52 protein-coding genes (2 of these 52 cut by a window edge) are annotated in these 57,671 nt (G+C 42.8%); 37 read left to right on the top strand and 15 right to left on the bottom strand.

The window, feature by feature from the left end; translation table 11 throughout:
• Nucleotides 1–193, bottom strand: partial view of a multifunctional transcriptional regulator/nicotinamide-nucleotide adenylyltransferase/ribosylnicotinamide kinase NadR gene (gene nadR, locus ACP69U_RS10120; protein ID WP_426138470.1) — the 5' portion only. Its footprint begins 848 nt before the window's first position; only the first 193 of its 1,041 coding nucleotides appear in the window; its start codon is at nucleotides 191–193; its stop codon lies off the left edge, out of view.
• A gap of 560 nt (nucleotides 194–753) precedes the next feature.
• On the opposite strand from nadR, the gene ACP69U_RS10115 reads away from it, so the two are divergent.
• From ACP69U_RS10115 to ACP69U_RS10100, 4 genes are all read left to right on the top strand, one after another.
• Entirely contained in the window at nucleotides 754–966 is a 213-nt protein-coding gene (locus ACP69U_RS10115; RefSeq protein ID WP_045454060.1) for a PspC domain-containing protein, read from the top strand.
• Nucleotides 967–1,482: 516 nt separating this feature from the next.
• Nucleotides 1,483–2,472: a glycine--tRNA ligase subunit alpha gene (gene glyQ / locus ACP69U_RS10110; protein WP_426138478.1), complete on the top strand. Its 990-nt coding sequence runs from the start codon at nucleotides 1,483–1,485 to the stop codon at nucleotides 2,470–2,472.
• 9 nt (nucleotides 2,473–2,481) lie between these two features.
• Nucleotides 2,482–4,575 carry a glycine--tRNA ligase subunit beta gene (glyS, locus tag ACP69U_RS10105; protein WP_426138469.1) on the top strand — a complete coding sequence of 698 codons (2,094 nt, stop codon included), beginning with the start codon at nucleotides 2,482–2,484 and terminating at the stop codon, nucleotides 4,573–4,575.
• Nucleotides 4,576–4,826: 251 nt separating this feature from the next.
• Nucleotides 4,827–5,123 (top strand): hypothetical protein, encoded by a 297-nt coding sequence (locus ACP69U_RS10100; protein WP_228139026.1) that lies wholly within the window; start codon nucleotides 4,827–4,829, stop codon nucleotides 5,121–5,123.
• 82 nt (nucleotides 5,124–5,205) lie between these two features.
• Here the strand turns inward: ACP69U_RS10100 and ACP69U_RS10095 are convergent, their stop codons facing one another.
• Together ACP69U_RS10095 and ACP69U_RS10090 are read right to left on the bottom strand one after the other, a co-directional pair.
• Nucleotides 5,206–5,637, bottom strand: coding sequence for a cell division protein ZapA (locus tag ACP69U_RS10095; RefSeq protein ID WP_426138468.1), 432 nt, complete (start codon nucleotides 5,635–5,637; stop codon nucleotides 5,206–5,208).
• Nucleotides 5,638–5,738: 101 nt separating this feature from the next.
• On the bottom strand, nucleotides 5,739–6,179 hold the full coding sequence (locus tag ACP69U_RS10090) for a hypothetical protein (RefSeq protein ID WP_426138467.1): 441 nt from the start codon (nucleotides 6,177–6,179) through the stop codon (nucleotides 5,739–5,741).
• A gap of 232 nt (nucleotides 6,180–6,411) precedes the next feature.
• On the opposite strand from ACP69U_RS10090, the gene ACP69U_RS10085 reads away from it, so the two are divergent.
• The 7 genes from ACP69U_RS10085 to ACP69U_RS10055 all read left to right on the top strand — a co-directional run bounded on the left by ACP69U_RS10085 (nucleotide 6,412) and on the right by ACP69U_RS10055 (nucleotide 13,157).
• On the top strand, nucleotides 6,412–7,065 hold the full coding sequence (locus ACP69U_RS10085; protein ID WP_193012483.1) for a UPF0149 family protein: 654 nt from the start codon (nucleotides 6,412–6,414) through the stop codon (nucleotides 7,063–7,065).
• Nucleotides 7,066–7,143: 78 nt separating this feature from the next.
• Nucleotides 7,144–7,626: a nucleoside deaminase gene (locus ACP69U_RS10080; RefSeq protein WP_426138466.1), complete on the top strand. Its 483-nt coding sequence runs from the start codon at nucleotides 7,144–7,146 to the stop codon at nucleotides 7,624–7,626.
• A 34-nt stretch (nucleotides 7,627–7,660) separates the two neighbouring features.
• Nucleotides 7,661–8,914 carry an acetylornithine deacetylase gene (argE, locus tag ACP69U_RS10075; RefSeq protein WP_426138465.1) on the top strand — a complete coding sequence of 418 codons (1,254 nt, stop codon included), beginning with the start codon at nucleotides 7,661–7,663 and terminating at the stop codon, nucleotides 8,912–8,914.
• 136 nt (nucleotides 8,915–9,050) lie between these two features.
• The gene (locus ACP69U_RS10070) at nucleotides 9,051–9,779 is read left to right on the top strand and encodes a LysE family translocator (protein WP_426138464.1); all 729 of its coding nucleotides are present in this window, start codon (nucleotides 9,051–9,053) and stop codon (nucleotides 9,777–9,779) included.
• A 773-nt stretch (nucleotides 9,780–10,552) separates the two neighbouring features.
• Nucleotides 10,553–11,767: an RtcB family protein gene (locus ACP69U_RS10065; protein ID WP_426138463.1), complete on the top strand. Its 1,215-nt coding sequence runs from the start codon at nucleotides 10,553–10,555 to the stop codon at nucleotides 11,765–11,767.
• Nucleotides 11,768–11,917: 150 nt separating this feature from the next.
• Nucleotides 11,918–12,163 (top strand): hypothetical protein, encoded by a 246-nt coding sequence (locus ACP69U_RS10060; protein WP_426138462.1) that lies wholly within the window; start codon nucleotides 11,918–11,920, stop codon nucleotides 12,161–12,163.
• Nucleotides 12,164–12,317: 154 nt separating this feature from the next.
• Nucleotides 12,318–13,157 (top strand): SDR family oxidoreductase, encoded by an 840-nt coding sequence (locus tag ACP69U_RS10055; protein WP_426138461.1) that lies wholly within the window; start codon nucleotides 12,318–12,320, stop codon nucleotides 13,155–13,157.
• Between the two features lie 184 nt (nucleotides 13,158–13,341).
• Here ACP69U_RS10055 and miaB read toward each other — a convergent pair whose 3' ends face one another.
• Entirely contained in the window at nucleotides 13,342–14,832 is a 1,491-nt protein-coding gene (gene miaB, locus ACP69U_RS10050; RefSeq protein WP_426138460.1) for a tRNA (N6-isopentenyl adenosine(37)-C2)-methylthiotransferase MiaB, read from the bottom strand.
• A gap of 387 nt (nucleotides 14,833–15,219) precedes the next feature.
• Here miaB and ACP69U_RS10045 point away from each other — a divergent pair, with 387 nt between their 5' ends.
• The 4 genes from ACP69U_RS10045 (at nucleotide 15,220) to ACP69U_RS10030 (ending at nucleotide 20,343) form a co-directional block, all read left to right on the top strand.
• Nucleotides 15,220–17,358 (top strand): transglycosylase SLT domain-containing protein, encoded by a 2,139-nt coding sequence (locus tag ACP69U_RS10045; RefSeq protein WP_426138459.1) that lies wholly within the window; start codon nucleotides 15,220–15,222, stop codon nucleotides 17,356–17,358.
• 523 nt (nucleotides 17,359–17,881) lie between these two features.
• A complete protein-coding gene (locus tag ACP69U_RS10040; protein ID WP_055124727.1) occupies nucleotides 17,882–18,523 on the top strand; it encodes a hypothetical protein in 642 nt (213 codons plus the stop codon).
• Nucleotides 18,524–18,894: 371 nt separating this feature from the next.
• Entirely contained in the window at nucleotides 18,895–19,884 is a 990-nt protein-coding gene (locus tag ACP69U_RS10035; protein WP_176393009.1) for a malate dehydrogenase, read from the top strand.
• Nucleotides 19,885–20,103: 219 nt separating this feature from the next.
• Entirely contained in the window at nucleotides 20,104–20,343 is a 240-nt protein-coding gene (locus tag ACP69U_RS10030) for a DUF2789 domain-containing protein (protein ID WP_045444148.1), read from the top strand.
• A gap of 97 nt (nucleotides 20,344–20,440) precedes the next feature.
• On the opposite strand, the gene ribF is transcribed toward ACP69U_RS10030, so the two are convergent.
• On the bottom strand, nucleotides 20,441–21,481 hold the full coding sequence (gene ribF, locus ACP69U_RS10025) for a riboflavin biosynthesis protein RibF (protein WP_426138458.1): 1,041 nt from the start codon (nucleotides 21,479–21,481) through the stop codon (nucleotides 20,441–20,443).
• A gap of 263 nt (nucleotides 21,482–21,744) precedes the next feature.
• On the opposite strand from ribF, the gene ACP69U_RS10020 reads away from it, so the two are divergent.
• Nucleotides 21,745–22,344 carry a GNAT family N-acetyltransferase gene (locus tag ACP69U_RS10020; protein WP_426138457.1) on the top strand — a complete coding sequence of 200 codons (600 nt, stop codon included), beginning with the start codon at nucleotides 21,745–21,747 and terminating at the stop codon, nucleotides 22,342–22,344.
• A gap of 117 nt (nucleotides 22,345–22,461) precedes the next feature.
• On the opposite strand, the gene ACP69U_RS10015 is transcribed toward ACP69U_RS10020, so the two are convergent.
• From ACP69U_RS10015 to ampD, 4 genes are all read right to left on the bottom strand, one after another.
• Complete coding sequence (locus tag ACP69U_RS10015; RefSeq protein WP_426138456.1) at nucleotides 22,462–23,091, bottom strand: hypothetical protein; 630 nt, start codon at nucleotides 23,089–23,091, stop codon at nucleotides 22,462–22,464.
• A 111-nt stretch (nucleotides 23,092–23,202) separates the two neighbouring features.
• Nucleotides 23,203–24,753, bottom strand: coding sequence for a murein biosynthesis integral membrane protein MurJ (gene murJ, locus ACP69U_RS10010; RefSeq protein ID WP_426138455.1), 1,551 nt, complete (start codon nucleotides 24,751–24,753; stop codon nucleotides 23,203–23,205).
• Between the two features lie 193 nt (nucleotides 24,754–24,946).
• On the bottom strand, nucleotides 24,947–25,465 hold the full coding sequence (locus ACP69U_RS10005) for a hypothetical protein (RefSeq protein ID WP_198329480.1): 519 nt from the start codon (nucleotides 25,463–25,465) through the stop codon (nucleotides 24,947–24,949).
• A 48-nt stretch (nucleotides 25,466–25,513) separates the two neighbouring features.
• Nucleotides 25,514–26,098 carry a 1,6-anhydro-N-acetylmuramyl-L-alanine amidase AmpD gene (gene ampD / locus ACP69U_RS10000; protein ID WP_426138454.1) on the bottom strand — a complete coding sequence of 195 codons (585 nt, stop codon included), beginning with the start codon at nucleotides 26,096–26,098 and terminating at the stop codon, nucleotides 25,514–25,516.
• 273 nt (nucleotides 26,099–26,371) lie between these two features.
• On the opposite strand from ampD, the gene ACP69U_RS09995 reads away from it, so the two are divergent.
• From ACP69U_RS09995 to lpxC, 12 genes are all read left to right on the top strand, one after another.
• On the top strand, nucleotides 26,372–28,474 hold the full coding sequence (locus ACP69U_RS09995) for a DUF4105 domain-containing protein (protein ID WP_426138453.1): 2,103 nt from the start codon (nucleotides 26,372–26,374) through the stop codon (nucleotides 28,472–28,474).
• Nucleotides 28,475–28,557: 83 nt separating this feature from the next.
• On the top strand, nucleotides 28,558–29,409 hold the full coding sequence (locus ACP69U_RS09990) for an SDR family oxidoreductase (protein WP_426138452.1): 852 nt from the start codon (nucleotides 28,558–28,560) through the stop codon (nucleotides 29,407–29,409).
• Between the two features lie 57 nt (nucleotides 29,410–29,466).
• Nucleotides 29,467–30,465 carry a hypothetical protein gene (locus ACP69U_RS09985; protein WP_426138451.1) on the top strand — a complete coding sequence of 333 codons (999 nt, stop codon included), beginning with the start codon at nucleotides 29,467–29,469 and terminating at the stop codon, nucleotides 30,463–30,465.
• 61 nt (nucleotides 30,466–30,526) lie between these two features.
• Nucleotides 30,527–31,249: an orotate phosphoribosyltransferase gene (gene pyrE, locus ACP69U_RS09980; protein WP_426138450.1), complete on the top strand. Its 723-nt coding sequence runs from the start codon at nucleotides 30,527–30,529 to the stop codon at nucleotides 31,247–31,249.
• 58 nt (nucleotides 31,250–31,307) lie between these two features.
• Nucleotides 31,308–32,291 (top strand): glutathione synthase, encoded by a 984-nt coding sequence (gene gshB / locus ACP69U_RS09975; protein WP_426138449.1) that lies wholly within the window; start codon nucleotides 31,308–31,310, stop codon nucleotides 32,289–32,291.
• Between the two features lie 337 nt (nucleotides 32,292–32,628).
• Nucleotides 32,629–33,714, top strand: a complete 1,086-nt coding sequence (murG, locus tag ACP69U_RS09970; RefSeq protein ID WP_426138448.1) for an undecaprenyldiphospho-muramoylpentapeptide beta-N-acetylglucosaminyltransferase — start codon at nucleotides 32,629–32,631, stop codon at nucleotides 33,712–33,714.
• Between the two features lie 83 nt (nucleotides 33,715–33,797).
• Entirely contained in the window at nucleotides 33,798–35,237 is a 1,440-nt protein-coding gene (gene murC, locus ACP69U_RS09965) for a UDP-N-acetylmuramate--L-alanine ligase (RefSeq protein WP_201540480.1), read from the top strand.
• Nucleotides 35,238–35,263: 26 nt separating this feature from the next.
• Nucleotides 35,264–36,271, top strand: coding sequence for a D-alanine--D-alanine ligase (locus ACP69U_RS09960; protein ID WP_426138447.1), 1,008 nt, complete (start codon nucleotides 35,264–35,266; stop codon nucleotides 36,269–36,271).
• A 561-nt stretch (nucleotides 36,272–36,832) separates the two neighbouring features.
• Entirely contained in the window at nucleotides 36,833–37,627 is a 795-nt protein-coding gene (locus tag ACP69U_RS09955; protein WP_426138446.1) for a cell division protein FtsQ/DivIB, read from the top strand.
• A gap of 163 nt (nucleotides 37,628–37,790) precedes the next feature.
• Complete coding sequence (ftsA, locus tag ACP69U_RS09950) at nucleotides 37,791–39,083, top strand: cell division protein FtsA (protein WP_198329470.1); 1,293 nt, start codon at nucleotides 37,791–37,793, stop codon at nucleotides 39,081–39,083.
• Between the two features lie 235 nt (nucleotides 39,084–39,318).
• Nucleotides 39,319–40,524, top strand: coding sequence for a cell division protein FtsZ (ftsZ, locus tag ACP69U_RS09945; protein ID WP_045454113.1), 1,206 nt, complete (start codon nucleotides 39,319–39,321; stop codon nucleotides 40,522–40,524).
• 373 nt (nucleotides 40,525–40,897) lie between these two features.
• Nucleotides 40,898–41,815, top strand: a complete 918-nt coding sequence (gene lpxC / locus ACP69U_RS09940) for a UDP-3-O-acyl-N-acetylglucosamine deacetylase (RefSeq protein ID WP_055124715.1) — start codon at nucleotides 40,898–40,900, stop codon at nucleotides 41,813–41,815.
• A gap of 298 nt (nucleotides 41,816–42,113) precedes the next feature.
• Here lpxC and ACP69U_RS09935 read toward each other — a convergent pair whose 3' ends face one another.
• Nucleotides 42,114–42,629 (bottom strand): hypothetical protein, encoded by a 516-nt coding sequence (locus ACP69U_RS09935; protein ID WP_055124714.1) that lies wholly within the window; start codon nucleotides 42,627–42,629, stop codon nucleotides 42,114–42,116.
• Nucleotides 42,630–42,891: 262 nt separating this feature from the next.
• Here ACP69U_RS09935 and ACP69U_RS09930 point away from each other — a divergent pair, with 262 nt between their 5' ends.
• Nucleotides 42,892–43,620 (top strand): CHAP domain-containing protein, encoded by a 729-nt coding sequence (locus ACP69U_RS09930; RefSeq protein ID WP_045444182.1) that lies wholly within the window; start codon nucleotides 42,892–42,894, stop codon nucleotides 43,618–43,620.
• A 114-nt stretch (nucleotides 43,621–43,734) separates the two neighbouring features.
• Here the strand turns inward: ACP69U_RS09930 and ACP69U_RS09925 are convergent, their stop codons facing one another.
• Together ACP69U_RS09925 and ACP69U_RS09920 are read right to left on the bottom strand one after the other, a co-directional pair.
• The gene (locus ACP69U_RS09925; protein ID WP_426138445.1) at nucleotides 43,735–44,463 is read right to left on the bottom strand and encodes a hypothetical protein; all 729 of its coding nucleotides are present in this window, start codon (nucleotides 44,461–44,463) and stop codon (nucleotides 43,735–43,737) included.
• 217 nt (nucleotides 44,464–44,680) lie between these two features.
• Nucleotides 44,681–44,989, bottom strand: a complete 309-nt coding sequence (locus ACP69U_RS09920; protein WP_045444184.1) for a YhbY family RNA-binding protein — start codon at nucleotides 44,987–44,989, stop codon at nucleotides 44,681–44,683.
• Between the two features lie 343 nt (nucleotides 44,990–45,332).
• Here ACP69U_RS09920 and ACP69U_RS09915 point away from each other — a divergent pair, with 343 nt between their 5' ends.
• From ACP69U_RS09915 to ACP69U_RS09885, 7 genes are all read left to right on the top strand, one after another.
• The gene (locus ACP69U_RS09915; protein ID WP_045444188.1) at nucleotides 45,333–45,965 is read left to right on the top strand and encodes an RlmE family RNA methyltransferase; all 633 of its coding nucleotides are present in this window, start codon (nucleotides 45,333–45,335) and stop codon (nucleotides 45,963–45,965) included.
• Between the two features lie 401 nt (nucleotides 45,966–46,366).
• Nucleotides 46,367–48,262 (top strand): ATP-dependent zinc metalloprotease FtsH, encoded by a 1,896-nt coding sequence (gene ftsH, locus ACP69U_RS09910; protein ID WP_055124711.1) that lies wholly within the window; start codon nucleotides 46,367–46,369, stop codon nucleotides 48,260–48,262.
• Between the two features lie 188 nt (nucleotides 48,263–48,450).
• Nucleotides 48,451–49,347 carry a dihydropteroate synthase gene (gene folP, locus ACP69U_RS09905; protein ID WP_426138444.1) on the top strand — a complete coding sequence of 299 codons (897 nt, stop codon included), beginning with the start codon at nucleotides 48,451–48,453 and terminating at the stop codon, nucleotides 49,345–49,347.
• A gap of 29 nt (nucleotides 49,348–49,376) precedes the next feature.
• Nucleotides 49,377–49,658: a succinate dehydrogenase assembly factor 2 gene (locus ACP69U_RS09900; RefSeq protein ID WP_045444191.1), complete on the top strand. Its 282-nt coding sequence runs from the start codon at nucleotides 49,377–49,379 to the stop codon at nucleotides 49,656–49,658.
• Nucleotides 49,659–49,750: 92 nt separating this feature from the next.
• Nucleotides 49,751–50,194 (top strand): protein YgfX, encoded by a 444-nt coding sequence (locus ACP69U_RS09895; RefSeq protein ID WP_426138443.1) that lies wholly within the window; start codon nucleotides 49,751–49,753, stop codon nucleotides 50,192–50,194.
• Between the two features lie 302 nt (nucleotides 50,195–50,496).
• Nucleotides 50,497–51,225 (top strand): YidB family protein, encoded by a 729-nt coding sequence (locus ACP69U_RS09890; RefSeq protein ID WP_426138442.1) that lies wholly within the window; start codon nucleotides 50,497–50,499, stop codon nucleotides 51,223–51,225.
• Nucleotides 51,226–51,532: 307 nt separating this feature from the next.
• Nucleotides 51,533–52,990 (top strand): anion permease, encoded by a 1,458-nt coding sequence (locus ACP69U_RS09885; RefSeq protein WP_426138441.1) that lies wholly within the window; start codon nucleotides 51,533–51,535, stop codon nucleotides 52,988–52,990.
• A 64-nt stretch (nucleotides 52,991–53,054) separates the two neighbouring features.
• Here the strand turns inward: ACP69U_RS09885 and ACP69U_RS09880 are convergent, their stop codons facing one another.
• The 3 genes from ACP69U_RS09880 to trmB form a co-directional block, all read right to left on the bottom strand.
• Nucleotides 53,055–54,173 (bottom strand): regulatory protein RecX, encoded by a 1,119-nt coding sequence (locus tag ACP69U_RS09880; protein ID WP_426138440.1) that lies wholly within the window; start codon nucleotides 54,171–54,173, stop codon nucleotides 53,055–53,057.
• A gap of 57 nt (nucleotides 54,174–54,230) precedes the next feature.
• A complete protein-coding gene (gene recA / locus ACP69U_RS09875) occupies nucleotides 54,231–55,283 on the bottom strand; it encodes a recombinase RecA (protein WP_055124705.1) in 1,053 nt (350 codons plus the stop codon).
• 1,028 nt (nucleotides 55,284–56,311) lie between these two features.
• On the bottom strand, nucleotides 56,312–57,163 hold the full coding sequence (trmB, locus tag ACP69U_RS09870) for a tRNA (guanosine(46)-N7)-methyltransferase TrmB (protein ID WP_426138439.1): 852 nt from the start codon (nucleotides 57,161–57,163) through the stop codon (nucleotides 56,312–56,314).
• Between the two features lie 298 nt (nucleotides 57,164–57,461).
• Here trmB and ACP69U_RS09865 point away from each other — a divergent pair, with 298 nt between their 5' ends.
• On the top strand, nucleotides 57,462–57,671 hold the start of the coding sequence (locus ACP69U_RS09865) for a pilin (protein WP_193008573.1). It continues 720 nt past the right edge of the window; 210 of the gene's 930 nt are visible here — the first part of the coding sequence; its start codon is at nucleotides 57,462–57,464; the stop codon falls past the right edge of the window.

The following is a 57,671-nucleotide window of genomic DNA, read 5'->3' as shown; positions in this document are numbered from 1 at the left end:
GCAAATCAGCACACGCCATCTGTAGCCAACGTGCTTTGTCTTGCAAAGTAATGTCAAAGTCTGGATGCGGTGCTGGATGCGCCATAATGATAATATGCAAGGTTTTCACTTGTCCTGCCGCAGCCAATATACTGCGCATTTGACCTAAATGTAGTGGCTCAAAATGTCCAATCATCAATCCTGACTCGTACATAGCTTTCCTTAATTTTTAGTCATGCTTCATCGCACTAATTTTATCGATAGACTGCTGGAATATCTGTTATTTACCAGCATGTTATAAAGGTTTAAGGCGATTTACAGGTAGGTTATTGTAAAGGGGTGTTTTTTTATACGACTTTTTTCTGATAAAAGCATTACCAAGTTATTAATTTAACTGTGATTGTTTAAATGTCTCTCTATTTCTGAAGTTCCATCTACACAATATCTATGTGCTGAAAATGGCTAAATATTGGATTTGTAACAACATGTGTAATATGACAGCAATAAAGCTAATCGTGAAACATTTTGAAATAACTATTTAAAATCAGCAGTTTATGAGGTTTTATGACAGATTAGGGCAAGCTTGGTTAGCATAAACTCACAAAGTACGTCTATACGTTCAACAGATAAATATTAAATAGTTGCTATACTTATTCATAAGTTAAGAAGGCTAAGCAGCTTCCTGACTAGAATCGGAAAAAAGCATAAAAATAGAAGAAAAAAAGCGGAATTTTAAATAACAATAACAATAGAAATGATAGAGAGGTATTTGATTTGGCTAAATTAGCAAAACTACATCGCTCACAGAACAATCGCATGATAGCAGGTGTGATGGGCGGCATTGCCGAATACGTTGGCTGGTCACCGACTTGGGTGAGAGTGTTATTCGTGATTATCTCATCTTTGAGTGCAGCAGTACCTGGCATCTTAATTTATATAATTTTATGGATAATCATGCCAAAAGCGACTAGTGCGTCTTACCAATAAAGTTATTTTATATTTGCTCGTATCTTTTTAATAGCTTAATAGTAGTACCATTTTAATAGTATCGTTTTGATAGCATTACTATCGAGATTAGTTCAGATAGATTTCTACCAAAAAAAAGAATAGCAGTTCGACTAAAAAACAAAAAGCCTGACTCATCAGGATACCAAAGACATACCTTTCCTCCTGCCCAGATGCTCGCGCATTTGGGTATTTTTTTATCTGCTACTTTTGAGCCTTCTATATTGCAGCAGTTTAATTATAAATGAGCCTTATAACGACTGGTTTAGGTCTGCAGCATAAATTTAATTGCAGTAAATATAGATAAAATAGTCAATTTTTAGTAAGGTGAGCAAGCAAATAGAGTCGTTGCCGAATAGGCTGTACGAGCGCTATCAATATTTTATTTCATAATACTCATTCCACAGTGGCTTTACGATGATGCCCCAAACTATGACAACTCAAACTATGACATCACAAGTGACAAACCCGATGATAGAAGACAAAGACCCTCAACCGATGACGTTTCAAGATTTAATTCTAACCCTACAGAATTATTGGGCAGATAAGGGCTGTGTTATCTTGCAGCCTTATGATATGGAAGTCGGCGCGGGTACTTTTCACACCGCGACATTTTTACGCTCGTTAGGTCCTGAGCGTTGGAATGCTGCCTATGTGCAGCCATCACGTCGTCCAACTGATGGTCGCTACGGTGACAACCCCAACCGCTTGCAGCATTACTATCAGTTTCAAGTGGTGCTAAAGCCAAATCCACCCAATATCCAAGAGCTATATTTGGACTCGCTAAGAGCCATTGGTATTGATCCATTGGTGCACGATGTGCGTTTTGTTGAAGATAACTGGGAGTCGCCAACGCTGGGTGCGTGGGGACTAGGCTGGGAGATTTGGCTTAATGGTATGGAAGTCACTCAGTTTACGTACTTCCAGCAAGTAGGCGGGCTCGAGTGTTTCCCCGTGACCGGTGAGATTACGTACGGTCTTGAGCGCTTGGCAATGTACGTGCAGGGTGTTGACAGCGTTTACGATTTGGTCTGGGCAGATGGTGAGTTTGGTCGCGTCACTTATGGCGATGTCTTTCATCAAAATGAAGTGGAGCAGTCTACCTATAACTTTGAGCACGCTGATGTGCCAATGATGGGCGAGATGTTTGACTTTTATGAGCAGCAAGCAGATAAGTTGGTTGCCGAAGGTTTGCCACTACCAGCCTACGAGATGGTACTAAAAGCCTCACATGCTTTTAATTTACTCGATGCTCGTGGTGCGATTTCAGTGACTGAACGTCAGCGTTTTATCCTACGTGTGCGTACGCTTGCCCGTAAGGTTGCCATTGGTTACGTTGAAGCACGCGCAAAATTGGGTTTTCCATTGGCAGATGAGGCGCATCGTAAAGCGGCGCTCGATAAGTATTTGCCAAAAGAAGAAGCCACTGAGAATACAGAAAGCAATCAAGCTACTGACAATAACCAATCTACTGATAACAATAAATAGGAGCATCCCATGAGTACTATTATATTTGAACTGGGGTGTGAAGAGCTACCTCCAAAAAGCCTAAAACCTCTACGTGATGCGCTACAAGCGAGTGTCACCGAACAATTAAATGAAGCTGAAATTGGCTTCGATAGTATCAAAGCCTTTGCTGCCCCACGCCGTTTGGCGCTTCAAATTCAGGGCATTAGCGATAAGCAGCCGGATCGTAGCGAGCAAAAGCGCGGTCCTGCGATTAAAGCTGCCTTTGATGCGGAAGGTAATCCAACACGCGCGGCAATGGGTTTTGCGAAAGGCTTGGGCATTGACGCCAGCGAGTTGATAACGATTCACACCGATAAAGGTGATTATGTCGGTTATGAGCAAGTCATTCATGGTCAAGCAACGACTGAACTGTTAGCTGCCATTTTCCAGACAGCACTAGACAATTTACCGATTGCTAAGCGTATGCGCTCAGGTGCCAGCCGCAATGAATTTGTGCGTCCGGTACAGTGGGTGGTATTGATGCAAGATAGTACTGTCATTGACGCTACTATCCAAGGTCATCAAACAGGCACGCAAACACGTGGCCATCGCTTCCATAGTCCTAATTATCATGATATCGCGCATGCCAATGACTACGAAGAATTACTAGGCGGTCTAAAAGTCGTGGCTGATTTTGATAAGCGTCAAATGCTGATCAAAAACCAAGTCAAAGCATTGGCTGATGAAGTTAATTCAGATGCTATCGTGCCACAAGATTTGTTGGATGAAGTCACCGCATTGGTTGATTTTCCCATTGCGCTACGAGCAAGCTTTGAGCCGCGTTTTTTACAGGTGCCGCAAGAAGCGCTTATCTCGACCATGCAAGCGGATCAGAAGTATTTTTGCTTAACTGATAAAGCAGGCAAGTTGCAGCCTTACTTTATTTTTATTACCAATATTGAGTCAAAAGATCCCAATCAAATTATCGAAGGTAATGAGAAAGTCGTGCGTCCGCGTTTGGCCGATGCCGAGTTTTTCTTCTTACAAGACCAGAAGCAGCCATTATTTGCGTTGACAGAAAGCCTCAAAACTCGTGTCTTCCAAGACAAGCTGGGTACGATTTGGGAAAAATCTGAGCGTATTGCCAAGCTTGCCGCCTTTATTGCCGCCTTGATGCAACAGCAGGGTCAGCAGATTGATATCGATGAAACGGTGCGTGCGGGTATTTTGTCAAAAGCAGATTTGGCAAGCTCATTGGTCGGTGAATATCCTGAATTACAAGGTATTGCAGGCACTTATTATGCGCGTTTGAATAATGAGCCTGAAGCAGTGGCTGCCAGTTTAGAAGAGCAGTATTTGCCAAAGTTCAGCGGTGACGTATTACCACAAACACCAATTGGCATTTGCTTAGCATTAGCCGACCGTTTAGATACGCTTGTTGGTATTTTTGCCATTGACCAAGCACCGACGGGTTCAAAAGATCCGTTCAGTCTACGTCGTTCAGCCATCGGTATCTTGCGTATTTTGATCGAAAAGCAATTGCCAATTAATTTGGTAGCGCTCGTTGAGCAAGCGATTAAAGGCTATAGTGACGCTGAAGGCAGCAAGATTGAAAAAATGGGTGATACGTTTACTCAGGTCATGGCATTCTTAAACTCGCGCTATCGTGCGATGTATACCGAACAGGGCGTGAGCGTCGATACCATTCAGGCAGTGCAAGCGATTAACCCGCATATGCCGCTTGATTTTGATCAGCGTATTCGCGCGGTACAAGCCTTTAGCGAATTGTCACAAGCTTCAATGCTTGCTGATTCAAACAAGCGTGTTGCCAATATATTGGCCAAGTCAGAAGTGAGTGTCGCTGATACTGTCGATGAAGCGCTATTGTCTGAATCTGCCGAGCAAAGTTTATATGCAAGTGTGCTGCAAGCGCAGACGGCGGTTAAACCGCTGCTAGAACAAGCTGATTACACACAAGTGTTGCAAACGCTTGCCAGCTTAGATAAGCCGCTGACGCAATTCTTTGATAATGTGATGGTCAACAGTGAAGACGCCGCCCTTAAAAACAACCGCTTAGCGCTGCTTAAGCAAGTACGCGCATTGTTTTTAACCGTCGCTGATATCAGTGAGTTGCAGCTATAGTTTCACTAATATAGATCGCTCACTTTATTTTCTGTTTAATACAAAAACTGGCCCGCTATGGCCAGTTTTTTACACAGTATCATGGCATTTATTGATAAATTATCATGATAAATGGATGGACAATTAACTCGCTAAAGCATAGCACTATCGTCAGTATTGCTGGTTAAGTTATACTGTTCAGACGTATTGAATAATCCGCCAAGCGGCTTTTATCATTCATAGCGCTTACTCATATTCAAAGGAGCACTGCCGTGTTTGCTGTTATCATTATCATCATTGTTATTTGGATAGTAATGTGGGGGTTTTATAAATTTATGTACCCGCGTGCGCCCAAAAGCATGATGCCAAAAAAAGGCGATGTGATCACACCGCGTCAGTGCAATTTTTGTGGCAACAGCTTGGCTGAATACCGCGGCGTCCTTGAAACCAAGCCCAACTTGGCTGCAAATAGTGAGAGTGCTATTGGCGAAAACCAAGCATTGTTTTTTTGTAATTATGAGCATCAAGCAGACTTTCATGCAGGTAAGGTTTATAACCCTGAGGTATAAATAATTGGGTTATGACTTAAGCATAAAAAAGCGCTTGGCTCATCAGAGCGAAGCGCTTATTGTTTCGTCGCTTAATACAGGCTTATAAAACAGACTGTGCGTCTTTCATAATTTTATTTAATAGCGCTTCAGATTGTTTGTCTTGCTGTAGTCGATCTTCATCGCTTCTTTGATTGGTGTGTATTTTTTCATACAAATTCAAGCAGCACAGTACTAAGATACTTTCTTGACTGAGGCTTGGCGCATCTCGTTTGAGATCTAGTGCATGGTTATTGATATACGAGACAGCTGAGAGCAGCTCTTCTTGTTCGTGTACTGGGCAATAAATAGGATAGGTGACACCAGCAATTGCGATATCTACTTTTTTGATTTGTGGTTCAGGGATAGTGGTTTTCACAGTAGTACTCGGTGTGTTTGGGCCAGTTGCAGCGACTGGTTGTGGTTTAGAAGAAATATTCTGCTGTTGGCTATTTTGTGGCTGTTTTTCTATAGAGTTTTTGTGGTCATCGGTCATGATAAATCCTACAATGTCTGGTCAGTGAAATGAGTGATATCAGATTTTACGAGTAGTGTTGGGCAGTTAAATAAGTAATATGTCCTTATTGCCATCACTGATCAGCCTTCTACTTGATCGATGTGGGTTAAGCGTTTTAATACGACTTGTGTACGCTCTGCTGCCAATTGATTCTTTTTCTGCAGCTCACTGTTTTGCTGTTTAATATCGCTATATTGCTGCTTCAATTCATTATTTTGTTGCTCTAACTGGCTGTTTTGTTGTTGTAATTGGCTGACCTGTTTTTGCAGTTTGTCTTGCTCTTCACCGATCATATGATGCGCTTCTGCGAGACTTTGATAGCGCTTGTCAAGATCGTTCAATTGTTTTTTGGCACCATCGCGTTCGCTATGGCTAGTGTTGAGCTTGGCTCTTATTGCCGCAAGCTCCTGAGGGTCGCTAACAGGGTGTTGTTTGAGGCTGCTAAGTTCAGCACTGACAAGCTGATACTGTTTTTTTATGTCGAGTATCATTTTTTCTAATATTCTAAGTTGATCATACATAGTCAGTTTTTATCCTTAACAAGTAAGCGTGAATGAATTTTGTTCTCTGCGTTTAATAATGCCATAGGTGACCGCATAATATCTATATCAACAAAGTAATTACCTATATTAGGGGTTGTTTGTTTATTTTTATGAGCCATGGTTTGATTGATAATATCAAGCGGTGTCTCACACCTATTTTATCCGTCTATTTTTATTTTTTAAGCAATAATCAATTACTAGGACATCTATTATGAATGACAATATTTCTGGCTGGAATACATGGCTGACTGCTTTTGATGATTGGACTGACGTGTCTATCAGTGAAGTGCATGGCCTGATGACAGGGCTGATGACAGCCTGTAACGCGCCTGATGAAGCAACATGGGCGAAGGTGTTTGAAGAGCTCAGTTTTGCGCCTTTACCCGATGAGGCATTGACTCTGTTAACAGAAGAAGCGGAAGACACCGTTTTTCAGCTTAAAGACAAAGACGATGCTTATTCTTACACGCCATTAGTGCCAGATGATGAACATGATTTGTACGAGCGCGTGATGGCATTGAAACAGTGGGCAAATGGTTTTATGACGGGTTTTGGTATTACCGACTGTGGTCTGAGTGGCGATGAAAATGAGATGCTGTCTGATTTGGCTAAAATCGGTGGTATTCGATTAGAAGATGACGAAAACTTTGAAGGTGGCGAAGAGTCTTATCTGCATATTTATGAGTTTGCGCGCATGGTGCCAGTGAGCTTTGCTACCCGCAAGCGTAAACCTGTTAAAGATATTGCCCTGATTGCTGGACTGGCTATCGATGCCAAAACCAGCAAAGAGCTACAGGCAGAAGGTAAGTTACCAAAGCCAATGCCGCCAGTCGTCGATGCGATGAATCAAAACCGTCCTTCATAATAAAGACGCCATCGTAAATGCTTTGATATGGGTTAATATTCAACACGTCCTAGAATGAATTGATAAAAGGAGATGGGGATGATCACTGACAATGATATGATATATTTGCGCCGCTGCGTAGAGCTTGCTACTGAAGCGCTAGCGGCGGGCGATGAGCCATTTGGTAGTGTATTGGTTGATGGCGATGGTCAGGTGCTACATGAAGATCGTAATCGTGCCAATACTGTCGATGCAACTTACCATCCTGAAATTGCTGTTGCAAAGTGGGCCGCAGAGAATATGACTACAGACGCGCGTACAAAAGCGGTGGTTTATACCTCAGGTGAGCACTGTGCTATGTGCTCAGCTGCGCATGCGTGGGCAGGTCTGGGTCGTATCATCTACGTTAGCTCATCAAAACAGCTTGGCGAGTGGATGGAGGAGATGGGCGTGACGTCAACATCGCCAATCAACTCATTAAGTATTCAAGAAGTAGCGCCAAACATACCAATACAAGGTCCGATTACAGGATTGGATGAAGAGATCAAGGCATTGCAGCGGCGCTCATTTAAAAAACAGTAACCTTTTTTATCATATATCGTGATAAGGATATTTTATGATCCAAGATACTAATGATACAACTAGCAGTGATAACGTTAGCAATGACAAGCAGTTCAACAATACTGAGCATCCCAAACACAGCCTCGATTGGCTAACGCGCCTTATTGCCTTTGATACGGTCAGTCGACACTCCAATCTAGTTTTGATTAACGATGTAAAATCGTACTGTGAGCAATTGGGTTTAACGGTAGATCTGACCTTTAACGAGGCTAAAACCAAGGCCAACTTGTTTGTGACGGTACCAGCTGGCGAAAATGCCGATATCGTAAATAACGGTCTGGTTTTATCTGGCCATACTGACGTCGTGCCAGTCGATGGGCAAGCATGGACATCAGAGCCGTTTGCAGCAACGATTCGTGGTGACAAGCTATATGGACGCGGTGCTTGTGATATGAAAGGTTTTATCGCTTGTGTGCTGACGATGTTGCCGCAAGCGGTGCAGTTGTCGAACAGCGGTCAGCTGCGTCGCCCATTGCACTTGGCTTTGTCGTTCGATGAAGAGGTGGGCTGTTTGGGTGCGCCATTGATTTTAGCAGACCTAAAAGCGCGCGGTATCAACCCTGATTACTGTATCGTCGGTGAGCCGACCAATATGGCGATGGTGGTCGCACACAAAGGCATCGCGGTGTATCGTTGCCGTGTCCATGGCAAATCAGCGCATTCTTCATTGATTGCTCAAGGGGTCAATGCGATCAGTTACGCAAGCAAATTGGTTGGCTATGTCGATGCGCTTGCCGAAGAGCTCAGTGCGAGAAACGATAACGATGCATTGTTTACGGTACCTTATTCTACCTTATCAGTAGGTACTATACATGGCGGCACAGCCACCAATATCGTGCCCAACTTGTGTGAGTTTACTTTTGACTACCGCAACCTGCCGCACATGACGCAAGACGATATACTAGCGCCCATTCAAGCGAAAGTCGCTGAGCTAAATGCACAAATGCAAGCACGCGCTCCCGAGACTGGCATTGAGCTGATGCAAGAAGAAATCGTGCCTGCAATGACCGACGATGATAGCGCCGAGTTGCAATCATTGATAGCTGCATTGACAGGCGATGACGAGCGTCATAAAGTCGCTTACGCAACGGAAGGTGGCCAGTTTACCAATGCAGGTATCCCAACCATCATTTGTGGCCCTGGTAGTATTGAACAGGCACACAAAGCGGATGAATATGTTGAGTTAATCGAAATCGAACGTTGTGACGGCTTTTTGCAAAAACTATTAGACAGTTGTACCGTCAAGTAGTCTATAAAACTGCCAAACATATGTATATAATATAAGTAAGTATAAAAAATACCGTCTTCATGGCGGTATTTCTTTTTTTGGTGATATGGCTGTTCGTATAAGAACCATTTATATATAACAAAGTAGGGGTTAGCTGATGTCTTGGCATCTGTTTGCAGTATTTTTCGCAAGTACGTTTTTGATTTCCGCGACCCCAGGTCCCAATATGCTACTGGCATTTCAGTACGGCATGAACTATGGCGTGAAGCGGACATTATGGACGCTGGCAGGTTTGAGTCTTGGTCTATTTGTATTACTGCTATCGACATTGCTGGGGCTGGATGTGATCAGCCGTCAATCGCCTTGGCTACTCACAATTATCAAAGCGGTGGGTGCGACATACTTGATTTATTTGGGTATCAGCTCATGGCGCGATGCGGGCGATGGTAGCTTGATGAGCGATGCTAAAGAGTTAAGTGCCGAGGTTGAAGCCGACTACGATGCTTTCGAGAATAAAGCCGATACACTACAGCCACGCTCGCTCTCGAGTGCAGCGGTCAAGGCAAGTCCCAGTAATCTTATTCTATTTCGTACAGGTGTTTGGGTGTCCTTATCCAATCCAAAAGCCATTTTGTTCTTTGCGGCCTTTTTTCCTAAGTTTATTAATTTTAGTGCGCCACTATGGCCGCAATATATCTTATTGACCATTGGGCTATTCATGAGTGAAACCATTTGGCAGATCATATATACCTTAGGTGGTAAAAAGTTGGCAAGCTGGCTTGATGTCGGTAATCGCTTAGCGTGGCTCAATCGTGGTTGCGGTATTATCTTCATCATAATTGCAGCGGCTTTGTTTGCTGAAGTAATTAATAGTTTTATGGCATAAAAAGCTATTAGTTATTATCTAAAATAATTACTCTATTAAATGAATGGCCTATAGTATTGCGTTTTTTTGTTATTTAAAAATTAATAGTTGACAATATTTTTTAAATCGTTATCATTATCTCACTGATTTATAGTCTTGCTATAAATTTCTAATAAATCTGCTACTGTTGCCCTGACATTAGCCACAACCTATGGAGGAATCATCGTGTCCTATATAACTGCTAAGACGTTTTTAAAGACTGAATATATGAAAATTATGACAGCAATGACGACTTCGAAAAGGTTTGGCTAAATTTATATATAGCTATTGAGTGATGTTCTATCTATTAATATCAATAAATAGCCTCCTATATGTACTCGCTCCATCCTTCTTCTAAATCTTCTATGTCAAAATAGCGATGCGATAGTGCTAATTGGTTTCGCGCTTGCTGCTGTCTGTTTATCTAACATTCTGCTTTACCTTTATTACCAAAAAATGAGTCACGCTATTAACTTAGCAACTATATATCTGTGCGTATAATATTTACGCTCTCATTTTTGGTACGGTAAAACCTTTTTTAAAACGTCCATAATAAATTAGCCATAACTTTTTATTGATTTTTAATTAATAAAGAGACGGTATTTTATTGCCTATTATTTTTTAATTGATAATTTTATTTCTTATTAAACTTTGCGTTTAATTGGGATAGATGAGTAATGTCTAAAAAACTTAATAGGTAAATATAAAAATTATTTACATGGCTTTAAAAATAAAAAAAATGGAAAAAATAAATAATGAGCATTCAATTAGTATTAAATAAAAATAGTAAACATGGCGTGCCTGTCAAAATCTACACCACTGATATTGAGCAAGGCGCGATTCAGCAATTACGCAACTTGGCGCAGCTAGAGTTTATACACTCGCATATTGCGGTTATGCCTGACGTGCATGTGGGTAAAGGCGCAACCGTTGGCAGCGTGATTCCGACCAAGTCTGCCATCATTCCTGCGGCGGTCGGTGTGGATATCGGCTGCGGTATGAACGCCGTGCGCTTATCCCTAACCGCAAGTGATTTACCTGATAGCTTGAGGTCATTACGTTCAGTAGTAGAGCAACAAGTGCCTGTGGGTTTCAACATGCACAAGCAAATCCAAGCCAAGAACTCAACGCTTGACCCGTTAGGAAAACGATTGAAACCGATTACTGATAAGCATCCTGGTTTACTTAAAATGCTTAAAGGTTTTGAGCGTACGTGGGCGAAGCAGTTGGGAACGCTGGGCGGTGGCAATCATTTCATTGAGCTGTGCTTGGATGAAAACAAAGATGTCTGGGTCATGCTGCATTCTGGCAGTCGTGGTATAGGTAATTGTATCGGCCAGTATTTCATTACTCTGGCCAAAAAAGAGCGTCAATCGCGCTTTGGTCATGTGCCAGATCGTGATTTGTCTTACTTTGCCGAAGGGTCCGACAGCTTTGCTGATTATGTCGAGGCGGTAGGCTGGGCACAGGATTACGCGCTAGAGAATCGCCGCGAGATGATGCGCTTAGTCATTAAGTCTTTGCAGTCGCCACAAGCAGGATTGCCACGATTTCAGTTAACCAAAGAAGCCATCAATTGCCATCACAATTACGTCAATGAAGAAGTGCATTTTGGCGAGCAAGTTTACGTGACGCGTAAAGGCGCAATCAGTGCCTATGCCGGTGAACTCGGTATTATCCCAGGCTCTATGGGCGCAAAGTCTTTTATTGTTCGTGGTCTGGGTGCAGCGGAATCGTTTTGTTCTTGCTCACACGGCGCAGGGCGTCAAATGAGCCGCGGCAAAGCGGTGCGTGCTTTCACCATTGATGAGCTAAAAGCGCAAACGGACGGTGTCGAATGTCGTAAAGACAAAGGCGTTATCGATGAGATACCCGGTGCTTATAAAGACATTGATGAAGTCATGGCCAATCAAACGGATTTGGTTGAAGTGGTGCATACACTGAAGCAGGTCATGTGTATTAAAGGCTAACGAGTTAAGCCATAGCGATGCACGACGGTGTTAATCAAGCTAAATGTACGAAGTGTACTATTTGCGCTCGATTTCCTAATCTTGGCATCACTATGCTGTCACTCGAACATACAAAATAGATTTAAAGACATTAAAAATATAGGTAATAATATGAGCTTAAAACAAACCTTAAAAAAGGCCAAGAAAATTGAAAAAGCATTAGAGCGCCAAAATAATTCTGACAATAGTTCGAGTCAACAAACATTAGGCGCAGTGAAGCCGCGTAATTACTTGGCGCTTGATCCTCTATTAAGAAAAGGCGGTCTTCACGAAAAAGAAGATATCGATATCGTCCGAAAAAAGCGCCGTCGCGAAACTAAGCAGCAGTTACGGCAGACGGACTGGTTGTCAGAGTAGCGATCATGCATTCTTAATTTAAATGGTTTGGGTGGCAAAGGCCATTCAAACCACGACACTAAATAAGAAAACTGAGAGCGCGAGTTTCTATGATTGGGTATCCAAGTAAAGTAGTACCCAAGATCAAGATTTAACAGACAAAAAGGAGGGTTTTATGAGATTACTTAATAAAGTTGCATTAGTCACGGGTTCAGCACAAGGTATTGGTAAAGCTATTGCTGAGCTTTTTGTAAAAGAAGGGGCAACGGTCATATTCAGTGATATCCATGATGATAAAGGGAGGCAAGCTTGCGATGATATTAATATCAAGCGTCAACAATGGCGCGAGTCAAAACCAGCAGAATATATGCATCTGGATGTCTCAAACGAGAGCGATTGGCAAAAAGCCGAGCAGTATATTCAACAAAGCTATCACGGGTTAGATATTGTCGTAAACAATGCTGGTATTACTGGATTTTTAGAGACCACAGGTGCTCATGATCCTGAACACTTAGATATGGCAAGTTGGCACAAGGTACATCAAGTGAACCTAGATGGCGTGGCTTTAGGGTGTAAGGCGGCGATCGCTTTGATGAAAAACCGTCCAACAGATAAAAACAGCAAATCAAGTATCATTAATATCTCCTCTCGCTCAGGTATGGTCGGTATTCCTTTAGCAGCAGCTTACGCCTCAAGCAAGGCTGGAGTCAGAAACCATAGCAAATCTGTGGCCTTATATTGTGCGCAAAATGGCTATAATATTCGCTGCAACTCCATTCATCCTGCCGCTATCTATACGCCTATGTGGGATGCGATGTTGGGAGAAGGCGATGCGCGTGAGGACGCTATTAAAGCCATTAGCAAGGACATTCCGCTCGGTTATATGGGTGATGTCATGGATGTGGCTTATGCGGCACTCTATTTGGCCAGTGATGAGTCAAAATACGTGACTGGCACTGAGCTGACGATTGATGGTGGCATTCTGGCAGGGAGCACGGCTGCCCCTAATGGCTAAAATTAATGAAACGCTAAAAATGATTCTGTACTACTGGAAGATTATGATAGAGACTACCTCAGAAGTAACCAGCAAATAATGAGCAGTCTTCTCAGACCGATCATTATTAGACGCTCACAAAAAAGCCGTTCGCTATTATAGTGAACGGCTATTTTTATTCTTACTCAAATCTAAAACTTAACGGTTACGCCAATACTTCGATTAGCTCACCTTTTACCATATGCGGGCTGACAAAATCAGTAATACGTACGCTTACAAGTTTACCTAACATCTCATCCATCTTATCTTCGTCATAAGGGAACATGACCGTACGGGTATTATCCGCTGTACCGATTAGGCAATCAGGGTGACGATTGGCAATTTGTTCAACCAAGACGCGAGTCGTGGTGCCAACCATCTCATGCGTTTTGGCAAGCGTTGAGTCGATAATAACTTTTTGGAACTCAGCCAAACGCGCTTTTTTGGTCGTAAAACTCACATCATCCGGCAGCTCTGCCGCTGGCGTGCCCGGACGCTTAGAGTAGATAAAGCTATACGAGTGATCGAAGTTCAATTCTTTTGCTAAGTTCAGTGTGTCTTGGAAATCCTCGTCCGTCTCACCAGGGAAACCAATGATAAAGTCGCTCGACAAGTGAATGTCTGGACGAATGGCTTTCAGCTTATTGATCTGATCAATATAAACATCGATGGTGTGATTGCGTTTCATCGCTGCCAAGATAGCATTTGAGCCGCTCTGAACAGGTAGATGTAAATGCGATACCAGTTCTGGCAATTGTGCATAAGCATCAATGATGTCATCTGTGAACTCAAGTGGATGACTGGTCGTATAACGAATACGCTCGACACCATCGACGTGCGAGACATAATGCAACAGCTCAGCGAAACGGCAAATACTGCCGTCGTCTTTTTCACCGCGATAGCCGTTGACGTTTTGACCGAGTAGGTTTATTTCACGCACTCCTTGCTCGGCTAAACTGTCAATTTCAGCCAACACATCATCAAGCGGGCGTGACAATTCTTCACCGCGGGTATAAGGAACCACACAAAATGAGCAATATTTTGAACAGCCTTCCATAATAGAGACGAAGGCCTTATAGCCTTCTACTCTTGGCTCTGGTAAAAAGTCAAACTTTTCAATACTAGGGAATGACACATCAATCGTACCGATACGATTTTTAGGCGCGATTTCACGTTGCTCGTTTGATTGGTCATATAGTTCTGGAAGACGATGCAACGTTTGCGGACCAAATACCATATCAACGTAAGGTGCACGCTTTTGAATATTATCGCCTTCTTGTGAGGCCACGCAGCCGCCAACGCCAATGACAAGGTCAGGACGTTTCTCTTTTAGCTTGCGCCAGCGACCCAACTCTGAAAAGACTTTCTCTTGTGCTTTTTCGCGGATAGAGCAGGTATTCATCAGCAGTACATCGGCTTCATCGATATCGTGTGTGACTTCCATACCGTGTGAATCACCGAGCACATCCAGCATTTTGCCAGAATCATAGACGTTCATCTGACAGCCCTGCGTGGTGACAAAGACTTTCTTCGTCGCTGTTTTGACAGGTGCTTGGGCTGAACTTGATTCTTTGAGTGCAGTGACAGCAGGTGCAGTAGCGGTTGTTTCAGCGACAGCAGTGTCATCGATGCGGGGATTAAATACAGTAACACTCATAAGGATAAGTCCATGATTGACTAAAAATATAGCGTGATAGGTGATTAACAGGTGGCGTATTTTATCACAACCCTGTGACAATGTGAAAAATTAGCACAGACGATGAGTCAGCAGTATAGTAAATAATTCATAACAGTATCAATTGTTTACTGCTGACAGAAACACATTTGGCAAAAATTATGGCTTGCTATCACTTCTATGTTACACCGTGCTATCGTATTTATTAACAAAAGGTAAAGGTGATGGTTGAAAGTGCAACGAGTATAGTATGATGAATGCAACCATATTAGCGCGATTGATTACATCGCGATTTACGCCGTTTTGGCATTGTTATTCTAAATATATTATTTAGCCAAATCATTTGGACACATTACAAAGAGAGTCAGTATGACAAAGCCGCAGGTTGCTCATAGCATCAAGGATAGAGAGTTTATTAAGCAAAATGAAGATGCAAAACGATTGAAAGCAAGGACGCTACGAGTAAGTGCGCTAAGTGTGGCGACGGCAGTAAGTGCGCTAGGATTGTCGCAAGTGGCTTGTGCAGAGCTGACGTGGGGTGAAGAGGACAGTTATCAGCAAGAAGATAGCTATCAACAAAACAGTAGTTATCAGCCAGACAATGGTGTGAGCTCATTTACAGCGGCGGCAATTGCGGCAGAACGCGGTGATGTCAGTGCCTTATACAATTATGAGCAAGCAATGAGTGGCGGTTTGTTTGCCATGTATCCAACTTATTGGCGGATGAATTTAGATCTTAATTCGCAAAGTTCGGCGGCTGTATCACAGTTTGTGCGTCAATATCCAAATACCGTAATGGCAGAAAAGCTAGTGGCTGATTTTGCTGAGACTAAAGCAGGCTCTAATGATTACGCCTCAGTACGCCAAGTCGCGAATTTGATTACCAATGCGGATGCCAGTGAGCGCTGTGCGGTTGCGCTTGGGTTTAATAATGGTGGCGACACCATGCGGGCTATGGCAGCCAAGTCTGAAGTTTGGTTGACGACCAAAAAGCAGCCAGCCTTGTGTGACCAGCTCGCGATGGAGATGAATAATAACGCGCTGATTAGCAATCAGGATCGCGCGGCGCGCCTCAAGCGTATGTTACGTAAAGGCAAAACGGGTGACATTATGGCATTGTCATCACGTTTAGGAACGCCCATTGCTTATTCAGCATTGAGTGAAATTCAACTGAATCCGTCTGCTTTTTTTAGCCGTTTTAGTCGAGAACCTGCCAGTCAAAACAATCAATACCTATATCTATATGCCATGGGACGCGTTGCTGACAAGTCTTACCGTGAAGCTGCATTACAGTTAGATTTTGATGTTAAGCAAGACAATCAGCGTTCAGTTAAATTGTTGAATGCGGAGACTCGTCGCTATGCGTATCGCATCCTTGGGGTGCAACGTATGAATCATAATACGGATGATGGTTTTAATGCTGAGGCGGTTGACTGGTTTCGCAATAGCTTAGACGAAGATTTTAATTTTGAAGAAGCCGAAGATTATGCCATGGCAGCGATTCGCTTTAGCCGCTGGGACGATGTGGTCGAAGCCATCTCAAAAATGGAGGCTGAAACCCAAAAAAGTGACCAGTGGCAATATTGGCTGGCTCGCGCTTACGAGCAATCAAGCGATGCTAACAAGCGTAATACTGCTAAAAAAATGTATCAAAACTTGGCAAAGAATAATGACTATTATGGCTTAATGGCAAAGGATAAAGTGGGTCAGCGTTTTGATGCCAGTCGTTTGGGCGGTAATAACTTACCAAATGTCAGTACCGCTGATCGCGCACGGGTTATGCAAGATGCCAACTTTGCGCGTGCTTTTGCTCTATATAATGCTGACGCCAGCCGTGCCTATGCCAATCGTGAATGGAACTGGGCGGTAAAGCAGGCGCGCGACAAGCGTGATGATAACTTGATTATTGCCGCTGCTCGTCAAGCCTATGATATGGGCTGGCTCGACCGAGCAATTTATGCCGTTGATAATACTGATAGAGTAGACAGCTTAGCGTTATCACATCCGATGCCGCATCAAGATGCAGTCGTACGTTATAGTCAGTCTGCTGGTATCGATCCTGCTTGGGCTTATGGCATCATGCGTCAAGAAAGTCGCTTTGTTGCATCAGCACGCTCAAACGTTGGTGCCAGTGGTTTGATGCAGGTGATGCCTGACACGGCAAAATATATTGCTCGCAACTTAGGTGAAACCTATAGCGCCAGCCGTGCCAATAGTGGCGATACCAATATTCGTTACGGCACATGGTATATGGGTGATATTTTCGGTAAATTAAACCGTCAACCTGTGTTGGCAACGGCTGGCTATAATGCGGGTCCGAACAATGCCAAGCGTTGGCAACCAGTATATGGTTCGCTCGCAGCCGACCAGTACGTCGAGTCGATTGCCTTTCCTGAAACCCGTAATTACGTTAAACACGTGATGGAAAACGCCACCATTTATAGCAGTCTATTAGGTCGTAGTCAGCCTATTAGCCAGCGTATGGGCACGATACCTGCCGCGCTCTAAAATGCTAATGTATAAACCAAAAAAACCATTCGTGAGCAATCATTAATGGTTTTTTTATGTCACTTTTGATCGTGCAATCAAAACTAGTTTTGTCTTGACGCGATGCCTAATTCGACGCCCAACCTCGCTGATGATGACATGCTAACGTTGCGATATTTTTGTACTATTGATGCTATCATTAGCTTATGTTTACGTTTCTGCTATAGATTAAAAAAAACGTTTTGCTACCATTGCATCAATTAGTGTCTTTTATACGTGCTTATAATAAGTGCTTATCAATCAACGCACACATTTTTGTTAGCTCTATTCTTAGTTTTATCAGTGTTTATACGTCGAACACTATGAGCTAAACGATAGCCCATGTTTTTATCATTGCTAGATGCCTTCAGCCCCTATGATCAAAAAATATTTCAATCTGCCCCTGTTATTAAAAGTTAGGCATCAGTCATCTATTCAGCAGATGCTCTCGCTATCTACTCTGACGCCAGATTTAAACCAATCAAGCTCGATAACCAATACATCTATGGATAAACTAAATACGACGCTAAGTATCGGTGCATTAGTGATGTTGCAAGGCATTATGATGATGCCGGTACATGCCGCGAGCGCCGTTAAGAGCGGACAGCGTGTGTTGATGATTGAGATGACGCCAGCATTGTGTAGCATACAGCCGACGCGTGCCCGTATGCGTCAATGCTTGGAGGGTTATTCGTTGACAGTGTCAGGTCTAGATATGGGCTATGGTGAGCGCTGCGGACGTGGTAGTGAGCCACGTCTGACACCGTTACAGTTAAAAGTCGTCAACCGTATCATGCCTGATACGACAGTACGTAGCCAAGCTTGGCAGCGTTATGGGGCGTGTAGTCCACTCAGTGCCAGTAGTTATTTCCGCCAGATTACCAATTATGCTGGCGCATTAAAGCTGCCTAACGAGCTTAATACGGGTAATAGCTATACGGTTTCTAAATCTCGATTTATCAGTCAAATGACCCAGCTTAATAGTGGTATGTCCTCAAACAGTATTGATTTGATTTGCCAAGCGGGCAGTCGTCGTCAATCAACATTGACGGATATCCATATTTGTTATGAAGGGAGCGAATTTGGCACATGTCATAATGTTGTGAATAATTGTGGCAGTAAGTTCGTCATTTCGGGTGGAAAATAGTTTTTTTAGCCTATTTAAATGCTTATTGTTTGAATTGAGGACACGCCCTAATAATATTCGCTTATCTTAAGTGTTATATCACTGTATATAACGCTTCTAAATGTTGTCATCAGCTGCCTTTTCATACTTTCTAGCACTGTATCCGTATAGGTTTATAGTGGGTATAAAAATCCTCCCGTATAAAATGTAACAATATAATCGGTGGTCGGTGTCTTATTGTCTCTAGACGATTTGCTGAACGAAGTGCTACACTAGCTCTCGGTTTATGACTGCTATATTCAGTAGGCAAGTCGCTATTTAAAACGATAGTCATCCATTAGAACCATCAATCAGAATCATGAATTATCTAATCTATAATTAGGGAGTATTCAATGTCAATGAAACAGCCTTTACGTGTTGCCGTCACTGGTGCCGCTGGTAATATCAGCTATGCTATGTTATTTCGTATTGCATCTGGCGAGATGCTAGGTAAAGATCAGCCAGTTATTTTGCAATTGCTTGAAATCGCTCCAGCACTTGACGCCCTAAAGGGTGTGGTCATGGAATTAGAAGACTGTGCATTCCCTTTATTAGCAGGTGTTGTGCAGACTGATGATGCGACCGTTGCATTCAAAGATGTTGACTATGCTCTGCTAGTCGGTTCACGTCCGCGTGGTCCAGGTATGGAACGTAAAGATTTGCTAGAAGCCAACGCTGCGATTTTCTCAGCACAAGGTAAAGCATTGAATGACGTTGCAAGCCGTGATGTAAAAGTGTTGGTTGTCGGTAACCCTGCCAACACCAACGCCCTTATCGCTCAGCGCAATGCACCAGATCTTGATCCACGTAACTTCACTGCGATGACTCGTTTAGACCACAACCGTGCCATGGCACAGTTGGCTGGCAAAACTGACAGTACAGTAAATGACGTGAAAAAAATGATCATCTGGGGCAACCATTCATCAACGCAGTATCCTGATCTGACTGCTGCTACTGTCAACGGTAAGCCTGCATTAGATTTGGTTGATCGCGAATGGTACGAAGCGACTTATATCCCAGAAGTACAACAACGCGGTGCTGCAATCATTAAAGCACGCGGTGCATCATCTGCCGCTTCTGCTGCCAACGCGGCCATTGCACATATGCGCACTTGGGCATTGGGTACTGATGAGAACGATTGGGTATCAATGGGCGTTTATTCAAACGGCGAATACGGTATCGCAAAAGGCTTAATCTACTCATTCCCATGCACATGTACTAACGGTGATTGGTCTATCGTAGATGGCGTTGATGTGTCATCAAATTTCTCTAAAGAGAAAATGGCAGCGACTGAGCAAGAGCTTAGCGAAGAACGTGATGCAGTAGCACACCTGCTTCCATAAGCCGCCAATGTCATTATGTCATAAAACTGTTTTATAGAAATTGATCTAAAAAAGCCCTCTACATTAGAGGGCTTTTTTGTGTCTTGTCTGCCTATCAAAATACAATTGATAACGTTAGATACACGTTGATTAACAGCTATTAAAATAAAGCTTGCTACAATAAATGTGTCAATTTAGATAATAAACACAAAGACACTCGTACCATTTAAGGAGAAAATTATGTTGGGTGAACCAGAATACAATATGAATGAATTATTTGCACAGTTGGGACTTGATAGCTCAGATGCAGCGATTGATAGTTTTATTGAAAATAATCAGTTGGATAAAGAAGAGAAGTTGATAGAAGCGAGTATTTGGACAGATAATCAGCGTGCTTTTCTACAAGAAGAATGGGAAAAAGATGCGGAATGGGTAGAGGTCATCGATGACTTAAACGTACGTATGCATCCAGATGCTTAGAAAAACTCCCATTAGATAAAACCCACAAACGTTATAAACGCTGTGGGTTTTTTATAAATTATAAATATCGACGCCCGCATTTAAGCTTACTAGCAATTTAACTGGGCTGCTGCTCTCGCCACTCAATTAATGCTTTTACATCATTATGGATGCCTGTTTTTAATGCTTCTAAGCCATCATAATGTCGTTCACCATGTAAATAATGCAAAAATCGAACCTGTAAAGTTAATCCATATAAATCGGCATTTAATTCTGGGAAATGCACTTCCAAACGCCAATCATGTTGTTTATCGACAGAGGGTCTAGTGCCGATATTGGCTGTCCCAAAGAGGCTATTGGAACGTAATCCTGAGATACCTGATTTGCCATCTATAGCAAATGCCGATAAGCCATCAGCAATCACTTGCCCATCCTCGTCGAGGCTGACGACATCAACAGCAAAGATACCATGCAGGGCAGGCTTTAAACGCTGTAGGTCAATATTCGCAGTAGGAAAGTCCATGGTGCGACCTATTTTATCACCACCAACGACCATTCCTGTAATCGCATAATCGCGACCAAGTAGCACATTAGCAGCGTCAATATCACCAGCCAATAGTAAGTCCCGAACGCGAGTAGAGCTGATACGTGCCGCTTTACCACTATCATCGATGACGGTATGTAGATTGGTCACATCTAAGCCATAATTCCGCAAAAACTGACTGTCACCAGTACGGTCATGACCAAATTTGAAGTCATCACCTAACACCAACGCTTTGACATTTAAGGGCAGGGCTAAAATATCCGCAAATGCTTGGGCGGATAGCGAGCGAAATTCTGCATCAAATCCTGCCACAATCAAGGTCTCAACGCCATATTCTGCTAACAAAGCTTGTTTTTCAGCGAGATTGGTGAGGCGAGCAGGCGCAGTGGCTGGCGCAAAAAATTCACGAGGCTGTGGCTCAAATATCATGACAGCAGAACCAAGATTTTGTGCATGGGCAATATCACGGACTTGTTCAAGCATCGCTTGATGACCAAGATGGACACCATCGAAGTTACCGATAGTGAGCACACAGGGCGCTAAATCTACTGGGCTAGTATTTGCAGTCAAATTACTGGGCGAGGCAATCAGTTGCTCAAGAAAATAGGTGTTCATAAATTTTCAGCTATGATAGATAAAACCAGATAAGAAACACACCCGTACCAAAATCAATGTGTTTAAAATCAGCCATTATAAAGTAAAATGACCACACTAACATCCTATAGTCTACTGACAATAAAAGTATGGCGCTATCCGCTCTGTCATCTTAAAATACCGTGATGTTTGTCCACATGCTTTTGTAATGACCCTCTGTATAGATGGATCATCTTGCAACAATTATCACCCATAGACTATTAATTAATAATTACGGAGACCTTATGCCCGTTGCTGCCTTGAATGCTGTACCAACTGTTTTGTTAGGACACTATCTTACTGATGAGTTTGTCGTGCAGCGTGCAAGTAGAGACGACTTGTCAGAGATTTTGGCGATTTATAATCAGACTATTGCAGGTAAGCAAGCCACTGCCAATCTTACCCCAGTGACTTGTGAAGAGCGTGCAGATTGGTTTGATGAGCATATAAATAGTCCGACGCGTCCTATTTATGTCGTAAAAGCGATGCATAAGGCCACGCAAAATTCAGCAGAAGCAGAGACAGCAACAATCGTTGCATGGGGCAGCTTTAGCGATTTATATGCACGACCGGCTTATCATATCAGCACTGAGATTAGTATCTACTTGCATCAGGATTTTCACGGTCAAGGATTGGGCAGCTTATTGACATGCTGGATGTTGACACAAGCGCCAAGCCTAGGCATTCATAATGTAATCGCGCTTATTTTTGCGCACAATCAGCCAAGCTTAGGATTGTTCCGTAAGCTTGGTTTTGAGCAATGGGGATATATGCCAAAAGTGTGTGATATGCAAGGCTTTATCGCTGATGTTGTAATGCTTGGCAAGCCAGCGTCGTCAGATTAATATTAAATTTTGATTGGTATCAAATAAAATCATTGAAGATAAGATAGTTCAAGTTCAAGTGAATTAAGCTAAAATAACTTAAGCTAAAGTGATTTTAAATGAGGACAGCAAAGCGTCTTATCCTAGGATTTTCCATTGACCTTCAATTTTTTGCAGCTCATAAGTCAACGGTGCAGGCGCACTTTGTCCTTTTAACATCAGCTCCCCAATGATGGTGGCACGGGTTTTATCATCACTGTATTTAGTATCGGTGATAGTGACGCCATCAACCGTTTGCTGAAAGGCATACTGGGTTTTAGCCAGCTCTTCTTCGAAGTTTGCCATATCTACTTTATAATATCTAACGGCTTCTTTTACCTCGCCATAATACAAGCTATCTAGTGCTTGCTTTACAGTATCTTCTGGTGTGCCAGCTTGGGTCGTATTGGTTACGAGGCTCTTTTGCTTGGTCGCAGTAGTAACTGGGTTGATATTATCACTATCAATCGCCGTTTCAGCTTTACCGCTGTCAGCCATCTGCTTGCTGTCAACTGTGCTATTCGCATCCACTGCTGACGTTTGATTAGCAGCGCTATTTTCAGCATCAATGCTTTCATCAGAACTGCCTTCAGCGATGGCTGCCGTATCTTCGGCACTATTAGCTGTCTTATCGTTATCGCTACAAGCACTTAAAAGCAGTCCAGTGCTAAGGACACCAGCGGTCAGGATAGTTGGTAAGCGTAGTAAGGTTGATCGTTTGGTTGTCATTATTAGCCCTCAGATTTCATTTATTCGTTAATGGTTAATTATGGCAACTATCCGCGTCATTCACTATCTATTCTCTTACTAAGCTTGTTTTGGTTTCGTAAGTGAAGCTGCTTAACCATGCTTTAGCTGGCGTGGACGGAAACCAGTGGCTAGTAATACCACGCCATAAACCAGTGCTCCCACGGCACACATAATGAGCAAAGCGGCGATACGCCGCCACTGCGCATCATCGCTAGGGAAATAAGGCAGCATGACATAAAGTACGCCAATCATAGCGCTGGTCGCAATCGCAAACTGGGTGAATAGTTTTCTCCAATGACTGCCAAAGCGGAAAATATCACGTTTATGTAAGAAGTAATATAATAAGCCTGCGTTAACAAAGGCCGCGCCCGTGGTTGCTAATGCCAAGCCGCCATGTAGCGGAATCTCTAAGAAATAAAATATACCGATGAAAATGACACTAAAAATCATGTTGGCAAAGACAGAAATGATACCGATTTTTACGGGTGTTCTGGTATCTTGACGGGCAAAAAAAGCAGGGGCAAAGATTTTAATAAGCATAAAGCCTAAAATACCACCAGCCATACTACGTAATGCGAGCGAACTCATCTGAGCATCGCGTAAGGTAAATTCACCGCGCAAAAACAGCGCTTGCATCAGTACATCGGCAAGTATAAACAACGCTGCTGATGCAGGGACACCGACTAAAATGATTAAGCGTGCCGCCCAATCGATGGTCTTTTTAAAGCTAACATCATCTTTTTGCGCCTCACTCTTTGATAAACTGGGCAAAATGACTGTACCGATTGCCACGCCAATCAAGCCTAATGGCAGCTCACTCATACGCTCTGCGGCATACAGCCAAGAAACCGAGCCACCAATCATTAATGACGCAAAAATGGTATTGAGCAGTAAATTAATCTGAGTGACAGAGACGCCAAAGATAGCAGGCAGCATGAGTTTTAAAATACGGCGAACGCCTTCATGCTGAAAATCGACCTTTGGTGCGACCAGCAGCTTTTGTTGCCATAGCTGCGGCAGCTGTAGTAAGAATTGCAACAATCCTGCGATAGCAACCGCGTAGCCTAGTGCCATGATAGGAACATCGAACATAGGAGCAAAAATTAGCGCGCCACCAATCATACATAAGTTCAATAACACGGGTGCAAAAGCAGGCGCAGCAAAGCGTCCGTAGCTTTGCAAAATACCACTGGCAAAGGCGGTCATAGAAATAAATAGCAAATAAGGAAAGGTCAAACGCAGTAATTCAGCGGTAATAGCAAATTTACCTGGTTGGTCGGCAAAACCAGGCGCGAATAAAGTCACGACCCACGGTGCCATTAAAATAACAACGACGGTAAGCATCGACAAAATTAACAACAGAGCGCCTGAAGTACGACTGACTAAGATTTGTACCTGCTGCAAACTATATTTTTCTTTGTATTCGGACAGTACAGGGACGAAGGCTTGACTAAAAGCACCTTCTGCAAATAAACGCCGCAAAAAGTTTGGGATTTTGAAGGCGACTAAAAAGGCATCCATCAGACCACCAGCGCCAAAGACGCCTAACAATACGACATCGCGTACCAGACCTAAAATACGAGACAGCATGGTCATACTACTGACCACCATGGTTGAACGAAATAACCGACTTTTTGCCATGAGAACCTATTGTGCTAATTTGTTTAATGAAGGTTGTTTACTGATGGTTGTTTACTAAGTTGCTGCTATCAAAAAGCTGACGGATTATAGCATTTTCATAATCGAGATAAATGGATTGGATGTGGAATATAAAATGATAAAAAATCGTTGATAAGTAGCGATAATTTTTTAATTGCGACAATCAGATTAAGAATTAAATAGTTTTATAGATGTCATTTAAGAGAATAAATAGCTCGGAGCGTTTATCAATCATAGATTTTCTATAGTTGGTCGTATCATTTGGGTCGAAAGGGATATGTACGCATTCTACTCTTTTTTTGAAAGATATAACTGTCTCGCCATATTCTCTAAGCTTAATTTGAGCGTTGCTATAGCCAAATAGTAGTAATAAAGATTCCGCTTTCGTTAGCTCACTAAAGCTGTCGAATAATTTATTTTGAGCATCTAATAATCCATTAGATTTAGGAAGCGAAGAATCTAAAACTAACCTGCGCCGCCAGTCAGTGGCGAATGCCCAGTAATTCAAAGTGATACTATTAAAGTTCTCTACTTTTTCTGCAACTTCTTTTAACATCTCAAACTCGCATTCTATTTTAGCTTTTTTAAGCTCATTACGATGTTGTGTTGAAGATAATAGAAAAGCAATAACGCCTGCTATCAATGCGCCCAAACCTATTTTCACTGCTGAATCGACCACTTCAATCCAAGTCATAATATTTCCAGTCGATGGTTAATAATTATTAAAGTTAAGTGAGTCTTTTTATTTTAATAGAGCGGCGACCATCTCACGTAATTTTGCCCATTCAAAATAATCACCAGGATCTGTTTTGCGACCAGGGGCAATATCGCTATGACCTGTCAGATGACGACGAGTTTTGGGATAGGCGGCATAAATGGCACAGACTATTTTTGCAAGTACCTCATATTGTTCGGCGGTGAAGGACACAAAATCAGACCCTTCAAGCTCAATACCGATGCTATAATCATTACATTCAGGGCGACCCAAGTAGCTAGAGCGTCCAGCATGCCACGCGCGCTCATTAAAATTGACAAACTGAGTAATCGTGCCATCACGCTCGATAAATAAGTGAGCCGAAACCTCCGCGCCTTTAATCGTTTGAAAATAGGGATGCGCCGCCCAGTCTAGCTGATTGGTAAATAATGCTTTAACGTAATGGATGCCGTCAGCATCAGACGCTCCGAACTCGTTCGGAGGTAGGCTGATATTATGAATAACAATAGTATCAATACTCATATCTGTTGGTCGCAGATTGCAGTTTGGTGATGGAAGGTATGTGGCTGCAGATAATCTGCCATCGTTAATCGTTATGGGCGCTATGGACATAATATTCTCTTTTTTCATGATATTAATAAGTGGGCATTGACCGCTGGTTGCTAGCCATTTTTATCAATTAATAGCCATTCTGACAGTAGCTACCTTGAAAACAGTAGTTTTGATAGTAACAACTTTGATAACAGCCACTTTGACTAAGATATTTCAATGATCTAGCTCTTATATGGTTTTTGAGGTTATTTTAGTGGACGATCCAATCGGCATTATCAACCAGCCATCAATCACGCTATCGGCGTATGAATAATAACGTGCGAGGTTTACCCCATGTCTCTAAAGCCTAGTTTTTTATCTGTAGATTGTACCCTAACTACTATGAGTCAACGAGCGCGTTTACCACTTGCTATTGCAGGATTGCTACTCTCTGCACAAACGCAAGCTTTTTTGCCAACCCCAGCATCATTAGTAACGACAGGGGCATTAGCGCCTACGCCGCAAGCTGCTGCAATCGCTAATAATACGCCAAATAATGACGCTCCAGAAGACACCCAAGGGCTAGAAAAAAGCAACGCTGAGCAATTATTAGCCAAGTGGCGTGAGCAAGCAGCAACACAAAATTTAGCCCAAGATACGACATGGCGACGTTTATTATATTTCTTTGATGATCAAAAGAATTTGATTGGTAAGAAAAAAAACACCAGCATGGTTGATGAGGCCGACTTTTTTTTGAGTGAGCATGGTCGGCAAGACTCGAATGCCGAGCTTGATGCGTTACTCGTCGCCCTCGCTAATGCGGTAGCGACAACGAATAATCGTACTGTCAAAAAAAATACTGCCAACAGTTCAGTATTATGTCGTTTCCCAGCGCGTGTACAATGGTTGACTGATACATTAAACATTGATAAGGCGGCGCTACAAGTTGACTGTCCGGAGTTGAATGAATGGATGCAAAAGATTGCCCCTGAGCAGCTATCCATCATGTTTGCCCAAGAGTATTTAGACAATCCTTTATCAGCCTTTGCTCATACCTTATTGCGTATCGACTCAAAAGCGAGCGTGGCTGATCCGAGCCAGATTCATCACGCGGTTGCGCTGAATTATACAGTTGGTGGTAATCCAAAAGACAATTTTGTGGTGTATGCCATCAAGTCAATGACCGGCGGTTATGACAATCTCATTGAAATTGATCCTTATCCAGCAAGGCTGGCCAAGTATCTGCAAGAAGACGAGCGTGATGCATGGACGTATCAATTGGATTTGACTCCAGCGGAAGTGCAGCAGATTATGTTGCACGTTTGGGAAACTAAAGATTTAAAATTGCCGTATTACTTCACCACAGATAACTGTGCGTCTGAGATTTTACGCTTAATTGATGTGGTGCGTCCGCAGCAGCAGTTATTGAGTCAGCTGCCTTATGCGGTTATTCCCTCAGATGTCGTGCAGTTGCTTGATGATGAAGGCTTACTTGCCAGCACCAACTATACTCCTGCCGATAGCACTTTACGCCAAGCGCAGTTGAATAAGGTTAAAGAGCAGCGCGAGCAATTCGGCTATCACAACAGCGCAAAACAGACGATCAATGAGATTAAATCTGCCCAACTCAATGCGGTTTCGAGTATGTCAGCTGATGGACAGACGTTATTGCAGCCTAATATAGCGGTATCAGATAACAATCCAATAGACAGACATCCACTGCAACTGGCTCATATGGGACTAGGGCAGCGCGGTGATAATAACTATATCGATTTGGGCTTACGAGCGGGCTATCATGATATTCTCGATCGTCCCTCAGGATTCCCACAGTTTTTTGACTTAGAAGGCGCATCTGCGACTTTGCGCCTGTACGACACCGATAATGACAAAGCCAATCAGCCAAACAGTGTGGTTTTGCAAAATGTGACATTGATTCGTGGGCGCTCATTTAATCCGGTCAATTCTGCCAAAAAAGGCAAAACGTGGGGCGCTAGCATCGAGGCGACGCGTGTGAATGATGGCTCCCAGCAAGACGGTCGCGATCATTTAGTTGGGAGCTTGGGCTATGAATCAGGTTGGTCATGGGCATTTGGTACGCCTCGCACAGGTACAGGCGAGATGCCGCCGCAGCTATGTTATACCTTTTTGTCCGGCACAGCGCAAGCAGGGCGCAGTATCAATAAAGGCTTTCGCGTTGGTGCTGGCGTCAATGCAGGCTGTCGTTATCAGATTAACAATCAGTTACGCGCGCAGGCTGAATTGCAACTGCCATATTGGTATCATGGCAGCAGCGATGAGTCTAATGCCCGTGGTCATTATTGGCAGCCGATATCGACATTAGGGCTGCAGTACGATATCGATAAAAAACAAGCGTTACGCATTAATGCCAACTACGAATGGCAAGATCGTGTTGATGCCAATGAAGACGTACAGCTGTCGTACAGACGCTATTTTTAACACTTATTACTGAAAAAATGTATAGGTTATTAAAAAAATGTATATGCAGTCATTAGAAATGGTGTTCGAATAGAGGATAAATGATGAGTACGCAAAATTTATTGATTATCGGTCAAGGTGATATTGGTTTGCCAGTCAGCAACCAGCTGGCACAGGACGGCTTGAATGTCACAGGTTTGGCTCGTGGTGAGCGCCATCATTACTCTTTGGATGCTAACGCTGAATTTATGCAAGCCGATGCATTGACTCTGACGGCTGAGCAGCTGCAAGATTTTACGGCGATAGCAATTATCGTTACCCCCGATGATTATTCGACCAGTGGCTATCATAATAGCTACTTAGCAATTAGCCAGCATTTGGCAACGCTTGCGGACAAACTTACCAACCTTTCACGCATTGTTTTTATTTCATCAACGGGTATTTATGGGCAAGATAATGGCGAATGGATTGATGACAATACCGCGCCTGTGACGCCAGAGCGTGAAGCCTCGCAAGTGATATTGCAAGCAGAACAAGTCCTGCAACAAGGTTTTGGGGATAAAGCCATTATCATTCGTCCAAGCGGTATTTATGGACGCGCGCGTCTCATGCGTTTGCGTAAAGCCCGCGAGCCACAAAAGGAAGCAGTGGCAGCCGCGCATTGGAGCAATCGGATTATGGATCGCGATTTGGTCGCTATCATCGCTAACGTACTGACTATCGATGCGCCCAAGCCCCTTTATATTGCTACTGATTATGCGCCAGTCACGACTTTTGAGTTGGGCGTTTGGTTAAGTCAGCAGATAAATGAAACGCCTCCTGCTCTTGACGATAAAAAAGTAGCGGTTACGGGAAAACGCTTGCACAGTAATATTCCATTAGCTTGGTTGGCATATCCTGATTGGCAAGTCGGTTACCGTGATATTTTGCGTCATCAAGAACAACATCAAGAGTAATATACCAGTTTGATTTAATTAAAATTGTTTTTATATTTTATAGCTTATGGAGATTTCATGACCCAGCCTTCCACTTCTGACACTCATTTACCCAGTACTGATATTACAGCAGTAGGCGGTACAATTTCAGAAGGCAATGCTGAGCAGTCGTCTATCTTGCCAGATAGTACTCAACCTGCGATTGTACATCCTAATTTTGACCCGAGTCGCTTGGCACTTGATCCTGCTAGACCCTTGAGCGATATTCCAGAGCCTGCTAGGCGTCTAAATGGTCAATTGCAACGACTCTATGGACGCTCTGCGCGTTTTTATCAGCCTAAAGAACACAGCTTGTCAAAATGGTCGCTGATTGCTTCAGAAGTATTGGGCGAGCATCTGTCATTATTGCGGGCAGCAGAGCTTGTCGAGTTTCCAGACAGCTTTTATCACAATCACAGCGCGCAACCATTATTATCATCATTAAATGGTATGACTTTGCTCGACATGGCTGATATTCAGCAGGCGCTTCGTGCTTATCCAAAACTGCATCGTTACGGTTTTATACTGAATGGCTCTTCTGTAAGTACCGATACGAGCGTTAGTAGTAATGCTAAAAACACACAGGCTTCTTTCCGTGCATTGACCAAACGGTATAACCCAGATGAGTTGCTCAACAGTGTTTATGCCGAAGATTGGCAGGTGGTGTTGCAGCCGCAGCAATTTGAGACAGGCGAGGGCAGTTTGGCTACTGACATTATGGCGTGTAGCGTTGCTGTCCATGCATTGAGGCAGTGCGAGACACGCAAAAGTATCAATCACCGCTACAGCGCCGCGCAAATCTGTCAGCACATACGCAGTTATCTGCTGAGTCAAATCATTTGTGAGCCATCGCAGCGTCATGCATACCGTCAAATACGCATTTTTACAGGACATGTTATTGTTGCCGCGTATCATTTAGGTTGGGAGATACAAGTGAGCGATGACGGTCAGTGTTATTTTAATCTCTCATCGCGCAGTGGCCTATTGACTCGTTATCCTAACATGCAGGATTACGACATCAATGGTTGGTCAAGCTGATCAATAATGCGTACAATAACGCCAAATTTTTGCTCTTCTTTTTGTCAATAGGAACGCTTCCATGCTTAATGCCTCAATGCCTAATGCGCAACACCCTTTTTTTTCCTCACATCAATTTATCCAACTGGCTTTAGACAATCAAGTTCTCAAATTTGGCGAGTTTGTCCTCAAGTCTGGTCGCATCAGTCCGTATTTTTTTAATGCAGGCTTGCTGGCGTCGGGTGAGATGTTGTCGTTGCTGGCATGTGGTTATGCTGATGCCTTAGCTGAGCAAATGGTGGCTAGTCATAACGGTACAGATGAGCAGGAGTTGGTAATCTTTGGCGCAGCGTATAAAGGTATCCCTTTTGTGGCAGCAACTGCGCAAGCCTTATGGATTCATCATGGTATCAATGCCAAGTGGGGCTATAACCGCAAAGAAGCCAAAACTCATGGCGAAGGTGGTAACTTAGTAGGCGCTGACGTTAGCGGTAAAGCAGTCTGGGTACTCGATGATGTCATTACCGCTGGTACAGCGATGCGAGAAGTGGTTGAGATTTTAGAGCAAGCAGGCGCTAGCGTTGCTGGTATTATCGTCGCCCTTGACCGTAAAGAAAAAGGTCAGGCTGAGCATTCTGCTATTCAAGAGCTGGCGTCAACATTACAAGTCCCAGTACGCGCACTCGTCGATATCGATGATTTAATCAGTTATTTGGCGGATGACCATGGCGTACAAAGCGGCCAGCATAAAGATGCGGCTCAACTTGCTAAGATGCAACATTATCGCGCACAGTACGGTGTATAGTTGGGCACTGAGTTTGAAGCGGTTCTATATTAATAATATAACGTAAGTGAGTCTTGTTATGAGCCAAGAAAATCAAAAAAAATCGTTAAACATACTCGTCATTATGGATCCTATCGAGCAGGTTAATTATAAAAAAGACACGACCCTTGCGATGATGTGGTCGGCGCAAGACCGTGGGCACAGCCTTGGCTACTGCCAGATTCATGACTTGTGGTTGGATCGTGGGCAACTGATGGTTGATACACAGCCAGTAACCGTCAAGCGTGACCCGGATAATTTTTATACATTAGGGGATAAAGCGACAGCACCAATCAGCGATTATGATGTGGTTTTGATGCGTAAAGATCCGCCTTTTGATATGCGTTTTATTTATGCAACTTATATGCTTGACCATGCCAAAGCCGCAGGCGTGCTAGTGGTTAACGATCCGCAAGCGATCCGTGAGTGCAACGAAAAGCTATTTGCCACGTGGTTTAGCGATTATATGAGCCCAACGATTGTGACCAGTAAACAGGCGCATATTCGCAAGTTTATCGCTGAGCAGCAAGATGTCATTGTTAAGCCATTAGATGGTATGGGCGGTACAGGTATTTTCCGTTTGACTGCAGATAGTCCAAATATCGGTGTCACGCTTGAGATTTTAACCGAGCTTGAGACATTACCTATTATGGCGCAGCGTTATTTGCCAGAGATCAAAGAAGGCGATAAGCGCGTGTTGATCGTTGATGGCGAAGTGGTTGCTTATAGCTTGGCGCGTATTCCTACCAAAGGCGAGACCCGTGGTAATCTGGCTGCGGGTGGTAGCGGTGTTGCGATGCCGCTCACCGATATCGAGCGTCAGGTGGCAGAAGTAGTCGCACCGATTGTCAAGGAAAAAGGTCTCATGTTCGTCGGGCTAGATTTAATAGGTGGTCGTATTACTGAGATTAATGTCACCAGTCCCACTTGTGTTCGTGAAATTGATGACCAATGCGGTACGGACATTGCGACAGACTTTATTATCGCCATTGAAAATAAATTAGCAGTTTGCGCAACGCTGTAAGGATAGAGTGATTTATCACTAAGCTATGCGCACAATACTTAAAAAACAGTATGCTAAGATAGTTCGATAAACGGCATCTTTGAATAGCCTATAAAAGCTGATAAAACGGCATTAATAAATGACGCTTTTATGGTTTCACGATAGTATTTATAACAGCCAAGTCGCGAGTGCTCACGGCTTGGATTTTTGTTATTCACAGTGCAGAAAGTTCTATATGTCAGACAACGATTTACACTATACTATGCGAGATTTTATAGGGTTGTTATTTGCTGATGACTGAAATGATTATAGGATAATAAGTCCTTCATATAAATAAAAAAAAGATAGGCAGGCGTTCATGAAAGCACCGCATATATTAATGATGGCCGCGGGTACTGGCGGGCATGTGTTTCCAGCGCTAGCAGTGGCTGAGGAATTGACCCAGCGTGGTGCGGTTATTCATTGGCTAGGAACGCCAAATGGTATGGAAAATGGCTTGGTTGCACCGACGGGCTATCGTTTTCATGCTATCGATATGCAAGGGCTACGTGGTAAAGGAGTCGGGCGTTTATTAAAGCTGCCGACAACCTTATTGTCAGCGACGATGGCTGCTATAAAGGTGATTCGTAACAATCAAATTGACATAGTCGTCGGTTTTGGTGGTTATGTGACTGCGCCTGGTGGGATCGCCGCCCGTCTGACCAATACACCCTTGATTATCCATGAACAAAATGCCATTGCAGGGATGAGTAATCGCTACCTATCCAAGATTGCAACTAAGGTGTTGCAAGCATTTGAGGATACCTTTGCCAATAGTGCACAGGATACTAAGCTTGAAACGGTTGGTAACCCAGTACGCAATGCCATCACTGGTGTCTCTGAACCGACGGTGCGTTATGATGTTAATGACAACTCACCGCTCAAATTGTTGGTCGTGGGTGGCTCACTTGGTGCACAAGCCTTAAACGACACTGTACCAAAAGCGCTGGCATTGCTCAATCAGCCTTTTGAAGTGCGTCATCAATGCGGGCGTAACAATGAGGCTGCCACACAAGCGGCTTACGATGAGCAAGACTTGAGTATGCACAAGTTTGTGGTACAGCCTTTTATCGACGATATGGCCGCCGCTTATAATTGGGCAGATGTTATTGTTTGCCGAGCAGGCGCATTGACGGTTACGGAAATCCAGAACGTTGGTATTGCCGCAATTTTTGTACCGCTGCCGCACGCGGTAGATGACCATCAGACTGCTAATGCCCGCACTTTAACCTCACACGATGCGGCGATTTTGTTACCGCAGTCTGAGTTGACAGCGCAGCGTTTGAGCAATGAGCTTGCTGCCCTTAATCGAGAGAAGTGCCTAGCGATGGCCAAAAAAGGCCATGCCCTTGCCAATCGAAGTGCGAGCAAGCAAGTTGCTGATATTATTTGGCAAACGCTGTAGCCTATATTCTTATAACTGACTGTTTTTATTATCAATTATTTTGATACACTAAATTGTATTAGCCTTTAATAAAGAGAAGCCCTATGTCTAACCCTGCGAAAGCTCTACCTAAGCGTTTGATTGAAATACCAGAAATGCGTCGTATTCAGCATTTGCATTTTGTCGGTATTGGTGGCTCGGGGATGTGCGGTATCGCGGAGGTGATGAACAATCAAGGTTATCAAGTAAGTGGTTCTGATATTGCTGAGAGCTTAGTGACCAAACGTTTGGCACAGATTGGTATTGATATTGCGATCGGTCATGACTCCAAAAATATTGCCAATGCTGATGTCATCGTTGTATCGTCAGCGATTGATCGCAGCAACCCTGAAGTAAAAGCGGCATTAGAAGCGCGTTTGCCAGTGGTACGCCGTGCCGATATGCTGGGCGAGTTGATGCGTTATCGTCACGGTATCGCTGTTGCTGGTGCTCACGGCAAAACCACGACGACCAGTTTGTTGACTACCATGATGGCAGAAGGGCAACTCGATCCTACCTACGTGATCGGCGGTAAGCTGAATGCATCTGGTAAAAATGCTGCACTGGGTAGCAGTCGTTTCTTAGTGGCAGAAGCCGATGAGTCTGATGCATCGTTTTTATCGTTACATCCGATGGCCGCGATTGTCACCAATATCGATCAAGACCATATGGAAACGTATGAGAATAGTTTTGATAAATTAAAAGCCGCTTATATTCAGTTTTTACAAAACATGCCATTCTATGGTTTGGCGGTGGTCTGCGGTGACGACCCAGAATTGTATGCCATGATTGATGATATTGGTCGTCCCGTACTGACCTTTGGACTTGAGCCTTTTAACGACGTTCAAGCCATCGACTTGGTAACGGAAGGTACTAAAACTCACTTCACGGTACTGCGCCGTGACCGTGAACCTTTACGTTTGACTCTCAATATTCCTGGTACTCACAACGTTTACAATGCACTTGCTGCTATTACCATGGCGACTGATGAAGGGGTGGATGACGAAGCGATCAAACGCGCTCTGCAAAAATTTGAAGGCGTTGGTCGCCGTTTTGAGCAGCATGCTTCTGTCAGTCTTGATGATGGTAATGTTTTATTGATTGACGATTATGGTCATCACCCAAAAGAAGTCGATGCCACCATTAAAGCGGCACGTCAAAGCTTCCCTGAACGTCGTTTGGTAATGATGTTTCAGCCGCACCGTTATAGTCGTACCCGCGATTGCTTCGATGATTTTGTCGAAGTACTCTCCAGCGTTGATGAATTATTATTATTAGACGTCTATTCAGCAGGTGAAAGCCCAATTACTGGTGCTGATACCAAGTCATTGGCGCGTAGTATTCGGTTGCGCGGTGAAGTTGAACCGACGATTATTGACAAGGACAATTTAGCTCCTGTCATGCAGCGTTTATTAAAAGCCAATGACATGCTCATTACTCAAGGTGCAGGTAATGTAGGGCAGATCGCTGTCGACTTGGCTGCCAATAACCTTTACATTAAGTAAGCTAAAAAATTCTAGGAACGATCTTCATGACGACTGATACTAAAGAAAATACCAGCACTCAAAATTCAGATAATTTAGAGAGCAATGATGCCACTCTAAACACGACGACCAGTGATGCAAAAGATGCCAGACAGTTTGGTAAAGTGGCGGTTGTCTACGGCGGCAGTAGCAATGAACGCAGCGTGTCATTAGACAGTGGTGCTGCCGTATTGCAGGCGCTACAAAACCAAGGCGTTGATGCCACTCATTTCGATCCTAAGCATCAAGACATCACAGAGCTACGTGAGTATGACCGTGTGTTCAACGTGTTGCATGGTCGCGGCGGCGAAGATGGTTTGTTGCAAGGTGTGCTGCAATGGTTTGATATTCCGCAGACGGGTTCAGGCATTCTGGCATCAGCGCTGGGTATGGATAAGGTTCGTACCAAGCAATTGTGGCAGGGTTGTGGGTTAGCAACCGCGCCATTTTCATTGTTAACAGCTGAAACTGACTGGCAGCAAGTGGTCAACATGCTAGGTCTACCACTTATTATCAAGCCCGTTCATGAAGGCTCCAGTATTGGTATGACTAAGGTCAACAATCTTGACGAGTTGCCAGCGGCTTATGCAACGGCGGTACAGTGCGGTGATGCAGTTATGGCTGAGCGCTGGATTACTGGTCGCGAGTTTACAATCGTCATTATCGACGATGAATCTTATCCAGTCATTCGTCTTGAACCTGCTGATATTACCAACTTCTACGATTTTGAAGCCAAGTATAATCGTAATGATACCAGTTACTATATTCCCTGTGGTCTGAGCGCTGCTGACGAAAAGCATTTACAAGATCTGAGCCTTGCAGCGTTCCGTGCCGTTGATGCCAAAGGCTGGGGACGCATCGATGCTATGCAAGATGAAGCAGGCAACTTCTGGTTGCTTGAAATCAATACAGTGCCAGGCATGACCAGCCATAGCTTGGTTCCGATGGCAGCCAAGGCTCAAGGCATGGACTTTGATGCATTGTGCTGGCATATTTTAGCGCAGACATTAGAGTGACTGGTATAGCAGTTATTGCTTAAACAGTGATTTAGCAATGCTACTTTTTAACATTGCTCATTTTTTAGTATTGTTCATAATGCTATTGATATTTATTAAGGCAGTTGTCATTAATAGGCTGTCTTAATAAACCAGTGATAAAACTTATGAATGATTAGAGTTAAATTTTTCTTATAGCCTGAGAATACTACTAGACTAGAACGGGTTAATGTATCACTAGAGCTGCTATACCACAGCGTCATGTAAACTTGTGTAAATTCGTTGTCACTAGTAGGGGTTAAGCTATTGTTTAACCATAAAATACGTTAATATTGTAATTATAGGTCTGTTTTAGTGATATTTCTGTTTTCTATGAATTTAGCCCATAAGTTATTCATAAATTAAGAAAAATGTTACGTTTAAATGAGCATTACGTTTAAATGAGCATAATGTCATCCTATAAATCGTTTTAGTAAAATATTTTGATAATATGTCAACTTAATAGGCTTCTGCAAAAATATGCAGAGTTACATTTATAAATAGCATGATCAGTTTTATGCAAATATAGGGACAAAGGTCGTTATGGCTCAAACTGTCAACGAGGTAACTGACTTGATGAGTGATAAAACCCGTCGCCCAAACTCTAAGTTCCAAGTACCGACTTCGCTCAAATATTTTTTTATGGTATTGGTACTAGGGTTGCTCGTACTGATATTGATAATGGGTGGAAAATCGTTGCGTGATGCACCGCCAGCTTCTATCCATGTGAATAATCAGGGTTTAACAGTTACCCAGTATCGCGCATTGCAACAGGTTATGAATCAACAAAAGGTAAGCAGCTTTTTTACCTCTGATTTGCAAGCGTTAAGAGATATTACGACGGGTCTGGCTTGGGTTGATCAGGTCAGTATTTCTCGTGATTGGCAACGGGGCATAGTCGTTACTGCATTACCTAAGCAAGCGGTTGCTAATTTTGGTACAGAGCGTTTGGTGGATGCAAAAGGTGCGGTTTTTGTCCCTGCTGATAGTAAAGATCTGACGCAAGAACGCTTCGCCACCTTACAAGGTGAGATAACGCAAGCCCCAGTTATCATGCAGCAGATGCAGCAAGTTAACGACTGGTATGCGCCACTTGGTATGCAAGTCGAAGATATTATTCTGTCACCAAGAATGACTTGGCTGATTCGTTTTGACAATGGACTGCGTGTGATTGTTGATAACGAGAATACTGCGCAAAAGCTGCTGAGTTTAAGTCAGCTGCTCGGCAATCAGTTAAGTGAGCGTCGAGGCGAAATACAGTCTGTAGATTTGCGCTATAAAAATGGTTTTACCATTGCTTGGGATATGGCACAGCCAAAAATTGATGAAGCAAAATAACAATAGATAGCATAAACAAAAACTGGTTAGCATTTTAGTTTGAGCTATTTTGATAGTTTGTAGCACAGAATATACAACATCATAGCGTGTTGATAACGCTTTTTTTAATGATCTAATGGAGACGTCATTTGGTCTCCTGTTTAGCGATAATTTGTCTGGTACCATGAAAAATACTGAAAATCTGGTTGTTGTCCATCTAAGTGCCACGGCAGTCTATGTCGTCATTGGTAACGTTGTCTCTGCAAAAGACATCCGTATTCTGGGCGTGGGACAAGTCAAAAATAGCGATTTTTACCAAGGTCAAATAAAACACCGTGAACGTCTACAAGGTGCTATTAAACAAGCCATTCAAGAAGCAGAAGATACTGCCAATTGCCGCGTGCACAGTGTGTGGTTGACCTTAGCGACACCGGAATTATCGAGCAAAAATAGTGCAGGCGAGGTACGTGTAGAAGATGAGGCGGTACGTGCCAAAGATATGGTGCAGGCGTTGTCTAATGCCAAGTCACGCGATCTATCTTCAGACTATTATCTAATGCATTGCTGTCAGCAGGGTATCTATGTTGATGATCAAGATTTCATGGTGGATGATGCGATCGAAATGATGGCGCATAATATTACTGTGATGTACCACATGATGATGATGCCCGTTGCTAGTCGTCAGAATATCCAAAAATTACTGCAAAGCTGTGATGTTGGTATTGACCACATTGTATTTGATGCAGTGACGAGTGCTGAATATAGTTTGATGAGTGACGAGCGCCAGCAAGGGGTCTGTTTGGTAGATATTGGTGCTAGTACGACCAGTATTTGCGTTTATAAAGAAAACAAGCTCATATTTACCCATTGCATCGCGACAGGCAGCCACGAAGTGACGATGGATATCTCAGCTGATTTTGGTATCTCCATGATTGAAGCTGAAAAGCTGAAAAAAACCCATGGTACTGTCGATGTCAATAGTGTCGATCCTAGCTCGTTCTTTATCTTTAAACCGCAAGGAACAGGTGACGAGATTAATATTGGTATCTATAATCTAGCCCGCATTATAGAGGCGCGCTATGTGCAGATATTTACGGAAGTTGCTCGTCAATTGCATGAGGCTGATCTCATCGGCTATATCGACAAAGGTATCGTACTCACAGGTGGCGGTACAGCGATTAAAGGTATGATACCCTTTACCAAAAAATTGCTCAAAATGCCCGTAGTATTAACCAACACTCATCCTGCTATTAGTGCTCATAATCATTTTGATAATGATGAGTCATTTAAGCAGCTAAACAGTCAAGTGAATGATCGTGCTTATCAAACGGCATTTGGTACACTATTATATAGTCAAAGCGAGCAGTTTCGCCGTAGTGAAAAAAGCGAGCCTGAAGCGATTCAAAAAAATCGAGTCACTGGTGTTTTTCAAAGTGCAGGGCAGCGTTTTGCTAGTGTACTCAAAAAGATATTATAATCTGTTAGCAAAACATACTTATATTAAGCAGCATAAGAGTATGCAGCTATATAATAGGCAAGAATACGAAAAGTAACACCCTGTACCATACTGGCATATTTTGGCTAGCACAATTATCTAAGCCATTGCCCTGTTTTATTTAAATACAATTATATATAGTAAGTCGATAGCGCGCCATATAAGTGTGTTACCAAGTATCGACCATCACGCTATCTGCAACTGGAGAAACCTTTTTATGTCAAAATACACCATGCCAGATGATAACCAGCCTCAAAATAACGGCCAAGCAAGCTTCACTGTATTCGGTGTTGGTGGTGGTGGCGGTAATGCGGTTGAACATATGGTACAACAAGGGATTAGAGGTGTAACGTTCGTCTGTGCTAATACGGATAAACAAGCGCTTGATCGTTTAACTGCACCGCATAAATTACAACTTGGCGCAAAAACGAATCGCGGTTTGGGCGCAGGGGCGAACCCAGAAGTTGGGCGTGAAGCAGCAGAGAGCGAAGAAGAAGCCATCCGTGCATTACTCGAACATTCAGACATGGTGTTCATTACTGCTGGTATGGGCGGTGGTACGGGTACGGGTGCAGCGCCTGTGGTTGCTCGTATTGCTAAAGAAATGGAAGTGTTGACAGTTGCCGTCGTGACTACGCCATTTAAGTTTGAAGGTGGCAAACGTATCAAGGCTGCTAAAGCTGGTATTGAGCAATTGACTAATTTCGTTGATTCTATCATTACGATTCCGAATGATAAGTTGATGAGTGTCTATGGCAATATCTCTATGCAGGATGCTTTTAAAAAAGCGGACGATGTGTTATTACATGCAGTTCAAGGTATTGCTGAAACTATTGCTAGTGAAGGTATGATCAATATCGACTTTAACGATATCCGCACTGCTATGACTGCCAAAGGCCATGCAATGATGGGTATCGGCCGTGCTAGCGGCGATGATCGTGCGCGTCAAGCAACTGAGAAAGCCATCAGATCACCATTACTTGATGACTTGCGTTTAGAAAATGCAAAAGGTCTGTTGGTTAACGTAATTTCTTCTGAATCACTCTCATTAGATGAGATGAGCAAAATCAGTGTTATTGTCGAAGAAATTACAGATATTGACGATGCACATATTTTCTATGGTTCAGTGATTGATGAAAAAATGGGTGATGACTTACATGTCACTGTTATTGCAACGGGTCTGACGTTAGATGAAAACGCTGGGCAAGAGCCAGAAGTAGTCGAGGCACCAGTTCCTTCTGTCAATAGCACTCAGCCTGTTGACCCTAACGTGCATACCAGTGCTTTAAACAGCCAGAAGCAATCGCAAGCTCAGATGTATCAAGAAACGGCTAGTGCTACTCGCTCAAGTGCGCCTCAAGAGCAGGCGAAAACCAAAACCAATAGCATTCAAGACTATCTAAAACGTCAACAAAATAAATAATATTTTCAGATTTTTAGATCCAAAAAAAGCCAGTACTAAGTTGCTGGCTTTTTTGTGCCTATAGAAAATGTCCATATATTAGCAAACTGATTCAGCTATGAGCGCGCTCTATTTATAAGAATCGCCTCTCGATGCGAAAATCATCATTAATAAATAGGCGTATAAAACAATTTATGATTGTAACATTTGGCTGTTATTTCCCTGTGTTAACAGAGGCAGTGTGATCAATGAGACATGAAAACCATCAAAATTTATTGACGATAAGTGTTATCAATCAAGGAGATAAGGAAATTAGCAAGTTTTAACTATGGCGAACTAGGGGCGGGTAATGATACACTATGGCAATTGTAACAAAATATGTGAGAAGACAGCCATGAACCAAAGAACCATAAAAACTGCGATTGCTGTTACAGGTATTGGTCTCCATAGTGGTCAGCCTGTTGACTTAGAGTTTCATCCGCAACCTATTGATACGGGTATTGTTTTCGAGCGTTCTGATATCGAAGGCAGCCAGCCGATTCCAGCCAGTGCTTTTTTAGTACAAGATACTATGATGTCGTCAAACCTAGTGTTTGGTGGCACACGTGTGGGGACGGTCGAGCATTTGCTTAGTGCCATTGCAGGACTTGGCGTGGATAACCTTTTAATCCGTGTGTCGGCCTCAGAGATACCGATTATGGATGGTAGTGCCGCTCCTTTTGTAGCGTTGCTGCTTGACGCAGGATTCTGCGAGCAAGACGCTTTAAAGAAGTTTATAAAAATCGTCAGACCTGTAAGAGTAAAAGTAGACGATAAATGGGCAGAACTGCGTCCTTATGAAGGGTTTGAGCTAAATTTTGAGATTGATTTTGATCATCCTGCTATCGACAAAGATTTTCAGCATGCACAGCTGCAGTTTTCGACGCAAAACTTCATTGAGCAATTGAGTTCAGCCCGTACTTTTGGATTTTTACGAGACATAGAAGCCTTACGTCAGAATAATTTGGCGTTAGGAGGCAGTATGGATAATGCTATTGTTATTGATGAGGCAAATATTCTTAACGAAGAAGGTCTGCGTTTTAATGATGAGTTCGTTCGCCATAAAATTTTGGATGCTTTAGGTGATTTATATTTGATTGGCTATCCGATTTTGGGTCGCTTTAATGCTTATAAATCTGGTCACGCATTAAACAATTTATTGGTACGTGAGATACTATCTGATCATAATAATTTTGAAATTGTAACTTTTGATGACAATGTAACCTGTCCAATTCAGTATTTACCTCTCGAAGGTTTGACTGTTGAAGGATGAATACAGGAATATACACGAAGTATCGAAACATTTACGCAATATTACATAATCCGGCTGTAATTACATTCTAATAATATTCGTTTTTTTGAATGTATTGTTTAGATTATTTTAACAATTCTGCTCTAGAGTAGAGAATATCAAAGCTGTGGATAGTTTTTCAATCATCTGTTGGTGACGTTCATAATGTGAACGGAGCTAGCAGGTGATTTTTTTTGTTTGCACCATTACAAAATCGCAGCGTTATCAGCTGATTTTTACGGTTTTGTTTACACAACTTTACATAGTAACATTAATAATTTCAATGATTTGCCAGACGTAAAAGTGCTTTTTTGAGATTTTCATCAGTGGTGACATGCTCTGCGGCCTGTGATATAGTCCGCTTTGTGTTTTGGCTAAGCGCCTGATTTTCATTGGCTTTACTAGATTTTGACAAAGTTGCTGATACTGCTGATAGTTGTTTAGATGAATGATTATCAGCTGAATTTTTAGCGACGACGACGCGAATTTGCTTGAGTTGTTTAAATGTAATTGACTGCTCTGTTAAGACTTGCAAATAAGCGCTCTGCAAATAGCGAATATGATTGGCAGCAGTCATTGAGCCCACACTGAGTATTAATTGCTCGGAGGTGAGGCCTACGACCCAACAGGTATTAAGAATTTCTTCAGGTAGACAATCTACCAATAGCTCTTTTACCTCGTTGGTTGCTTCTATGTATAGCCGCATATTGTCAGCAAGCGTTCGGGGTAGTGCGCTACCAGCAAAAGCTTGATGGTCGATAAGTTGGGCAAGCCGATTTGGCTGTTTTTTTGACATCGTGATGACTCATCTAATAGGTGACAAAATCGATATTCATAATTGACATGCTAAAGGCAATTGATACTGAACGATTTGCGAGACAGTGAACTAAGCGGAATATGGTATTAACTGATAATACCAGCATTAGTCACTACAGAAGAAATAGCGGGCTGTTTTAACAAGGATTTTATCATGTTTTGTAATGATCATCTCCTCTAAACTAATTGATGCTTTGTCACGGATGACGAGCGGTTTTGTATTAACAATAGGTAGTAAATTTATGAAACAAGCTTTATTAATTTTGTCAGTATTGGGAATGGGTATAGCACAGACAAGTGGTGCTGTCGAAACAACCTTTCAACCAAATAATACCTTGAGTCATACCATCACTAACATCTCTGCTTCTGCGAACTACGGTTCTAGCCGCAATATCTATAGCACTAACAGTGGTGCTCATGTATATAGCAATGATGAGATCAGTCAAGCCATTGATAATTTAAGTGCGCATGCCAAGCAAAAAGAATATCAACTTGCTTCGCTTACCAGCCGTTTGTCTTATGAGCAGCGTCAGCAGCAATCAAGCCGCGCTCCTGATCGCAATTCTGCTCCTGCGATTGCAGCGGCAAGTGCATCGCGAGTAGCATTATCTAGAAGCTCTGGCTACTGTGCTCGCTATGTACGTAAAGCGCTACAATCAGCAGGTTACGAATTTACGCCTAACCCTTCAGCTTATCAGTATGCCTCTCGCGGCACACTTGCTCAAGCAGGTTTTACCAAGATCAGTAATGATATGCAGCCACAAGTGGGTGACGTCGTTGTCTATAATCGTACGTCAAACCGTCCACATGGTCATATCCAGATCTTTGATGGTAACGATTGGGTATCTGATTTCCGCCAAAACAGCATTAGCCCATACAGTGGCACTTACAGCTATACGACATGGCGTGATTCGCAATATGTCGATGATGCATCAGACCGTGGTATTTACCTCGCGATGGCTGACAAATAATAGCCAGTTAGATGTAACCTAAGTTAAAAGTTTTCTCCAAATCCAGTAATGCTCTTTATAGCGTTGCTGTTTTTTTTTGCGCTTGGAGTTGTGATGCTTAAGTTAAAAGTAGAGTTAAAGCTCAAATCTCGACCAGTGGCTACGATTGTGAAAGTCAGGCGGGGAGGCGTGGTTTGGGGCAAAATATAAAGCAATCTCACCAAACCATAAAATAACGCAAGGGTGTATCTGCTCAATCACAGTATTTGCGATGACGTACTGCTTATTAGGTCGTTGGATTAGTGGTACATTAAAGCTGCGCTCATAATGATGAGGTCTATTTGCGACTGATGGGTCATTAAATAAAGGATTCTCCACGTACCTTAATGTTGGCTTTACATTATTTATCCAATTAATAGACGCGCGCGCTTGTCCATCAGCTGCATATAAGGGTGTTGGCGGTAAGGTGGCAGGATTACGATAGCTCTCAAATTGATATAGCGCGTAACGACCGTCTGGATTGGCATTAATCTCGATATAGGGTGTTGCCTTTTGAGCATCCGTTAGATTTTCATCATTTATCAGACGACCAGTGATAAAACACTCAAGGCAAGTCTCTTCCCACAAGTAATCATCGAATCTTACTTGCGCTTGCTGCCACATTGACCAGTTTAGCTGCTTTGCTAGTATTTGGCTGGGCAGGGTGAGTTGATAGGTTAGCTGTAAGTGGAGTGATGGCTGTCGAATAATCTGAGCACGCACATTTATACAGATGCGCTGCAACTCATCCACTGTTACACCCAGTTGCTGCGCATCGTTTACTATGGTTTCGGTGGCCACATAGAGATTGAATGATTGATTCATAGTTTAAGACCCGACAATGAAAATATAGAAGTAACCATAAGAAAAATTGTACCGACTAAGCGAGCTAATATTACACGCTAAGTAAATTTAAAACGAGCAGACAACATAAAAGCCGCGAGCAAGATGCATCGCGGCTTTTACATTTATCGTCACCATTTGGCTATGATTTGAGTTGATATGCATCACATCACTCAAACCAGCTGGTCATCACATATTATTATGCATGACGCGCTAAGTTAGACAATTTTGGGTTGGCGTTTGGATTTTTACGTAGTAATAATGCCATACGGCCAATAGAATGAACCAAAGACGCGTTAGCCGCTTTGGCAAGTTCCGCACCGATGACATCGCGCTCTTCTTTTGTGCCAGCAGGCAGTTTTACTTTGATAAGCTCATGATCTGATAGCGCGCGATCAATCTCTTCAGTAATGGTTGGGGTAATACCTTTGTTGCCAATCATGACGATAGGTTTGAGGTCGTGACCAATGCCTCTTAGGCGTTTGATGGTAGCGTTATCGAGTTGCATAGAATTCCTAGGTGTTGGTAAAAATAAAAGACAGTGCTATTAAGAGCAGTTGACGACCATTATAGATAATCTGTGGTCATCTTGCATGAGATCAGCAGGATTTTGCACGATTTTACGTGATGAAAATGTTAAACTGAATATTTGGGCACATTATAAACGCTACTGTCTGATAAATCAGTGTTTTAACCAATAGAATTTAGTCAGTTTAAGACTGCAAATGTAGAAAAATCTTGATTGAAAGCATATTCGAATGAATTTAAACCATATCGAAAGTGCTTCATAAATCTTTTAGCTACTTCAGTAATATGTATGAATATTTTGCAAAGCAATAGGAGCAGGTATTTTGGCCACGCGTATCGAAAATAAAAAACTGTCAAAGAGTAGTAGCGCTTGGATGAAAGAGCATATTGACGATCATTATGTGCAAAAAGCGCAAAAAGATGGCTATCGTGCCCGTGCCGCCTATAAGTTATTAGAAATTAATGAAAAGACCAATATTATTAAAAAAGGCATGACGGTTGTAGATTTGGGCAGTGCTCCAGGCAGTTGGTCTCAAGTGGCAGGTCAGCTAGTAGGCGAAAAAGGCATTTTGATTGCTTCTGATATTCTGCCGATGGATACATTGCCTGATGTGACCTTTATTCAAGGCGACTTTCGCGAAGCAGAAGTGTTTGATGCGATCATGGCGGAGGTTGGGGATAGACAGGTCGATGTAGTGCTGTCCGATATGGCACCAAATACGGCAGGAAACAGCGCAATCGATCAGCCACGTATGATGTATTTATGCGAGCTGGCAGTGGACTTCGCGCTTGCAACCTTACCAGAAGGTGGCGCACTTATTATGAAAGTGTTTCAAGGTGAAGGCACACAAGAATTACGCAAGCAGATGCAGCAGGATTTTAGTAAAATCCGTAGTATTAAACCAGGTGCGTCACGACCACGGTCAAAAGAGATGTTTTGGATAGCGATTAAATAATCATAACGTCGTTATTTCACAGCCATTGTAAGCGAGATAATGTGTCACCATAACATAGTCTCATGAGCGTATTGAACTCGCTACAATCGTTAACTGAATAATAGCGAAACCTGCTTGAATTATGCAGGTTAGCACCACATATCATGGTATATTAACTTTGTTTCAAGCATATGTTTTAGGCAAAGTCGTCTGACAATAAGCGCCTGATGTGCTCATCTACGATAGATATATAGGTCATTGATATTTATAACTTGTGAAAACAGTCCCCATGCAGCATTTGAGTTGTATGAGTCTGACTTATAAATTTTGGCTATGAATATATTTACTAAAAAATGAGCGATACGTTTATAGACGTCACGTGTTTAATAAACACACCAATAAGTAAGGGATGGGAATAACTAGTGAGCGACATGGTAAAAAATACCTTATTGTGGCTGGTGGTAATCGGCGTTTTGGTGCTGGTGTTTAGCGGCTTTGACCAATCATCCGAGCCGGATAGCCTTAACTACTCTGAGTTTGTGACCGCCGTGTCAGAAAACCAAGTAGCCAGCGTTGAAATCGATGGCGAGCAAATCACCGGCGAAAAGAAAAATGGTTCATCATTTGAGACCATTAGACCAGCTGTGTCAGATGATGAGCTCATGCCATTGCTGCGTGAGAACCAAGTCGAAGTCCAAGGGACTGCCCCAAAACGCCAAAGCGTCTTGATGCAATTACTGATAGCCAGTTTCCCAATTCTATTGATTATTGGTCTGTTTTTATTCTTCATGCGTAACATGCAAGGCGGCGCTGGCGGTAAGGGCGGCGGCCCTATGAGCTTTGGTAAGTCAAAAGCTAAAATGCTGACTGAAGACCAAATCAAGGTGAACTTTGAAGATGTGGCTGGTTGTGAAGAGGCCAAAGAAGAAGTGGTTGAAGTGGTCGAGTTTTTACGCGACCCTGATAAATTTACCAAGCTTGGTGCGACGATTCCACGTGGTATCTTAATGGTAGGCCCTCCAGGTACTGGTAAGACGCTACTAGCAAGAGCCATTGCTGGTGAAGCTAAAGTGCCATTCTTCTCAATCTCAGGTTCTGATTTTGTTGAAATGTTTGTCGGTGTCGGTGCCTCACGTGTACGCGATATGTTCGAACAGGCTAAAAAGAGCGCGCCTTGTATCATCTTTATTGATGAAATTGATGCGGTCGGTCGTCATCGTGGCTCTGGTATGGGTGGCGGTAATGATGAGCGTGAGCAGACACTGAACCAATTATTGGTCGAAATGGATGGTTTTGAAGGCAATGAAGGCGTAATCGTCATTGCCGCGACCAACCGTGCGGATGTGCTTGATAAAGCGCTATTGCGTCCAGGTCGTTTTGACCGTCAGGTACAAGTGGGCTTGCCAGATATCAAAGGCCGTGAACAAATTCTTAAAGTGCATTTGAGAAAGCTGCCGAATACTATCGGTGTGGATGCCAATGCATTGGCTCGCGGTACACCAGGTTTCAGTGGTGCGCAGCTGGCCAACCTTGTCAACGAAGCGGCATTGTTTGCAGCACGTCGCAACAAGACCAGCGTTGATATGAATGACTTTGAAGATGCAAAAGACAAGCTATATATGGGTCCTGAGCGTAAATCAATGGTCATCCGTGAAGAGGAGCGCCGTGCGACCGCTTATCATGAAGCAGGTCATGCCTTAGTCGCTGAGCTACTACCAGGTACCGATCCTGTGCATAAAGTAACGATCATGCCGCGTGGTTTTGCGCTTGGGGTTACTTGGCAGTTGCCAGAGCATGACCAAACCAGTATGTATAAATCAAAAATGCTGAGCGATATTGCTATCTTATTCGGCGGTCGTATCGCTGAAGAAGTCTTTATCAATCAAATGTCGACGGGTGCTTCTAACGACTTCGAACGTGCAACCAAGATGGCTCGCGCCATGGTGACGAAGTACGGTATGTCTGACGCACTTGGTATTATGGTTTATGAAGACGAAGACAGCTCGCAAGGCTATTTTGGCTCTAGCAGTCGTACGATTTCAGAAGCCACGCAGCAAAAGGTCGATGAAGAAGTTCGCCGTATGTTAGAGGAGCAATATGATATCGCGCGCGAATTGATTGAAGGCAATCAAGAAAAAATGCATGCGATGGTAGATGCTCTAATGAAGTGGGAAACGATTGACCGTGATCAGTTGCAAGATATCTTAGCAGGTGAAGACCCTCGTCCACCTAGAGTTTATCAGCACAATGAAGTCAACTTATCGAAAAATGATATTAAAACAACCAACTCAACACCGCCACCGTTACCAGCGATGTAGTTGTCAGTTGATTCATATCCAATAGGAGAAGCCCTTTATCATAAAGGGCTTTTTTTGTTGTCCATATTTCGTGAAGGGTTTAGTACAAAATAGAGTTTACTGGTATCATGAGCACAGCGCATAACAAGCACAGTGCATAACAAGCAGTCTGCAATAATTAGAATGTTTTGATGAGAGATAATTTGGTTATGTCCTTATTTCAGCCCTTACCCAGCTATAAGATATCAAGTCGTGATAAAACACTAGATCTATCGCAGCCTCATATTATGGGTATTCTTAATGTCACACCCGATTCGTTTTCAGACGGTGGACAGTTCAATGTGATAGATAAGGCTATTGCGCATTGTCAGCAAATGATAGAAGAAGGTGCGACTATTATCGACATTGGCGGTGAGTCTACTCGCCCCAATGCGGATGCTGTGGGCACTTCTGAAGAGATGCAACGTGTTGTGCCAGTGGTTCGAGCCATTAGGCAGCAATGCGGGGAGGATATTTGGCTATCCATTGATACCAGTAATCCAGAGGTTATGAAAGCGGCTTTTGACGCTGGTGCTGATATTTGGAATGATGTACGCGCACTCAAACGCGAGGGTGCAGCAGTACTAGCGGCTGAGCTTGATATACCCATCATGCTGATGCACATGCGCGGTGAGCCAACAACGATGAATAATTTGGCACAATATGACGACATCATTAGTGACGTAAGGGCTGAGCTATTATCGCGTATTGACGAAGTAACAGGAATTGGTGTTAAGCGTGAGAAAATTATTATCGATCCAGGCTTTGGTTTTGCTAAAAATTATGAGCATCATTGTGCACTATTAAGCCAGCTTGGCAGGCTACAAGCGCTTGGTTTACCGATGATGTTTGGCATTTCACGCAAGCGTTTTTTAGCGGAAGTATTGAGTAAGAGTGGCGTCGAAGTCGTTGCTACTACTAACGCGGTAGATCGTGATGTGGTAGGTACGGCAGCTAGTATCTTTGCCCTACAGCAAGGTGCTGGCATTATACGCACCCATAATGTGGCGATGATGCAGCAAGCGGTCGCCTTGTGGCGTCAGTTATCTGCGCATAATTATCCTTAATCCCAATTTAAAATAATGAGAGTACTTTTATGACCACCCCGATTCAGCCAGAACCAACCAATGAACAGCGCCGCATTATCTATCAAGCACGCCGCGGATTAAAAGAGTTAGACTTTTATATTGACCTTTATGTCAAAGAGATTTACTTAACGGCAGAGCCTGCTGAACAAGAGACGTTTGCAGAAATGCTGACTCATGAAGACCCTGATTTGTTGGATTATTTCACCAATCAAAATCGTCCAGAAAATGAAGAGATATGGGCGTTAGTCAATAAAATTAAAACATGGCGTCATACCAAAGATTTGACTTAAAGACTGATTTAGATATAAAAAATGGTTGTTCAGAGCTGGCATAGCTGGGTCTAAGTAACATAATGGTCTGCCGTTTTTTTTGGTGATAAAATATGACCTTGGCAAATTCGTTGCGTATTGATACGGCTATTCGTCCTGCCAGCTATTTGCGTTTGCTACTTTATAGTGGGTTGACCGCCGTCATGGTTGTACTGGCGTGGCTTGCTTCTTTATTGTTATGGCAATATGTGCTTATTTTAATCGTTACCGCCGTGGTGATTATTTATTTGACATTATCACGACCCATACTGCTGCACCTTAGCCAGCCACCACTTAGCTATCGTGTTGATCAACATTGGCAGCTACTGCTCCGTACGGGTCGCGGTGATGAGCTATGGCAGGCACAATTAATCGCTGTCTCTGGATATCGATGGGCGATAAGCTTTGAATTCAATGTTATAGAGCCTTATCAGCGCTCTTTATCAGTGACCATCTTTCGAGATCAAGTGAGCCCTGAACAATGGCGAGAGTTGAATGTTTTGGCTAGATTGTATTGAATACTTATAAATAGTGCTTATTAGTACCATGGTTGAATGTTCAATATGCCTAACATAAACGCCGAAAATACGAGTTAAGGAAGTATTTTTTTATAGTTTCCCATGAGAGGTTTTTTCCACGAATTTACGAACGCCTACATGTCATAACAAAACACCTATCTGGATAGCGAAAGAGATTTGTTATATTGCAAGAGAATTGTGAATCGCATAAGTAAATCACGCTGTTGCTTAATATATTAAATTAGCAGCGAAGTTTTTAGCGGTTTATAGATAATAAATAATATGACAAAAAGGAATCGAGAATGAGCTTATTAGGGAATTTGGTTAGTCAGGTGGCCCGTCGTGCGATGGATCCTGAAGATGCACAGCGTAATCCTGTAAATCAACGCATTGATCCACGTCGTACAGGTGGTCTTGGGGATATATTGGGTAGCGTGCTAGGCGGTGGTAGTCAAACTGGAGGCTACAATCCACGCCAGTATGATCGTCAGCCAGACAATGGTTTTGGCTTAGATGATATTCTCGGTGGGTTAACAGGCGGTGGACTCACTGGTGGCAATCAACGTGGCGGTGTCAATTCTAATGCTGGTGGTCTGGGCGATATTTTAGGCAGCGTATTGGGTGGTCAGCGTACCAAAGGCGGATTCGGTGGTAAAGGTATGCTAATCGCTGCACTTATGCCAATGGTACTAAGCTGGATCAAACGCAATGGCGGCTTGAGTGGTGCATTATCGAAAATCACAGGTATGGGTTATGAAAACCAAGCCCGTTCTTGGATGAGTAACCAGCAAGACAATGACAACCTTGATCCAAATGATATCAGTCAGTTGTTCGATGAAAATGAGATTCAGCAGGTTGCAGCACATACTGGTGCTAATGACTTAGAAGTCCGTCAAGGTCTTGCTGAATTGCTGCCAGAAGTAATGAATCAGCTGACACCAAGTGGCAATTTGGATAATGAATCTGAAGCCAATGAAGAGATTGATCAAATCATTAATCAACTATCTAGTCGACTAGGTGCGCTAAAATAAATTTATTTTTTAAAGAAAGTCGCAATCGTTAATGCCACAAAGTTAATACTATGAAAAAGAGTACGTTATCCAACGTGCTCTTTTTTATGGCTGTTAGTTTAACCCTACTATTGGTACTCAATTACTGAATATTTACTCTTTATTCTAAATAGATATGTTAAAAATGGTGAATAATAGAAAAATAATTCTATAAATCTTATAAGATGGTCATATGATTCATTGAGTCTTTTGTCGCAGTGGCTACTTTGATGATCCTTTATATAATATGACTGCGTGATGGTATAAGCATTTATAAGGATAGTTAATCATGCCATTTAAGCCTATTCAAGCAGCGGTTGCCATTTTGGTCGGCTTGATCATTTGGTTTGTGATACCAGTGCCTACTGGCGTTACGCCTGAAGCATGGCACATGCTGGCGTTATTCATCGCCACTATTGTCGCCATCATCGGCAAAGTATTACCCATTGGTGCCATTGCTATCATTGCAGTCACCCTAGTCGCACTTACAGGCGTGACTAGTGATAGCCCAGCACAAGCCATTAGTGATGCATTATCAAGCTACTCAAGTCCGTTGATTTGGCTAATTGGTATTGCAGTCATGATATCGCGTGGCTTGATAAAAACGGGTTTGGGTCGACGTATTGCCTATTATTTTATTTCTATTTTTGGTAAAAAAACCATCGGCGTGGCTTATTCTTTGATTGCAGCTGAATTGATGATAGCACCTATTACGCCTTCTAATACGGCACGTGGCGGCGGTATTATTCATCCTATTATGAAGTCTATCGCGCAAAGCTTTCATTCGACGCCAGAAGAAGGCACTCAAAACAAAATTGGTCGCTATTTGGCGATGGTGAACTACCACGCCAATCCTATTACCTCTGGGATGTTTATCACGGCTACTGCGCCCAACCCTCTGGTTGTAGATTTAGTGAATAAAGCCACAGGCGGTGATATTCAGCTGTCATGGACCACTTGGGCAGTGGCGATGTTTGTACCTGGCATGCTATGTCTGCTTGTGATGCCGTTAGTCATTTATATAATTTATCCACCTGATGTTAAAATCACGCCCGATGCAAAAGGTTTTGCCAAGGAAAATTTAGCAGAAATGGGAAAAATAAGTAGCCAAGAAAAAATCATGCTCGGAGTATTTGCTCTGATGCTGTTATTGTGGGCGAATATTCCCGCATTGATGTTAGGTAAGCAATATAGCGTTGATGCTACCACCACAGCATTTATTGGTTTGACGACCTTAATATTGACTGGGGTACTGACTTGGGACGATATTTTAAAAGAGAAGTCAGCATGGGATACCATTATTTGGTTTGGCGCCCTTATTATGATGGCCGCTTATCTTAATAAGCTTGGACTGATAAGCTGGTTCTCTGGCAATATCGAATCGATGATTGGCACGACTGGGCTTGGCTGGATCGGTGCTGTGACTATTTTGACCCTAGTATACTTATATATCCATTACTTCTTTGCTAGTACCACGGCTCACATTACTGCACTATTTGCAGCATTTTATGCGGTGGGTTTAAGCTTGGGCGCACCGCCGATGTTATATGCGCTTATCTTAGCCGCAGCGGGCAATATCATGATGACGCTTACGCATTATGCAACTGGTACTGCGCCAGTCATTTTTAACTCTGGCTATGTGACGTTAAGAGAGTGGTGGAGTATTGGCGCAATAATGAGTGTGGTCAATTTAGTTATTTGGATCGGTGCTGGTTTGATTTGGTGGAAAGTGCTCGGCTATTATTAATAGATCGCTCAAGTCATATTGTTTTATGTACAGATGGATGTATTTAAAAAAAGGTGAGGGTGGGTTAAAAGCGCTCATCTAATGTGTCTAATGTATAATTGAGCGCGGCAAAACAGATATCGCTCTGAAAGCCTCGATATTGCAAAAACCGTAGCTGCTTTGCTTTGTCTTTTTGTTCAGTGGGTATGTCATCGCCGTACTTCTTAGTGCGGGCTGTGACCGCCAGTTTGAGCCAATCGACACCATCTACCAGATTATCTGCACTATCATCTACAAACTCCCTAAACTCTTCTGACTCTGCATTTGCCATATCGATTAACTCATCGATATTACTGGGCATGGTAATTTTTTTACGATAAAACTCTTGCTTGATACGCCCACGTCCCCGACCTTTACGGATACTTTCACGAATGAGCATGAGCGTCGTGCGATAATCACTTTGGTAGCCTTTTTCCTCAAATTCATCGAGTAGCGCATCAATTTTATCTGGGGCTTGCTCCTTATCAATAAGCTTTTGCTTAAGCTCAGCCTTGCCGTACTCACGGCGCGATAAATAATAAAAAGCTAACCAACGTAAACGACTTTCGGCTTTGATCTCATCTATTTCTGCTTGTCGTTGTTCAGGCGTGCGCAAATAGGCTTTAAGAGCAGCGGGTAGGTTATCCATCTGACTGTCGACTGTGCTATGCACAGAAGTGTTGGTAATCGCAGCATCGGTTGTATACTGTGATTCTTTGTTAAATTCATTATCAGTAGCTGCACTATCGTCTGGTTCACCATGAATATTTTGTTTAACTTCAGCGAGCATCTCTTTGATACTTTGCGCTTCTGGTTGCTGATAAGCAGGCACGTCACTAGGCTCAGGGCTAAAGTTAGCCGCTGGATGAAAGCGCTTTTTACGTTTCTTGGTTTTAGCAGGATTTTTATTGGTAGAAGGGGGTGCGTCAACGGATTCTACTGAAAAGTCAGTATCGTCAGATAATGAATGGACTTCATGATAGTAAGTTGAATGCTTACGCGTCTTAGTTGTTTTTTTAGGATTGCCTTGATAGGAATGCTGAGAAAATTTGGAGGATTCAGAGTGTTTGGAAGATTTGGACGGTTTTTTTGATTTGATAGTAGGACTACTCGCTGAATCGGCATCGGATTCAGCGAGTATTTCAGCTAAGGTTTTAATGTTCATAACAATTTAATTTTCATAACAAGTCATGATTATTAATAGCGGTGAATAATTGCGCCGTTATTGTACAGGGTCAGAGACCAACGCTTCATTGGCTTTATCTTCGGCTTTGGTCTCTTTCTTTGATCCAAGCTTTTCTTCACGGATTTTAGCTTCGATTTCTTGCGCAATCGCAGGGTTTTCTTTTAAGAACAGCACAGAATTGGCTTTACCTTGACCGATTTTTTCATCGCCATAACTATACCAAGAGCCTGCTTTGCCAACGGCTCCAATTTCAACACCCAAGTCAATCACTTCGGCTAAGTGGTTGGTACCTTCACCATAAGTAATTTCAAACTCTGCTTGGCGGAAAGGCGGTGCCATTTTGTTTTTGATGACTTTGACCCGGGTTTGGTTACCGATGATTTCATCACCGTTTTTGACTGCACCAATACGGCGGATATCCATACGCACTGAGGCGTAGAATTTGAGCGCGTTACCACCAGTCGTGGTCTCAGGGCTACCAAACATCACACCAATTTTCATACGAATTTGGTTGATAAATACCACCATACAGTTAGAGCGTTTGGCGTTACCAGTGATTTTACGTAGGGCTTGGCTCATCAGACGTGCTTGCAGACCCATATGTGAGTCGCCCATCTCGCCTTCAATCTCTGCGCGCGGCGTCAAGGCAGCAACTGAGTCAATGACAATCATATCGATAGCACCAGAGCGCACCAACATGTCGGTTATTTCAAGTGCTTGCTCACCATTATCAGGCTGAGACAGCAATAGCTCGTCAGTGTTTACACCAAGTTTGCGCGCATAAACAGGGTCAAGCGCATGCTCAGCATCAATAAAGGCGCAGGTGCCGCCTTGTTTTTGACATTCTGCAATCGCCTGTAGCGTCATGGTCGTTTTACCTGAGCTTTCTGGGCCATAAATCTCTACGATACGGCCTTTTGGTAGACCACCAATGCCAAGTGCAATGTCCAGACCCAACGAACCTGTTGATACTACATCGACATCCATAATAGCTGAGTCGTCACCTAAATGCATGATGGTATTCTTACCAAACTGCTTTTCGATTTGACCGAGTGCTGCTTTAAGGGCTTTGGCTTTATTGTCGTCCATACTGGATTCCTTGTCTTCAATCATTGGTTAAAACTATAAATTTGGTATGATAAATAAAATGTTTGTAGCTATGAAGGTTAACGGCTCAATAGTGCTGATGGCTATCTAAATAATAGGCAGCGTTCGTTCAATGTCTATCTAGGATGAATGGGCTAGGGTATCGATGGTGTAGACAGTAATATAGGATATCACTCTACTATACAGTAAAATCCAATAACGATAAAAGTAAAATTAAGTTCATAATCAGCGCCAACAGATGTAATTTGTAGGTAACATTATGCTCGTTAAGCCTTAACTGTTTTCTAAAGTGCGGTTGATTAGATAAGATGATTATAACAAAAACCAAGGAGCATATAGAGGATTCAATGATGCTAAACGACACTAACTGTCGCATTGTATATAAGTGATAACTTGTGTAATCTAGTTGCTGAATATATCCTAATTTTGGATAGGATAATGCTGCCCTTTGTCAATAGCATTAAAAGTTGTCCACAACAAATAAAGCGTCTAAATTTAGCTTTTGTGAAACATCAGTGAGGATTAATTTAATTTAAAAATATATTGAAAATAAATTACAGTATTATGAAATATCATTTAACTTACTGATTTAGAAGGTTTTTTAAATTGTATAAAAAATGAACGATTTTACCTCATCCTTTGAGCTATCTAGGGAAATTGTTGTCAAGTGCGTACTTATGCACAGGGTTATCCACAGCTTATGGGGAGAACTCATGAATCCCTTATACTATCAATGTTTGAGTAGATAGGTAACCTGTGAGTGTGGTGCTGGAATATATTTTTTACCCCTATATGTAGCATTATTAATTTAAAAATTCTATGAAAATAGACGATGTTTCACGTATTAAAAAAATTTTATTATTTTTAATAAAAATACTTATAGCTTGTCTATTAAGGGTTGTAGCTGAAAAAAATCAAATAATATTGTCATTAGATAATTTGCAAGCACAAAAAAGCGGCTAAATAATTTAGCCGCTATGCAGAAGTCATCGAAGATAAGTGACCCAAATCTAGTCTTTAATATAGATTAAATCCCAAACGCCATGTCCACTATTTATACCGCGGCGCTCAAATTTGGTCATTGGACGAAAGTCAGGGCGGTCGGTGAAGTTACCTGTGCCTGCTTGATTGGTTAAACCAGTAAAACCGTCTAATACTTCAACCATCCAGAAGGCATAATGCTCCCAGTCGGTTGCGGTATGGAACCAGCCGCCTTGCTTTAGACTACGAGTCACAATCGCCATGCGTTCAGCACTGACGAAGCGGCGTTTGTGATGGCGCTTTTTTTGCCATGGGTCAGGGAAGTAAAGCTGGATGCGATCAATATGGTTTTCTGGTAGTTGCTTGAGCAATTGGATGGCGTCACCGTTGATGATTTTGACATTAGTCAAATTTTGAGTACCTGCCATATAGGCGCATTTACCGATACCTGGCTCGTGCACTTCGATACCAACGAAATTGCGGCTAGGTTCTGCTGCTGCCATCTCAATGAACGAATCACCCAGTCCAAAACCGATCTCTAAGGTAAGCGGTGCTTCACTACCGTTAGGGCTATCAGCGAATAGCGTTCGTAGATTGTCAATACCATCAAGATTGCCATCACCGAAACTGTTATTGACCAAATACTCAGCAAATTCTGGCGCGGTCAGTGCCAGTTCGGCATTTTTATTCATGTGCGTACGTCGTTTCATAAAAGTATTGACGATACGTAGATGTTTGCTTTCTTCAGGCTCACTCTCATTACTAATACGGGATTCAATGTCAATATCAGTATTGCTTTCGGTATTAGTGCTGAGGACTTTTTGCTCATCAGTAGTATTCGTACTATCGATGTGATCATTAATATCAGGATGTTGACTCATAGGATTGACAAGGCTTCATAAAATGGGTGATGTATGCTTATTATAAGTTAAATCTATACAGCTGTGAACGCACAATCCTTTTTTAATATTGTTATCGCTGATCCAGCATAAAAGAGTGAAAGCGTTGACCTTGTTTGACGTATCACATATAGATTGCCATTCGGCTGCCTTGACGCTCTTTTACATTGAATTAGCGGTATTTATCTGTCGTTTTACTGTTCTGCACATCGGTTTTGGCGTTATCATATAAAGTGAGTAATGGATTTAAATTTTTCTTCATCGTTAATAGGGGTCATCTATGCTATTTATCGAGACGGATTCGCCGCCCCCTTTTTATCAAGAACAGCTGACTCCTGCTAAGCGTACACAACTTGATAAATGGTTTATCGGTCACCGTAGCCAGCATTATTATCTGAAACGTTTTGAGCAGTTCGATACGCAAGGTTATCTGTCGCCAAAATGGCATTGGGCAGCATTTTTTGTGACGTTTCCTTGGCTCCTCTATCGC

The organism is Psychrobacter sp. TWR1-1-1 (assembly GCF_049895865.1).
In the GTDB taxonomy this organism is placed as follows: domain Bacteria; phylum Pseudomonadota; class Gammaproteobacteria; order Pseudomonadales; family Moraxellaceae; genus Psychrobacter; species Psychrobacter immobilis_A.
This window is presented reverse-complemented; position numbering and strand designations above follow the sequence as displayed.

What these genes read in the sequence shown, in the direction of transcription:
- ACP69U_RS10040 (WP_055124727.1), top strand. Translation starts at nt 17,882, where the DNA reads ATGGATAAACTAAATACGACGCTAAGTATCGGTGCATTAGTGATGTTG.
- ACP69U_RS10080 (WP_426138466.1), top strand. Translation starts at nt 7,144, where the DNA reads ATGATCACTGACAATGATATGATATATTTGCGCCGCTGCGTAGAGCTT.
- murC (WP_201540480.1), top strand. Translation starts at nt 33,798, where the DNA reads ATGTCTAACCCTGCGAAAGCTCTACCTAAGCGTTTGATTGAAATACCA.
- ACP69U_RS10030 (WP_045444148.1), top strand. Translation starts at nt 20,104, where the DNA reads ATGTTGGGTGAACCAGAATACAATATGAATGAATTATTTGCACAGTTG.
- glyQ (WP_426138478.1), top strand. Translation starts at nt 1,483, where the DNA reads ATGACGTTTCAAGATTTAATTCTAACCCTACAGAATTATTGGGCAGAT.
- ACP69U_RS10045 (WP_426138459.1), top strand. Translation starts at nt 15,220, where the DNA reads ATGACAAAGCCGCAGGTTGCTCATAGCATCAAGGATAGAGAGTTTATT.
- lpxC (WP_055124715.1), top strand. Translation starts at nt 40,898, where the DNA reads ATGAACCAAAGAACCATAAAAACTGCGATTGCTGTTACAGGTATTGGT.
- ACP69U_RS10090 (WP_426138467.1), bottom strand. Translation starts at nt 6,179, where the DNA reads ATGTATGATCAACTTAGAATATTAGAAAAAATGATACTCGACATAAAA.
- ACP69U_RS10060 (WP_426138462.1), top strand. Translation starts at nt 11,918, where the DNA reads ATGAGCTTAAAACAAACCTTAAAAAAGGCCAAGAAAATTGAAAAAGCA.
- folP (WP_426138444.1), top strand. Translation starts at nt 48,451, where the DNA reads ATGTCCTTATTTCAGCCCTTACCCAGCTATAAGATATCAAGTCGTGAT.
- ACP69U_RS09960 (WP_426138447.1), top strand. Translation starts at nt 35,264, where the DNA reads ATGACGACTGATACTAAAGAAAATACCAGCACTCAAAATTCAGATAAT.
- ftsA (WP_198329470.1), top strand. Translation starts at nt 37,791, where the DNA reads ATGAAAAATACTGAAAATCTGGTTGTTGTCCATCTAAGTGCCACGGCA.
- ftsZ (WP_045454113.1), top strand. Translation starts at nt 39,319, where the DNA reads ATGTCAAAATACACCATGCCAGATGATAACCAGCCTCAAAATAACGGC.
- ACP69U_RS09920 (WP_045444184.1), bottom strand. Translation starts at nt 44,989, where the DNA reads ATGCAACTCGATAACGCTACCATCAAACGCCTAAGAGGCATTGGTCAC.
- ACP69U_RS09885 (WP_426138441.1), top strand. Translation starts at nt 51,533, where the DNA reads ATGCCATTTAAGCCTATTCAAGCAGCGGTTGCCATTTTGGTCGGCTTG.
- ACP69U_RS10070 (WP_426138464.1), top strand. Translation starts at nt 9,051, where the DNA reads ATGTCTTGGCATCTGTTTGCAGTATTTTTCGCAAGTACGTTTTTGATT.
- ACP69U_RS09900 (WP_045444191.1), top strand. Translation starts at nt 49,377, where the DNA reads ATGACCACCCCGATTCAGCCAGAACCAACCAATGAACAGCGCCGCATT.
- ACP69U_RS10085 (WP_193012483.1), top strand. Translation starts at nt 6,412, where the DNA reads ATGAATGACAATATTTCTGGCTGGAATACATGGCTGACTGCTTTTGAT.
- glyS (WP_426138469.1), top strand. Translation starts at nt 2,482, where the DNA reads ATGAGTACTATTATATTTGAACTGGGGTGTGAAGAGCTACCTCCAAAA.
- ACP69U_RS10035 (WP_176393009.1), top strand. Translation starts at nt 18,895, where the DNA reads ATGTCAATGAAACAGCCTTTACGTGTTGCCGTCACTGGTGCCGCTGGT.
- ACP69U_RS09935 (WP_055124714.1), bottom strand. Translation starts at nt 42,629, where the DNA reads ATGTCAAAAAAACAGCCAAATCGGCTTGCCCAACTTATCGACCATCAA.
- murG (WP_426138448.1), top strand. Translation starts at nt 32,629, where the DNA reads ATGAAAGCACCGCATATATTAATGATGGCCGCGGGTACTGGCGGGCAT.
- ACP69U_RS10005 (WP_198329480.1), bottom strand. Translation starts at nt 25,465, where the DNA reads ATGACTTGGATTGAAGTGGTCGATTCAGCAGTGAAAATAGGTTTGGGC.
- ACP69U_RS09930 (WP_045444182.1), top strand. Translation starts at nt 42,892, where the DNA reads ATGAAACAAGCTTTATTAATTTTGTCAGTATTGGGAATGGGTATAGCA.
- ACP69U_RS09955 (WP_426138446.1), top strand. Translation starts at nt 36,833, where the DNA reads ATGGCTCAAACTGTCAACGAGGTAACTGACTTGATGAGTGATAAAACC.
- argE (WP_426138465.1), top strand. Translation starts at nt 7,661, where the DNA reads ATGATCCAAGATACTAATGATACAACTAGCAGTGATAACGTTAGCAAT.
- ACP69U_RS10095 (WP_426138468.1), bottom strand. Translation starts at nt 5,637, where the DNA reads ATGACCGATGACCACAAAAACTCTATAGAAAAACAGCCACAAAATAGC.
- recA (WP_055124705.1), bottom strand. Translation starts at nt 55,283, where the DNA reads ATGGACGACAATAAAGCCAAAGCCCTTAAAGCAGCACTCGGTCAAATC.
- ACP69U_RS09985 (WP_426138451.1), top strand. Translation starts at nt 29,467, where the DNA reads ATGACCCAGCCTTCCACTTCTGACACTCATTTACCCAGTACTGATATT.
- ACP69U_RS09880 (WP_426138440.1), bottom strand. Translation starts at nt 54,173, where the DNA reads ATGAACATTAAAACCTTAGCTGAAATACTCGCTGAATCCGATGCCGAT.
- pyrE (WP_426138450.1), top strand. Translation starts at nt 30,527, where the DNA reads ATGCTTAATGCCTCAATGCCTAATGCGCAACACCCTTTTTTTTCCTCA.
- ACP69U_RS09890 (WP_426138442.1), top strand. Translation starts at nt 50,497, where the DNA reads ATGAGCTTATTAGGGAATTTGGTTAGTCAGGTGGCCCGTCGTGCGATG.
- murJ (WP_426138455.1), bottom strand. Translation starts at nt 24,753, where the DNA reads ATGGCAAAAAGTCGGTTATTTCGTTCAACCATGGTGGTCAGTAGTATG.
- ACP69U_RS09895 (WP_426138443.1), top strand. Translation starts at nt 49,751, where the DNA reads ATGACCTTGGCAAATTCGTTGCGTATTGATACGGCTATTCGTCCTGCC.
- ACP69U_RS10015 (WP_426138456.1), bottom strand. Translation starts at nt 23,091, where the DNA reads ATGACAACCAAACGATCAACCTTACTACGCTTACCAACTATCCTGACC.
- gshB (WP_426138449.1), top strand. Translation starts at nt 31,308, where the DNA reads ATGAGCCAAGAAAATCAAAAAAAATCGTTAAACATACTCGTCATTATG.
- ACP69U_RS10065 (WP_426138463.1), top strand. Translation starts at nt 10,553, where the DNA reads ATGAGCATTCAATTAGTATTAAATAAAAATAGTAAACATGGCGTGCCT.
- ACP69U_RS09995 (WP_426138453.1), top strand. Translation starts at nt 26,372, where the DNA reads ATGTCTCTAAAGCCTAGTTTTTTATCTGTAGATTGTACCCTAACTACT.
- ACP69U_RS09990 (WP_426138452.1), top strand. Translation starts at nt 28,558, where the DNA reads ATGAGTACGCAAAATTTATTGATTATCGGTCAAGGTGATATTGGTTTG.
- ampD (WP_426138454.1), bottom strand. Translation starts at nt 26,098, where the DNA reads ATGTCCATAGCGCCCATAACGATTAACGATGGCAGATTATCTGCAGCC.
- miaB (WP_426138460.1), bottom strand. Translation starts at nt 14,832, where the DNA reads ATGAGTGTTACTGTATTTAATCCCCGCATCGATGACACTGCTGTCGCT.
- ribF (WP_426138458.1), bottom strand. Translation starts at nt 21,481, where the DNA reads ATGAACACCTATTTTCTTGAGCAACTGATTGCCTCGCCCAGTAATTTG.
- ACP69U_RS09925 (WP_426138445.1), bottom strand. Translation starts at nt 44,463, where the DNA reads ATGAATCAATCATTCAATCTCTATGTGGCCACCGAAACCATAGTAAAC.
- ACP69U_RS10055 (WP_426138461.1), top strand. Translation starts at nt 12,318, where the DNA reads ATGAGATTACTTAATAAAGTTGCATTAGTCACGGGTTCAGCACAAGGT.
- ACP69U_RS10020 (WP_426138457.1), top strand. Translation starts at nt 21,745, where the DNA reads ATGCCCGTTGCTGCCTTGAATGCTGTACCAACTGTTTTGTTAGGACAC.
- trmB (WP_426138439.1), bottom strand. Translation starts at nt 57,163, where the DNA reads ATGAGTCAACATCCTGATATTAATGATCACATCGATAGTACGAATACT.